28 protein-coding genes, 2 tRNA genes and 2 pseudogenes are annotated in these 41329 nt (G+C 42.5%); 14 read left to right on the top strand and 18 right to left on the bottom strand.

Annotated elements, in window-relative coordinates; translation table 11 throughout:
• Positions 1–49: 49 nt before the first annotated feature.
• The 8 genes from DP116_RS04570 to DP116_RS04535 all read right to left on the bottom strand — a co-directional run bounded on the left by DP116_RS04570 (position 50) and on the right by DP116_RS04535 (position 8401).
• Positions 50–358 (bottom strand): translation initiation factor, encoded by a 309-nt coding sequence (locus DP116_RS04570; RefSeq protein WP_169154042.1) that lies wholly within the window; start codon positions 356–358, stop codon positions 50–52.
• A 95-nt stretch (positions 359–453) separates the two neighbouring features.
• Complete coding sequence (locus DP116_RS04565; protein ID WP_169154041.1) at positions 454–957, bottom strand: hypothetical protein; 504 nt, start codon at positions 955–957, stop codon at positions 454–456.
• Between the two features lie 461 nt (positions 958–1418).
• A complete protein-coding gene (locus DP116_RS04560; protein WP_339381619.1) occupies positions 1419–3023 on the bottom strand; it encodes an MDR family MFS transporter in 1605 nt (534 codons plus the stop codon).
• An 84-nt stretch (positions 3024–3107) separates the two neighbouring features.
• Positions 3108–4385 carry an MFS transporter gene (locus DP116_RS04555; RefSeq protein ID WP_169154040.1) on the bottom strand — a complete coding sequence of 426 codons (1278 nt, stop codon included), beginning with the start codon at positions 4383–4385 and terminating at the stop codon, positions 3108–3110.
• 147 nt (positions 4386–4532) lie between these two features.
• Positions 4533–6053: an HlyD family secretion protein gene (locus DP116_RS04550; RefSeq protein ID WP_169154039.1), complete on the bottom strand. Its 1521-nt coding sequence runs from the start codon at positions 6051–6053 to the stop codon at positions 4533–4535.
• A gap of 147 nt (positions 6054–6200) precedes the next feature.
• Entirely contained in the window at positions 6201–6668 is a 468-nt protein-coding gene (locus tag DP116_RS04545; protein ID WP_169154038.1) for a MarR family winged helix-turn-helix transcriptional regulator, read from the bottom strand.
• Positions 6669–7004: 336 nt separating this feature from the next.
• Complete coding sequence (locus tag DP116_RS04540) at positions 7005–8141, bottom strand: transposase (RefSeq protein WP_339381618.1); 1137 nt, start codon at positions 8139–8141, stop codon at positions 7005–7007.
• Entirely contained in the window at positions 8138–8401 is a 264-nt protein-coding gene (locus DP116_RS04535) for a hypothetical protein (protein WP_169154037.1), read from the bottom strand. The genes DP116_RS04540 and DP116_RS04535 overlap by 4 nt, the downstream gene beginning before the upstream one ends.
• Before the next feature lie 637 nt (positions 8402–9038).
• Here DP116_RS04535 and DP116_RS04530 point away from each other — a divergent pair.
• Positions 9039–9111: transfer RNA gene (locus DP116_RS04530), tRNA-Arg, on the top strand.
• Positions 9112–9193: 82 nt separating this feature from the next.
• On the opposite strand, the gene DP116_RS04525 is transcribed toward DP116_RS04530, so the two are convergent.
• Entirely contained in the window at positions 9194–12022 is a 2829-nt protein-coding gene (locus DP116_RS04525; protein ID WP_169154036.1) for a M16 family metallopeptidase, read from the bottom strand.
• A gap of 272 nt (positions 12023–12294) precedes the next feature.
• Between DP116_RS04525 and tilS the strand changes: the two genes are divergently transcribed.
• Positions 12295–13338, top strand: a complete 1044-nt coding sequence (gene tilS, locus DP116_RS04520; RefSeq protein ID WP_169154035.1) for a tRNA lysidine(34) synthetase TilS — start codon at positions 12295–12297, stop codon at positions 13336–13338.
• 20 nt (positions 13339–13358) lie between these two features.
• Here tilS and hmpF read toward each other — a convergent pair.
• Positions 13359–14114: pseudogene (gene hmpF, locus DP116_RS04515) on the bottom strand (pilus motility taxis protein HmpF); the annotation flags it as partial.
• 545 nt (positions 14115–14659) lie between these two features.
• Here hmpF and DP116_RS04510 point away from each other — a divergent pair.
• The 5 genes from DP116_RS04510 (at position 14660) to DP116_RS04490 (ending at position 25126) form a co-directional block, all read left to right on the top strand.
• A complete protein-coding gene (locus DP116_RS04510) occupies positions 14660–15025 on the top strand; it encodes a response regulator transcription factor (RefSeq protein ID WP_169154034.1) in 366 nt (121 codons plus the stop codon).
• Positions 15026–15038: 13 nt separating this feature from the next.
• The gene (locus DP116_RS04505; RefSeq protein ID WP_169154033.1) at positions 15039–15575 is read left to right on the top strand and encodes a chemotaxis protein CheW; all 537 of its coding nucleotides are present in this window, start codon (positions 15039–15041) and stop codon (positions 15573–15575) included.
• 167 nt (positions 15576–15742) lie between these two features.
• The gene (locus DP116_RS04500) at positions 15743–18193 is read left to right on the top strand and encodes a methyl-accepting chemotaxis protein (protein ID WP_339381617.1); all 2451 of its coding nucleotides are present in this window, start codon (positions 15743–15745) and stop codon (positions 18191–18193) included.
• A 103-nt stretch (positions 18194–18296) separates the two neighbouring features.
• On the top strand, positions 18297–22880 hold the full coding sequence (locus DP116_RS04495; protein ID WP_169154031.1) for a hybrid sensor histidine kinase/response regulator: 4584 nt from the start codon (positions 18297–18299) through the stop codon (positions 22878–22880).
• A 179-nt stretch (positions 22881–23059) separates the two neighbouring features.
• A complete protein-coding gene (locus DP116_RS04490; protein WP_169154030.1) occupies positions 23060–25126 on the top strand; it encodes a prolyl oligopeptidase family serine peptidase in 2067 nt (688 codons plus the stop codon).
• A 65-nt stretch (positions 25127–25191) separates the two neighbouring features.
• On the opposite strand, the gene DP116_RS04485 is transcribed toward DP116_RS04490, so the two are convergent.
• Together DP116_RS04485 and DP116_RS04480 are read right to left on the bottom strand one after the other, a co-directional pair.
• Entirely contained in the window at positions 25192–25617 is a 426-nt protein-coding gene (locus tag DP116_RS04485) for a PIN domain-containing protein (RefSeq protein ID WP_169154029.1), read from the bottom strand.
• Complete coding sequence (locus DP116_RS04480) at positions 25610–25864, bottom strand: YlcI/YnfO family protein (protein WP_169154045.1); 255 nt, start codon at positions 25862–25864, stop codon at positions 25610–25612. The genes DP116_RS04485 and DP116_RS04480 overlap by 8 nt, the downstream gene beginning before the upstream one ends.
• A gap of 776 nt (positions 25865–26640) precedes the next feature.
• Here DP116_RS04480 and DP116_RS04475 point away from each other — a divergent pair.
• Positions 26641–29208, top strand: coding sequence for an NACHT domain-containing protein (locus tag DP116_RS04475; protein ID WP_169154028.1), 2568 nt, complete (start codon positions 26641–26643; stop codon positions 29206–29208).
• A gap of 132 nt (positions 29209–29340) precedes the next feature.
• Here DP116_RS04475 and DP116_RS04470 read toward each other — a convergent pair whose 3' ends face one another.
• The 4 genes from DP116_RS04470 to DP116_RS04455 all read right to left on the bottom strand — a co-directional run bounded on the left by DP116_RS04470 (position 29341) and on the right by DP116_RS04455 (position 35152).
• Positions 29341–30384: a CHAT domain-containing protein gene (locus tag DP116_RS04470; RefSeq protein ID WP_211173073.1), complete on the bottom strand. Its 1044-nt coding sequence runs from the start codon at positions 30382–30384 to the stop codon at positions 29341–29343.
• Positions 30385–30676: 292 nt separating this feature from the next.
• The gene (ccsB, locus tag DP116_RS04465) at positions 30677–31720 is read right to left on the bottom strand and encodes a c-type cytochrome biogenesis protein CcsB (RefSeq protein ID WP_169154027.1); all 1044 of its coding nucleotides are present in this window, start codon (positions 31718–31720) and stop codon (positions 30677–30679) included.
• Between the two features lie 517 nt (positions 31721–32237).
• Complete coding sequence (locus DP116_RS04460; RefSeq protein ID WP_169154026.1) at positions 32238–33938, bottom strand: DUF3352 domain-containing protein; 1701 nt, start codon at positions 33936–33938, stop codon at positions 32238–32240.
• 920 nt (positions 33939–34858) lie between these two features.
• Positions 34859–35152 carry a hypothetical protein gene (locus DP116_RS04455; RefSeq protein WP_169154025.1) on the bottom strand — a complete coding sequence of 98 codons (294 nt, stop codon included), beginning with the start codon at positions 35150–35152 and terminating at the stop codon, positions 34859–34861.
• A gap of 563 nt (positions 35153–35715) precedes the next feature.
• On the opposite strand from DP116_RS04455, the gene DP116_RS30250 reads away from it, so the two are divergent.
• The 4 genes and pseudogenes from DP116_RS30250 (at position 35716) to argC (ending at position 38506) form a co-directional block, all read left to right on the top strand.
• Positions 35716–35940 carry a transposase gene (locus DP116_RS30250; RefSeq protein ID WP_369333947.1) on the top strand — a complete coding sequence of 75 codons (225 nt, stop codon included), beginning with the start codon at positions 35716–35718 and terminating at the stop codon, positions 35938–35940.
• A gap of 247 nt (positions 35941–36187) precedes the next feature.
• Positions 36188–36331, top strand: coding sequence for a hypothetical protein (locus tag DP116_RS30245; RefSeq protein WP_369333946.1), 144 nt, complete (start codon positions 36188–36190; stop codon positions 36329–36331).
• Positions 36332–36952: 621 nt separating this feature from the next.
• Positions 36953–37308 (top strand): annotated as a pseudogene (locus DP116_RS30110) (hypothetical protein).
• Between the two features lie 229 nt (positions 37309–37537).
• A complete protein-coding gene (gene argC / locus DP116_RS04445) occupies positions 37538–38506 on the top strand; it encodes an N-acetyl-gamma-glutamyl-phosphate reductase (RefSeq protein WP_169154043.1) in 969 nt (322 codons plus the stop codon).
• Positions 38507–38606: 100 nt separating this feature from the next.
• On the opposite strand, the gene DP116_RS04440 is transcribed toward argC, so the two are convergent.
• The gene (locus tag DP116_RS04440) at positions 38607–39236 is read right to left on the bottom strand and encodes a chorismate lyase (protein WP_169154024.1); all 630 of its coding nucleotides are present in this window, start codon (positions 39234–39236) and stop codon (positions 38607–38609) included.
• 149 nt (positions 39237–39385) lie between these two features.
• Positions 39386–39466: transfer RNA gene (locus DP116_RS04435), tRNA-Leu, on the bottom strand.
• 76 nt (positions 39467–39542) lie between these two features.
• Here DP116_RS04435 and DP116_RS04430 point away from each other — a divergent pair.
• The gene (locus DP116_RS04430) at positions 39543–39821 is read left to right on the top strand and encodes a hypothetical protein (protein WP_169154023.1); all 279 of its coding nucleotides are present in this window, start codon (positions 39543–39545) and stop codon (positions 39819–39821) included.
• Positions 39822–39891: 70 nt separating this feature from the next.
• Positions 39892–41244: an acetyl-CoA carboxylase biotin carboxylase subunit gene (accC, locus tag DP116_RS04425; protein ID WP_169154022.1), complete on the top strand. Its 1353-nt coding sequence runs from the start codon at positions 39892–39894 to the stop codon at positions 41242–41244.
• The last annotated feature ends 85 nt before the right edge of the window (positions 41245–41329 follow it).

The following is a 41329-nucleotide window of genomic DNA, read 5'->3' as shown; positions in this document are numbered from 1 at the left end:
AGTCAGTATTGGACTTTACTGTCATAAGCAGAAATTTGTTTTTTGTGCGTTAACGGTAATCCTCATCTGCTGGATCGCCGTAGGGGTCTTCACTTGCTGGGCGAACATTGCCAAACTGCCCGTAGTCATTGGCAGGGTCGCCGTAGGGGTCTTGGCTGGCGGGGATGGCGTTACCGTAGTAATTTTGGTCTGCAGGGTCGCCGTAGGGGTCTTGGCTGGCGGGGATGGCGTTACTGTAGTAATCCTGGTCAGCGGGGTCGCCGTATGGGTCTTCACTTGCTGGACGTACTTCGCGGTCATCTTCGTTTGACCCACCACCCAAAAAATCCTTCGCCTTGCGAATAAAGTCGTCTACCATGACTTATCTCCTTTTGATATTTGTGGTTAATTATGGCTTCTATCCTTTTGGCTTCTATCCTTTTGGGGTCTTTAGTGCAACACTAGATGTGATTTTTAGTATGTCGGCGCTTCCTGTGGAGCGATGTCAGTCAAATCGCGACCTGTCGTACGCCCATTGTAGCCTTTGAAATCCCGATACTGCTGCGCTTGTGACTCTGGAACTCGAATTCCTTCGGATGGAGGTGTTACCCAATGAGGACGACCTTGATCATCGCGGTAGTATACACGCCCATTCTTAGAAAGGTAGTACTTACCCTGCGCTCCGTTTCCTCTAGCGTTCTTTCGCTGGTTGTACAAGTAGTAAAGCGCAGCTGCTCCCACCAAAGTTATCGCCACTTTCTGCCCTGTTGTCAATCCCCTCTTAGTCTGTTGGGGTTGGTTTGGAGATTGTGGATAACCCACATTTCTACCAGCAGTATCGTCAACAGGCGGTAGCGGCGCAGCAGTTCGAGAACCTCCACCGCAACCACTAAGCACTGGTAGTGTGAGCAACGCTGAGAGAAATACTGCCACCGGAAGCGATGCTTTTTTACGCTCTAGGTTTGTCGTCGTGTTCATTGTGTTTCCTCATCACCCTGCTTTTGCTACGTACTGCTGCAATAACCGTGACAGGTTTTCTGTGATTTCTCGTCAGCCAGAAAGAATCCTGCTAAGCGTTTTTTGACAACAGCACAGGAGCACAAGTTAATTCTTTGACTCAAATCATGATGCAATTTTTCAGATTATGCATCTTGCCTTTGAGAGAAGTTGCATTCATCCTCAAGAAGTATGGAGGTAAGTAGATAACAAATAATAACCGTAATATTTAAATTCTCTGGAACCGAGAAACTTTTTATCAAATTAGAGTTATAAAATAAAGATTTTTAGCGGTTCGTTCCTGATAAGTTCGTGCCGCAACTATGGCACTTTACGGGCAAGCTATCATACAGAAATGGTATAAATTTTGTGAAATAATTCGTAGGCTTTTTTATCTTGCTCTCACCCTTTTTGAAGGTTATATCCAGCGAAGTACAGTAGATTTAATGAGCAACAGCACCACCCGTTACCTTAACTTTTTTGATGAATAAAACAGCAAGACCGCTAAGTAACAAAGCAATTGCGATAAAGTAGAAACAATCGTTAAAAGCGTTAACGAAAGCTTCACGACGCACTATGTTGTCAATAGCTTTTATGGCTTGGTCTTGTGCTGTACTCAAATCAGAACCACGACTGACAAAATATTGAGTCATTTGGTTAATTCTCTCTTGAGTAGCTGGGTTATATAAAGATACTGATTCACCTAATCTATTGGAATGAAATTGCTCTCTATTAGTTAGTAGAGTCGCTAATGCTGCAATTCCCATAGAACCGCCCATATTACGCATCATATTAAATAAACCGCTTGCTGAACCTGCTTCTTTCGGACTCAAACCAGAAGTGGCGATAGAGGTTAGGGGTACCATAATCAATGGTTGTCCCATTGCGCGAACAAGTTGCGACCAAATTAATTGGTCATATCCCGTTTGATAAGTCATCTTGGAATTCATGAATGCACTTACTGCAAATAAAGCCACACCCACAGCAACCATCAACCGCACATCAATACGTTGCATCGCTTTTGGAATAAAGGGAATAATAAACAGTTGCGGAATTCCCGCCCAGATCAGCACTTGACCAATTTGCAGAGCATTATATCCTTGAATTTGAGCTAGATACAGCGGCAAAATATAAATTGAACCATACAATCCCACTCCCAAAGAAACATTGATAATACTTGCTAAACCAAAGTTACGATATCGCACCAATCGCAAATTAATAAATGGCTGCTTGCGAGTTAATTCAATCCAGAAAAAGATTGTTAGGAAAATCACCGCCAATATACTCAAGCGTACAATTAACGCTGAACCAAACCAATCTTTGCGGCTACCTTCTTCTAAAACAACTTGCAGGGAAGCTAACCCAATTGCCATTGAAATAATTCCCCACCAGTCGCCTTGTTTTAACAATTGTAATTGGGGTCTTTCTTGCTTAATTCCATACCAAACCCCAGCAAGCATCAACACTCCTGGAACTACATTTATGTAAAAGCTGTAGTGCCAGCTGAAGTTTTCTGTTAACCAACCTCCGAATGTCGGACCAATTGAAGGTGCAAAAACGGCTGTAATCGCAAACGCAGCTAACCCAATTGCTTGCTTGGATGGTGGTAAAGTGGTCAGTACAACCGTCATGGCGGTAGGGATTAAAACCCCTCCGGTGAAGCCTTGTAAGGCGCGGAAAACAATCATAGAATTGAGATCCCATGACCAAGCGCAGCATACAGAGAAAAAGATAAATAAGGCGGTGTTAACTAACAAATACCGTCTTAGGGAAAACACCCGTGACAACCATCCGGTTAAAGGAATGACCACAATTTCCGCCACCAAATAAGCAGTAGAAATCCAAGAACCTTCCTCTAAAGTTGCCCCCAAACTTGCCTGAATATCTTGTAGCGAAGAGTTGGTAATTTGAATATCCAGTACCGCCATAAATGCGCCTAGCATACTCGCAAGAACGCCAATCCAAGTTCTGAGCGGTATTTGTTGATTCGAGGAAGATTGTATAGAACCTTGATTTCCTTGGTTGTCAACTGCATTTGTTTCAGCCACAGCAGTACTCCAGGTATTGAATGAGAGATATATTTCTATTTTCTACCCTAACTGAACCTTGTTAGTAATTCTTAAGTGAGTTTTTTAAGGTTTCGCAGTTGCTAATATACCCTTTTGCTCATAAATTGCGAGTACCATTTTTCTTAACTCAGGCAACTGTTTGGCAAAATAGATAGACCCGAAAATACAAGCAATACCATCAATAATTAAAGTGTAAGGAGCACCAATTTGATGGGCTAATGCACCTGCAGCTAAATTACCAAAGGGTATCATTCCCAAAAATGACATTGTGTATAAGCTCAGGACCCGTCCACGCTTTTCCTCTTCAATAATGGTTTGTAAAACTGTGTTACTACCGGCAATTACGAGAATTACTCCTAAACCAACAAACAACATTGCTAGTAAAGAAAGTGGAAGCAAGCGCGACAAGGAAAAGGCAATCAAAGCAATTCCTGCAATTGCTAGACCCAAAACAATCACTTTACCAAGTCCCATAACTGTTTTTCGCGTAGCTAAATGAATACCACTTGCTAATGCTCCGACTCCCGACGCAGCCATCAAAAAACCTAGAGTTTCTGCGCTACCTTTGAGGATTTCCTCTGCAAAAATCGGAACGATAACGGTGTATTGCATTCCGAAAAAGCTGAAGAAAGCTGTTAATAATAATATTGCTCGAATTGGTGGAAAACCAAAGGCATACACAAACCCTTCTTTAAAATTTTGCAAAGGATTGCCGCCAGTAACTGTAGTTTTCCAAGGCTTAAATTTCATCGCTAACAAAGCGATAATCACAGCAATGTAGCTTAAACCATCAATTAAAAAACAGTAAGCTGCGCCGACTCTGGCAATGAGTAAACCAGCAATTGCAGGTCCAATCAAGCGCGCGCCATTAAACATTGTTGAGTTGATGGCTATGACATTTGCTACATCGTCTCTGCGTTCCACTAACTCTGTTACAAATGCTTGTCTTGCTGGTGCATCAAAGGCATTAATAAATCCTTGCAGTAAACTCAAGGCGATAATGTGCCAAATTTGAATCATGCCTGTAAAAGTCAGCACTGCTAGCGCCAGCGACTGAATCATCGCTAGTATTTGCGTGCCAATAAGAATACGATGACGGGAAAAACGATCCACAAATACCCCACCTAAGGGAGTTAGAAAAAAGCTAGGAATTTGACTGGTAAATCCAACAACCCCCAACATAAATGGGTTGTTGGTTAAGTGATAAACTAGCCAAATCGTGGCAAGTTGCGTCATCCACGAGCCAATAAGGGAAATGCCTTGTCCAGCAAAAAACAAACGGTAGTTTCTTGACCTGAATGCCGGTAACAGTGGACTCTTTCTAGTTGCTTGTGCGTTCATTCAAGGGTTACTTTATACAAATTAAATATCCTTTCATAGATATCATTTGACACTACACCTAACCCCTCTCTACAGGTGGAAAGGAATACCACTGCTTTTGGAAGAGGTTTTAGGAACAAATTTTTCCTTGTACCCTATCACCTCGTCCTACTTGACTTTTACACTGATTTCTGCTGACATTCCCGGTGTAATCCGCGATTCATAACCTTTGATGCTTTCTTTGTCGAAAACAATTTTCACAGGAACACGTTGCACAATTTTCGTAAAGTTACCTGTGGCGTTATCCGGTGGTAAGAGGGCAAACTGTGCGCCGGAAGCTGGCGAGATACTATCAACGCGACCCTTAAAGGTATGATGAGGAAAAGCATCGAGTTTAATCTCAACTTCTTCTCCTGGCTTCATGTCTTCCAACTGAGTTTCTTTAAAGTTGGCAACGACCCAATAATCATCATTGACAATCGCCATTAAAGGTGTTCCTGCTTGTACCCGGTTGCCAACTTCCACTGTCTTGCGCCCCACGCGTCCAGCAGCAGGAGCGGTAATGTTGGTGTAGGATAACTGCAACTGCGCGTCTTTCAAGGATGCGTCCGCTTGAGCGATAGCTGCTTTTGCTGCTTCATACTGGTTGCGGTTGACTGTTGTTTGTTCCCCGCCTGCAGTTGCTTGTTGCAATCCACCTTTAGATGCTGCCAGTTTTGCTTGCGCACTCACCACTCCTTCTTGTGCTTGCGCTAGTTGCGACTGTGCTTTTGCTACCCCAACTCTGGCGGCGGCTAATCGTGCTTGCGCTTGGTTAACTCCTTGAATAGCAGCATCCTTTTGCGCTACAGCCACATCATACGCTGACTTAGAAGTGTCTAATTGCTGACGGGGAATTGCTCCTTGTTGAGACAAGGTGTTGTAACGGTTGTAATCAGCTTGCGCTTTTTGCAAATTGGCGTTTGCTTGTGCAACTTGCGCTTGTGCGGCGGGAATCCCAGCTTCTGCCTGTTTCACCTCAGCTTGTGCGGCGGGAATCCCAGCTTCTGCTTCCTGTACCGCTGCTTGCGCTGTGGAAATTGCTGCGACAGCACCGCTAACATCTCCTTGTGCCTGAACTGTCTTAGCACTGGTTGTTTTTGAGGCTAAGTTAATATTTGCTTGTGCGGCTTGCGCCTGACGACGAGCATTTTGTAGCGCGGCTTCAGTTTGTTGCACTTTGCTTTGATAATCGCGTGGATCGAGTGTTACCAGCAATTGTCCTGGTTGGACTTCCTGGTTATCATTTACCAAAACTTGACTTATAGTTCCAGGAATGCGGGCGCTGACTTGGTGCAGGTGTCCTGCAACTTGAGCGTTGTCTGTCTCTTGGTGAGTAGAAGCATACTGCCACCAATGATAACCAAAACCTCCTGCAGCTACAGCACCCACACCCAATGCTGTCAAAATCAAGGCAATCGGTTTTTTCTTCTTAGGTGTTTCCGGCGGTTGGGGTTTGGCTTCTTTGTCCGCCGTTTCAGGTTGGGTATGTAGATCAGCTTTGACGAGTGTTTCTGCTGGCATTTTATTGGTCAAATTTTCTGATGTTAAAGCTTCCAAAGTCTCTATGTCTTTAACGAGTTCTTTCTCCAGAACTGCTGTTTTGTGTCCGTTACGTCCGTTGGAGTTGGTGTTGTTTGTGCGTTCCATGATAGTTAAGCCCCTCAGTATCGTTTTTGCCCGTTATAAATTTAGTGTGCTAAATATTTAAATAAGGTTATTTTATAGTTATTTAGTTAGTATACGTAATATTTTACAGAAAAGACCTAATAAAGCGCCTCATCCAGATGAATGACTCTACGATAAATTATCGATTGCCTGATTCAGAAGTTGGGAAAACTGTTCTCGTTCAGCATAGGAAATACCGTGCATAGCTTGCTCGCGAATTTCTACTGCAATAGCTGGCAAGACTGTTTCCAGTTCTTTGCCTGCATCGGTTAGCCAAATACGCCAGATTCGGCGATCGCGACAGTCACGTTCTCGACGAATCAAACCTCTTTCTTCCATTCTGTCCAATACGCCAGTTAAGGTACCTCCCACCTGTTGCAGTTTTTCCCCGATACTAGAAGTCGGTAAACCGTCTTCCTCCCATAAACAGCAAAGCACTACCCAGTGAAAAGGGGTTAGTCCAAACGGCTCCAACCGCTCAGTCAACTTGCGACTTAACAGTTGTGAGAGGAGTTTAATCCGGTAACCTAAACCGTATGGTGCACGGACTTGTTGCCACGACTCCAAATCTTGAGACTTGTTAGGTTTATGAACCATCTTTGAACAAAAAACTTAGTGTACGTAATATCAACATAGCATGATTCAACTATATGGCAAGGACTTATTGCCACTTTTTGATGAACGGAGTTAGCTGCCTTTTATAGAACGGCACATTAGATTTGGGAAAAAACGAGGTTTGGGGCTACTTGAAACCGCAGATGCACGCAGATGCACGCAGAAAAACGAGCCACTGCGTTGCGGGGGTTCCCCCCGTTGAAGCATGTGGCGTGCAGATAAAGGCAAATAAATTATCTGTTCTGTGTGCATCTGTCCGGACTACTCTACAAAATTTTTGAGTAGAGTGGGAGGCTTGTTTTGGAATCAAACTAATAACTAAACACTAGACAAGGAGTAAACTTGACCATCAATTAACAGTCGAGTGATTCCTTTTGCCTGTAGATGATAACGAGCCTTGTGTAGCATTTTTGTATCAGGAATTTTAATCACGCGATCGCGCTTAGTTGAGAAGCGCTTTGCAATTCGATGGTTATCGAACACAGGTAAGGTTCTTTGTTGAGTTTCCAAGCTAGGAATTTGTCCCAAGTCGCCAAATTCCCGCAATGGACGAGTGATTAATTCTGAGGAACGATCTATGACTAAATAACAAGTTTTGGGTAAAGCCGCTGCTGAGAGTGGTAAGACTTTTACTAATGCGTCACCCGACCTTGGTCTTGTGACCAAAGGTGCAGCTGGTTCAAAGTCTTCTTCGTCATAGTCATCATCATCATCATCATCTAAATCCTCCAAATCATCTGACTCATCTAGTAAGTCTTCGCCAAACATTTCCGCAATGACGTTAGCGTTTGGATGTGTATCTTCCAAAAGCGGACTAGGAATGCTGGTGATTTCTGGAGGTTTTTGTTCCAGAAGTTCCAATTGCTCGGCAACTGGTTGCTCAGATCGCGCTTGTTGGATTGGTAAAATTGGTTTAGTTGGAGCTGAAGATCGCCGCTTCAATCGTCTGCTAGGATGAGTTGGCTCATCAAGTTCCACAAAGTGCAAGTTTTGTGCCACGACTGGTTCTTCTTGCGGGTAGTCGCCGAGGTCTTGGGGGTTTCCCCCAGGAGCGACTGCACCAAGCCGAAGGGGTGAAACCTGTGGTGCAGGAGAGTCTTTTGGCTTGGGTATCTGGCGTTGAGCAGGAGATACCCTCTGGGGCTGAGTCTCAACGACATTTTGCTCAACAACAGGAGATAATACTTCTTGCTTTTGTGTCTGATCTTCTTGTGGCTGGTTGGTAAACGCAGGCAAATTGTCGTAATTAACCTGTGCCCTTCCTTCAGGCGTTCTTGCAGCACGCTTTAAAGACACAAGATATTCATACTCATCTTCTGGCAGAGTACTTTTGAGTAAGCGGCTAATCGTCGAGTTACTCACGTCATAGCGTTCTGCCAAAGTTGAGGTCGTTTCGGCAGTTTCGCGGTATAATTTGAGAATTTCGTGTTTATCTGGTTCTGTTAGTTTTCTCACGGTAGACACCACAAATTTCTAAACTGTTTTTCTTCCACTGACACGTTGCGAACGGATGAATGATGCGTCGTATTCCACCAATAGCGCCCATGCCAAATAAAACTCAATTCCACGCCCAAAATACCTCTAAATATCTTTCTATTTTGATAGTTAGTAACACCTATTGTGGTCCATTTAAAGCGCGTCATGCCCATCTCCAGAGAAAAATAAGTGATCACAAAAAACAGATCGGCAAGGGAAACGATAAGTTCTTCTTGCAAGACTATTTCTGTACAACTGACAAATATCTCTCCTTTGGAAATATAAAAGCATAGCGATACTGATGACTAACCACACACTATAACCACTAGGAATTTGTGGACTGCGCCAATTTCTTAAGCATAAGACACCAGCAGCCAGATAAGCTATTGCTTCAAAAATATGTGTTCCAACAACAGACCACTCAGCACGCTTTAGGAGCAAGAGTGAATTTGAGATTCTACCACTAAACACCAAAGAGTGTAGAAGTGCTAGCAGACTCCAACTAAGGAGACCTGGGACAATGCCTTGAGTGAAGAACATAGTTTTGAGACAGTGTAACTTGGTGTCAGCGCTACTCATAGAACTTTACAGTATAAATGCACTCTAACAGTTTTTTGGCTGAATAATAGTTCAGGAGACAGTTTTTATGAAACTGAACCAGTCAATTTCAGGGTAAAACTGCTACCACACTCACGCCAATGACTAACCAATATGCCATTTGCTTTGTTTTTGCTGTTTGTTCATTGACTCACTCTTGCGACGACTTGGATCTTAGCTTCGCCAAGGTGAAATCTGCAATAATTTTTGATTGCCTTTTCCTTAGGTTCACAGATATAATATAGAAACTGACTGTGCAACAAGCCAGTTATTTTGATTGGGCGCGTAGCTCAGTGGATAGAGCCACGGATTTCTAATCCGTTGGTCGCAGGTTCGAACCCTGCCGCGCTCGTTTTAAATTTGACCAGTCGTTAGTCAGCAACCCAGTGTCTTCAGACACTGGGTTGCTGAATATTTATCCTTACATACTTGACCTAAGCTCCAGGTCCAGCCGTGACAATCACTAGCTTATCTGGATGAATAAGTTCTTGAATTGTCTGCTGCACCTGAACCGGAGTCACTGCTTCAATTCGCTTGGGGAATTCTCGGATTTCTGCTTGAGAAAGACCATAAACGGCATTTTCTAAAATCATGCCCGCTACGTTACCAGGATTAGCTAATTCTACAGGGTAGTTGTTGGTTATTGAGCGTTTCGCTGTATTCAATTCAGCCTCAGTGATTCCTTGCTCTCGCAACTGCTTGAGTAAAGCTAGAGTGCTGGTAATAGCCTTTTGGGCATCTCCTGGGGCAGTTTGCATCTGAATTAAGAATGGACCAGGATTGACACCTGTGGCAAAGCCACTGTAGATACCGTAGGTTAGACCTTGGCGATCGCGCACCTCAGTACCCAAGCGACTAGACAAGGTATCGCCGCCCAAAATTTGATTGAGTACCAAAGCAGAATAGAAACGAGAGTCTTTGCGCGAGATGCCATTATAACCAATGTAAGTCACAGCTTCCGTCTTACCGGGAATCACTGAACTCAACTGTTTCATTGTTTGCGGTAAAGACACCTGAGGTAAGTTAAGAGTCGGTGGCTTACCCTGAGTTTGCCATTTCCCGAAAGCTTTATTCAGTAAAGCTTTGACTTGATTTGGGTCAAAATCACCAACAAGGGCGATCGTTGTCGTGTCCGGGCGGTAGTGTTCCTCGTAGAAGCGAAGCACATCAGCACGAGTCACGCTTTTTAAGCTTTCTTCTGTAGGAAAGCTATGAAACGGGTGATTTTCCGGGTAAATTGCTTGCTGAAAGACCCGTCGTCCCAATCCCCGAGGATCATCGAGCTGTACTTTCAGACTTGTCAAAGCTCTCTGACGAGTAAGTTCTAGCTGCTTGTCTGGGAAGGTAGCATCTTGTACCACATCTGCCAGAGTTTGAATTAATATCGGCAAATTAGCAGACAACCCATTTCCACTAATACCAACTCCTTCGCGACTAGCACTGAATCCCAAGCTTACTCCCTTATCTTCCAACGTTTTTGCTAGAGTTAGAGCATTTTTTGTTTGAGTTCCATTGATTAAATTGCTAGCAACGAAACTTGCTAAACCTGCTTTCTGGTTAGTATCAAATTCGGCACCAGCATCAATTTGTCCACTGAGATTAACGGTCGGGACACTGTGATCAGGCAGTAGGAAAACGCGTAACCCATTTTTGAGTATAAATTGCTCTGGCAACGGTTGTTGAGTCGAAGCAGTGGCTGATGTTGCGGGAGGGAGATATTTGGCAAGTTCTGCTGGATCGACAGGCTTACCAGGACTGAAGTTTTCTACAGTGCGATTAGAACCACCACTGGAACTCCCTGGCTTACCACCTGGTAAAGTCGGTTCAAAGAAGCCGATAGTTTGTTTAGCAGGATTGAGGTAAGTTTTCGCCACTCGCTGTACATCTGCTGCTGTGACTTTGGCAATTGTTTTAAGATACCCCTCAACATAACGATAATCCCCAGCGACAGTTTGGTTATATCCTAGTTGCGTCGCCTGAGAGGTGATGTCTTGGTTCCCGAGTACAAAGGAAGCTTGGAGTTGCGTCTTCGCTCGGTTTAATTCTTCTGCCGTGACTTGTTTTTGTTGTAGTTTAGTTAAAGACTGTTCCAGTACCAGGGCAATTTTTGATAGCTGTTGACCGGGAGCAGCTGTGACATTAATTTCGTACCAACCTGGTTCAATGAGTTCTGAAGGACTTGCACCCACCGAGCTTGCTAAGCCTGATTCTACCAAAGCTTGGTAAAGCTGTGAGCTACGTCCGCCCGTGAGAATCACATCCATCAGATCAATTGCAGGTACGTCTGGATGAGTAAGATTTGGTAGAGGATAAACGACTTGCAATAATGCAGCGCTTCCTGGCTCTTTTAAGACAATAGGTGATTTTTTAGCAGTGGAAGTATTATTCGAGGAGGGAGAAGGCGTTGTTTTAGGAGTGGAAGTATTATTCGAGGAGGGAGAACCTGTTTTTGAAGAATTCCCCTTAGTCTGGTTGTCTTGTTTCGCCCGTTTTGGTAGCTTCCCAAAAGTTTTTTGGACAGTTTTCAGCACGGGTTCTGTGGCAAAATCCCCCGTAATAACTAGGGTTGCATTGTCAGGGCTGTAGTAGGTATTGTAGTAATTGCGTACCTGCTCCAGTGTGAATTGCTGTACATCAGCTTTTGTACCTCCTACAGGTAAACCATAAGCTCGTTTCGGGAAAGCTGCTCGCATCACAGCCCGATTTAAGCGATAGCCTGGAGAATTTTCGTATCCTTGTAATTCTGAGATGACGACACGCTTCTCACTTGTCAGTTGTTCAGCTCCAACTAACGCGCTTTCCATGCGATCGGCTTCTAAGGTGACTAGTGCTTCTAATTTGTCGCGTTGCACTGTGCCAAAATAAGCTGTCTCATCATAACTCGTAAAAGCATTGAACTGACTTCCCAAAGCACTAAACAGCCGACCAAATTGTACTGGACGATCTGTGGTTCCTTTGAACATCAAATGCTCTAGCTGGTGAGAGATACCATTCTCTCCTGCTTTCTCGTTGCGCGAACCAACTCGATACCAAACCTGCACACTCACCACAGGTGCAGTGTGGACTTCTTTAGTTAAGACTGTTAAACCATTTTTTAATACTGTTTTACGTACCCCCTGAGTGAGGGCAAAACTAGACACAGGTGTGACTGCACTTGGTGTTGCAGCATTGCTAAAATAGCCTCCTGATAGCACTCCACTTAAGAGGAAGCTTATAAAAAAGACTATCAAAATGAATGGACGCAGTTTGGAGAAAAAACCCATGGCAGGTAACATAAAAAATAAACGGCGTGGTGTGAATAAATATATGCTATAAAAATGCTCCCTTGCTAACTACCATACAAGAGAGCATAAACTGTGGTGATAGGAGCAAACTTAATTTTTCCTTGAGATAACTCTAGCAAGCTAATATGACGGGTCAATGACAATTCTTTGTCACTTCCATGACTGAATCAGTTACCAGTTATCATTTCAGTTCACTTCCCCCTCTCCCTCCCTCCTCTTCTCACCATAGCCCCCGAACTTTAAATTCCTAAATGAGCGATAAGCGAAGCTTGCTGCCAAAGGCAGATCGCACTCCTTGGACTCCTCTCCATGCAAAATTACACCGCACGATCCGCTCCCGTCACCTATTTGAGCGCAACCAACGACTACTCATTGCAGTTTCAGGTGGACAAGATTCTTTGTGTCTGATCAAAATACTGTTAGATTTACAACCAAAATGGGGATGGTATCTCAGTATTGCCCACTGCGACCATTGCTGGCGTTCTGACTCCCAAGCAAATGCCAAGCATGTAGAAAACTTGGCAAAAAATTGGAGTGTCTCATTTTATTTACGAACAGCTAACGAACCTTTAAAAAGCGAAGCTGCTGCACGCAACTGGCGGTATCAAGCTTTGAGTGCGATCGCCCAGGAAAATCAATTTCATTGCATTGTTACAGGTCACACAGCCAGCGATCGCGCTGAAACTCTACTTTACAACTTAATTCGCGGTACAGGTGCTGATGGCTTGCAAGCATTAACATGGCAAAGGCTGCTGGATAACAGCATCCTGCTTGTACGCCCACTGCTAGAAATAACTCGTATGCAAACTGGGCAATTTTGCCAAGATTTTCTGGTTCCTGTTTGGGAAGATTCAACAAATCAAGATTTGAAATTTGCACGTAACCGCATCCGTCAAAATGTATTACCATATTTGCAAGAAAATTTCAACCCTCAAGTTGAATCAGTTCTTGCCCAGACTGCTGAAATTTTGCAAGCAGAAGTGGAATATTTAGAACAAGCTGCTTATCAGTTGCGAAAAGAGGCGATGGTAACATCAACAGGTGAGGAAGGAAATCTTTATAATCCATATTCAATAAAGCTAAACCGTCGCGTATTACAGAAAGCACCACTGGCGCTACAGCGTCGCGTCATGCGTCAGGTATTACAAGAAATCATTCAGAGTGGTTGCACCTTTGAGCAAATAGAAAAACTAATCGCTTTAATTAGTGCACCAAACCGTTCGCAGAGTGATCCATTTCCTGGTGGTGCGATCGCCCAAGTTCAAGGTGACTGGATTTACCTCAAACAGTTGTGAATATAACTTCTTTATTCAATCTCCTGCTGTTGATGAACTGTAGTTGTATACTGTTGTAACTGTTGCCAGTGTGGGTTTAAAACTTCCTGCTGCGTTTCGAGGACTTTCAGGGCATGATTGAGATATTCGCGTACTGTTTGTGTGAGAGTAACGCTAGTAGACACTTGAGCAAGTAACTCGTTTAGTACTGGATTTTGCTGATGATCCAACACAGCAGAGTGGGAACACTGTGCTTTGTACTCCTCCAAGCGACGCTGCTCACTCCGCAAATGCTCCCATGCTCCTTGGAGTTCTTTACGGTTGCGCGAAATCTCCGTTTGCAACTTTTCAATTTCCTGGCGGGAAGCTTCTACTTGTTGTTGTTGCGCCTCCAAGCGCTGAAATTCATCCTCCATTTGTTGCAGTTGTTCCAAACGCTCTTCCATATCCATTTCACGCCGATTTAACTCTTGCGCTTGAAACGTCAGAGACTGCTTCCACTGGTTAATTTCTTCTTCTCTAAGCTTAAATTTTTCCACCTGACGGGAAAAATTCTGCAAAATATTCACCAAAGGACGCCCCGCCTCCTGAATCCGTTGTACTTTACGGTTCGGATTCATTTCAACCAATACGAGGACTCCATCACTGAATTTGCTAGCTTCCTCAGCAAAAACCACTTCTTCAGAAACTGTACTCCAACTTTGGTCACTTCGTTGACAAGCCAGTAGTTTTAGTTCAGTTTTGCCACCACCAAGTAAACCGCCTTTCTGCTTTTGTACTTCTGCTAAATACAGCACACTGTTATTCCTTATTGTGTACTTAAGACTCCTATTGTGAGCAAAACCTTAAATTTAGTGAACAGCTACCTACGCAGTGACGTGGCGCATGGTAATATCAGTCACCAAAAGGGATGTAACTCTGTAAGGGTATAGGGGTGTAGGGGTAGGTTGTCCGATTTTTCTTGTTTTTATCCCACGGCTGAAATACTTCAATTTTATCGTCCATAAGTTATGTATCATTAATGACTAATATAAAAAATAGCGGTTATCGTTTGAATCACATACAAATATGGATGTTACATGTTAGGTCTATACTGTATGACACACAACAGATACTCGTTATAATTTGTCACCTATTTCTATTTTATACTGACAGACTTGTCTGTCAGCCGTATAATTGCTAACATTTTGTTTTCCCTTGTTATTACTTAAGTCGCATTTCGATTCGGATGGGGTACTCTCGGCAGCTTGGGATAGAATTCTTTTATACAGTAAAGACAGTTAGGAAAATCAGCAAATGTTCTAACCACAAACGTCTACATCAGGAGGTATATGGGCGTCATATGAGTACAGTTCTGATAGTGGAAGACAGTGTTACACAGAGAGAGATGATTACAGACCTATTGAAAGCGAGTGGCTTAACAGTGACCCATGCCAGTGATGGAATAGAAGCATTGGAAGCCATTCAAACTGCTTGTCCCGATTTAGTCGTTTTGGATATAGTCATGCCTCGGATGAATGGCTATGAAGTTTGTCGTCGCTTAAAATCTAATCCTAAAACCCAAAATCTTCCGGTGGTGATATGTTCTTCTAAAGGTGAAGAAGTTGATCTCTACTGGGGTATCAAACAAGGAGCCGATGCCTATATAGCTAAACCCTTTCAACCAACTGAGTTGGTGGGAACAGTCAAACAGCTACTGCGAGGATAAGGATAAACACAAAATGATCACTCAACCGGACTTTTTAGGAGGAGGTGGACAAGACCACTCCGGTTCTGAATTACAAGTAAAAAGTCCAGAAGCAGAGTTATGTCTAAGATTTTATATTCCCTTGCATCAGGAGTTTGCACTACTAGCAACCGATATTCGAGAGGTCATTGAACTAAGTCCTGATAGAATTACCCCAATTCCTAATACTTCTGGTTTGCTTTTGGGTGCTCTAAATCTACGAGGTCGAGTCATTTGGGTGGTTGATTTGGGTCAATTTCTAGGACAAGGAACCACTTTAAATACGAATCGTTCGGAGATTCCTGTGATTGCTATAGAAGAGCAAGACACAATAGTCGGTTTAGCAGTTGAAGAAATCGGCGGTATGGACTGGCTTGACAAAAAGCATCTGACAGTGTTAAAGAGCGTATCAGATACAATGGCTCCCTTTTTGCAAGGAGAATGGATATTAGAAAATAAAAAAAATCAGTGTCTAAGGCTGCTTGATCACAAAGCAATTTTACGAAGTGCGCGGTTGTTGGGTAAAAACTAGAAAAATCGCCGTTGAGGAGACATCCTCCTAAGTTCTCATCGGAGAAAATTCGAGCAACAGACAACTCTGGGAACGCGCTGCTCACCCTCGCAATTTCGGTATGCCAAGGGTGAACGAGCACGCTTTGGACTTATAGGGGCAGGATGAAATGGAGGCAGAAAAAGGTAGTGAGTATAAAAGAGTACGAGCATATCTATCATCAGGCTCATAAAGCTTACGTGCAAGGAAACTACAAACAAGCAGCCACTCTGATTGATCAACTGGTGCAACATTTACCATATGACCCTAATATATCCTTGCTGCGGGGTCATATCTATTATGTTTTGCAGCAGTGTGATGTGGCAAAAATAGAATACCAAAAGGTTTTAAAATTTACTGACGATCAAGAAATTATCAGCCTTGCCCGCAATGGCATTGACAACATAAAACAATATCAACGCAAACTAGACGCTCAAGATATTGAAAAATCTGGTCAAAAATATAAGAATTTTTCTGATTCTTCTGAATCTCAAACAGTGATAAAACAACAATTAGAAAATCTGGCAGATGATCAAGACTTTAACAGTAACAGTAGTAGCTTTCATTTGACTTCCTTGGATGAGGATCAAAAAGCTGTAGACTATATGGAAGAGCTACCTGTTAGCAGTCCATTTGATCTATCAATAGACGATAGTACTGTATCTGATACAACGTTCAATTCAAAAGAAAATTTTAGCAAAGCCCCTTCTACATTTATTCAACAACAGGTATGGCAACTATCTAATGTCAATGATGAAGAAGCGAAAGCAGAGAACACAAATACTTGCAAGGGTAACAAAAAGAAGTGTTTAGACGACTTTGATAAATTTGACGACTCAGGGTATATTCCGAGATTTGACTTGACAGAAGATTCTCGCTTTGAGGAGCCACAGACGTTGAAGATATCTGTGGAAAACAACACTTCACGACGCAGTAAAGTAGAGACTACACCCACTCAGCAAAATCACGATTTCACTTCAGATACTACCCCCAGAGACGATAGCGGTTTTCTCCCGCCCCAAACGGACGATTGGGCTTCGCGTAGTACCCTTACGAATCATCGCGATTCGGAGCTATTTATAACCACTGGTTCCCAACAAGCAGTCCCAGTTTTGATCGGGGCTGATCTGTGCAGTAGAAAACCTCAAGTCTCTGTCAAGCAAGGTTTTCTTGCTCCATTAGAAAATGCCTCTCTACAAACTAAGCAATGGATTGTTGCTGGTACAGTGGGTGTTGTTTCAGCCCTGGTTGTTGCTGGAGTCAGCTTTGTTTATGCTAAGTTGTTACCACTCGAACAACGGGAGTTGGTGCAAAACACAGGTAGGGTAATGACTTTGGCATCTGGAATTGCTGGGTTTGCTACCGCAGGTATTATGGGGAGTCTCAGCCACAGGCAAATTTGCCGCACTGCTAAAAATTTACAAAGTCAATTTGATGCTGTGCGCGAAGGAAACTTTCATGTCCAAGCCACCGTGTATTCAAAAGATGAATTTGGGCAGCTGGCAGCTAGCTTTAACCAAATGACTCGTGTTATATTGACGACTACTAATGAAGCGACACGTAAAGCTCAAGAACAAGAGGAAGCTAGAGAAAGCCTGCAACGCCAAGTGATTCACCTGTTAGACGATGTAGAAGGAGCTGCCAGAGGAGATTTGACAGTGCAAGCCGAGGTAACCGCCGACGTACTTGGAGCGATCGCTGATGCTTTTAACTTCACAATTCAAAACATACGGGATCTTGTACAACAGGTGAAAATCGCAGCGCAGGAAGTAACCAGAGGGGCAACTAATTCCGAAACCTTTGCGAGAGCCTTATCTCGTGATGCTTTACGACAAGCGCAAAAATTGGCGGTGACGCTGAATTCTGTACAAGTTATGACTGACTCCATTCAACGTGTCGCACAAGCAGCACGCGAAGCAGAAGCTGTTACCCATGATGCTAGCAATATTGCTCTCCTAGGTGGAGAAGCAGTAGATAATACTTTGGCAGGGATTTTAGAAATTCGGGAAACCGTGGCGCACACAACCCGGAAAGTGAAGCGACTGGCAGAGTCTTCTCAAGAAATTTCCAAGATTGTGGCGTTGATTTCGCAAATTGCTTCTCGGACGAATTTGTTAGCACTCAATGCTAGTATTGAAGCGGCACGCGCGGGAGAAGCCGGACGAGGTTTTGCAATTGTAGCGGATGAAGTGCGCCAGTTAGCAGATAAATCAGCTAAGTCATTAAAAGAAATAGAACAAATAGTCATGCAGATTCAGAGCGAAACAGGCTCTGTAATGATTGCGATGGAGGAAGGTATACAACAGGTCATTAATGGTACGAAGTTGGCAGAGGAAGCCAAGCGATCGCTAGAAAACATTATTCAAGTCGCCAAGCGCATCGATATTTTAGTGCGCGGGATTACCTCGGACACTGTTGAACAGACCAAAACCTTCCGTGGTGTGGCTGAAGTTATGCAATCTGTGGAATTAACAGCGCAAGACACTTCACGAGAAGCACAACGAGTCTCTGGTGCTTTACATAGTTTGGTCAGTGTATCTGGTGAGCTGATCGCCTCCGTTGAACGTTTCCAAGTCGAAATCTCTGAAAATACAAGGTAATTAGTCAATAGTCTATAGTTCAAAGTATAAGTATTGACTTTTGACTATAGATTATAGACTATTGAGTTTTCACTCTTGACCAATGACTTAATGATTAAAAACTATGCTGCCAGAACAACAACAGCGCATTTTGGGTTACTTCATTGAGGAAGCAAAAGACCACCTAGATACGATAGAAAAGGGGTTGCTGAATCTACAGAGTACCCTTGATAACCCAGAAATGATTAACGAAGTTTTTCGGGCGGCTCACTCTATAAAAGGAGGAGCAGCAATGCTTGGTCTGAGTAGCATTCAACACACAGCTCACCGTTTGGAAGACTATTTTAAGGTTCTCAAAGAGCATCCAATTCAAGTTGACCAAAAATTAGAATCTTTGTTTCTTGGTGTATCTGATACCTTAAAAGCGCTGTTAGAAAGTTGCACTGAACCTTATGGTCTTACTGATGAAATGGCACAGACCTTAATGTCAGAAACTGAACCTGTCTTCAAATGGTTGCAAGAACATTTAAACTTACTAATAGAACAAAATCGCAATAATATCACAAAAAATACAAGTATCTTAGCAAAAGCTTCTCCTGCAACTTCGCCACAAACCGTAGCACAAACAAGTGAGAGTTGGCAGAACCTACAAACTGTACAAAGTGAAGTTATCCAAATATTACGGGAAATGTTGCAACTGTTTAAACAAACTGCAACATCGCAAACGCGACAAAGCCTTGTGAAGTGTTGTGACAAGTTAGCTGAACTTGGTGAAGAATTGAATTGGTCTAACTGGTGTGGTTTGTGTCGAACAGCAGCAAGTGCGATCGCATTTTCACAAAATACCTATCTCACTCTAGCTAAAACCATTATTACAGATATTAAACAAGCTTTAGAATTAGTTATTGCTCTTAGAGAAGCGGAAATAACAATTAGTCAGCAACTACAAGCACTCGTCAGAGTAGAAGAAACAATTGAATTGTTAGAAATTCCCCTGATTCTGGCAGATGAGTCAGATAGCCCAACAGAAGGATTAGAATTGCCACCAGTTACATCTTCTAGCACCATTAATTTGGGAACAGGTAAAAAAATTCCACAAACAATAAGTGATGCAACTTCTACAACAGTTTTGGACATTGACCGACAAGACAGAATTACTAGTTTATCTGAACTTTGCGAACAATTTAATAGCAATGAACACGCTGCTCTCACCCATACGACAGATACGAATAACCAAGAAGTCAGAATAGCTAACTTAAATACCCTGGCTGATTTTTTTGAAGGTGAAAGTCCCGACTTAGAGGGAATGTGGGAGCAAGAAGAAATTCTAGATATTAACCCTGAGGCAACATTAAAAAGAGATGTGAGCAATGCCAATACGGAAGAGACTGATAACAAGAATGAAATTTTAATTGATGAAGACACGATTAGTACTCAGCAGAAAGCAGCAGAAACCGAAGAATTTACTCTGGCGTTATCTGATGATTTATTAGAAGATAAGTTAGAATCAGCCCTTCATAAAACGAGTGGCTTAACGAGAGAATTAAGTATCGATACATTGGCATCAGTAGAGCAGTTGTTTGATGCTGGCGAAAAAAGACAAGATCAAGTCACTAGTTTATTAGAATTGTTACTAGATGAAAATCAAGCCTTACCCACAGGCGAAAGAAATCAAATACAAACAGAGACTATAGTCAATGTCGAGCTTTCCAAAAACCAAGAAATTAGCTATCATGATTTTTCCTTATCGACGAAAGCCAAACTAATGGAGGAAATTGATTATCCAAAGTCCATAAAATCAAAAAAAATATCACATAAAGACGAAATATTGACTTTAGAAGAGCTATTTATTGAGACAGAGGAAGACAAGACTATAGCCTTGTCTGCAAACAACTCAACATTTGGTGATTTGTTGAATGCACAGTTTGAAACAGAAGATTTAAACAAAATTTGGGAACTGGAATTAAAGGGAGAAAAGGACAAATTTTCTCCAGCCCATCAACAGGATGTAGCAACTTTAGAAGAAATTTTGTTGACAACCGCTGCTGAGGACTTTTTTGATAATGTTGCTCAGTCGGGGAACTCTAGTTTAGACAGTTTGAGTTTTGAAGATTTGGAACTAAATTTTCCAATTGATGAACAAGAATTTAATCTATTATTCTCATCAGAGACGGATGATGATTGGTTTCAAGATTTAACATCAAATCTCATAAACACTTCTTCTCTTGACACGACTATAGAACCCCAAAGTACATCTTACTATCGCGTAGCGTCTAAGACAGAAAAGAGTGTGTTTTCGCAACAGCCAGAAGCTGTAGAATTCAGTCCAGAATTTACAATTCTGCCTTTAGAAACTGACAATAAGCAAGACTTACTTAACAATTCGTTGTTTACACAACAGCCTCAAGATATTAATTTGATGGTCAATGAGTGTTCACAAGAACAGTCAGGGATGAGACACACAGAAGCAGAAACTATCTCACCAACAGATTTGGATGGCGAGCATTCTTTAGAGCTATATTCAGCATTTGATTTCAAGGAAAATTTGTTCCTAACAGAAGCCGTTTCTTCAGAGGAGGAATTGACTCAAGAAATTGATATCTTCTTGAATGACGAATTGACTGAGTTAAATGAGTTACTCAACCAGGAAGTTGTATCAGAAGTCAATGCTGAACTCAGACCAGAAGAAAGAACCGCCCAAGAAAAATTATTGGGTGTAGCAGCAAACCAGGTAACATCAGATAGAGGCAAGAAAGATTTGCCTCCTCGTCCCTTTGTCTATCGCACGACAAAATTTGAACAACTAATAAAAGTTCCAGTTAAGCATCTGGATGATCTGAGTAATTTAGTAGGAGAATTAGTTGTTAATCGCAACACATTGGAACAAGACCAACAACGTCTGCGACAGTTTTTAGATAACTTGCTGCATCAGATGCAGCAGTTGAGTAATGTCGGGGCGAGAATGGAGGAATTATACGAACGATCGCTATTAGATGCATCTGTTAACCCGAACCGCAGAAATCACCGCGAAGATCACAATAAAGATATAGACAGGGGTTTGACTGAATTGGAAATGGATCAGTTTACTCCTTTTCATACCCTGTCGCAGGAAATGATTGAACTGATTGTGCGGGTGCGTGAGGCAGCCAGTGATATTGATTTTGTAACAGAAGATACAGAACGAGTCGCGCGACAGTTCCGACAGGTGACTAACCAGCTTCAATCCGGGATAATGCGATCGCGAATGGAACCATTTGCGGAAGTAACCACTCCTTTAGAACGAGGAGTGCGCGAAAGCGCTATCAAGTGTGGTAAACAAGCGCAACTCGTTATCGAAGGTCGAGAAACCTTGATAGACAAAGTGATTTTAGAACATCTTAAAACCCCGCTGACTCATTTACTGAACAATGCGATCGCCCACGGTATCGAAACACCAGACATACGACAAGCGATTGGTAAGCCACCTGTGGGAGTCATTACTGTCCGCGCATTCCATCAAGGTAATCAAACCGTCATTTCTATCAGTGATGATGGCGCAGGTATTGACATAGAAGCGGTGAAGGCAAAAGCAATTAAGATTGGCATAATAACGCCAGAACAAGCTAAAAGCTTATCTCAACATCATGTTTACGATTTACTGTTCCAACCAGGTTTTAGTACCAAAGAAAAAGAAGATGAATTAGCAGGTCGTGGTATCGGTTTGGATGTTGTTCTGGCTAGAATAAGCGAAATGCGAGGGAAAATTAATATTAATTCCACTCTCGGCGGGGGAACAACCTTCACCATTCGTCTACCCCTGACTCTGAGTATTTGCAAAGCCCTTTGCTGTATATCTGATAAAGCGCGCATTGCTTTCCCAATGGATGGTGTGGAAGATACCCTAGATGTTCCTGTAAAAAATATCCAACAAGGTTCTGATGGGCAGAAATACATTCCTTGGCGTAACACACTCCTACCATTCCAACCGCTCAAAGAAATTTTAACTATTAATCGTCAACTTAGTCGGGGTAGTATTTATGGTGGTCATCGGGATGACGACATGATTTGTGTTGTTGTCGTGCGATCGGCAAATGTCTTTCTTGCCCTACAGGTCGATCAAGTGCTTAACGAGCAAGAAATCGTAATTAAGCAATTTGAAGGGCCATTTCCCAAACCTATTGGTGTTGCTGGTGCAACTATCCTGGGTGATGGTCGTATTATGCCCATTGCGGATGTGATCGAAATCATTGACATCTTCCAAGGACGAGCCTCCAAATATCGTAGTTCGAGTCTTTGGGAACAGCAGCAAACTCCCACCGTACAAGAAACGACTGCAGGGAAAATAAACCCCACAGTGCTGATTGTGGACGACTCAATTACAGTACGGGAATTGCTATCACTCACATTTAGTAAAGCAGGTTATCGCGTAGAACAGGCGCGTGATGGTCAAGAAGCCTGGGATAAACTGCGTTCCGATCTACCTTGTAATATTGTATTTTGTGACATTGAAATGCCTCGCTGCGATGGCTTGGAGTTGCTCTCTCGCATCCAGAAAGACCCTAACCTCAAGCATTTGCCTATTGCTATGCTCACCTCACGGGGTGCACAGAAACACAGACAAATGGCAATGAAACTAGGTGCAAGTGGTTACTTCACCAAACCATATCTTGAGGAAGTCTTACTAGAAGCCGCATCCCGGATGCTCAAAGGCGAAAAACTTGTTGACTGATGAAAACTCTACAGCGATTTTTATTCATCTTACTCACAACTATTATTATATGTAGGTGGTTGTTAGCTCCTGATATTGCAATTGCCAAAACTTATACTGACTGGCATTCATCAATACAAAATGGCATAACTAAGGAGCAACCCCTACACTATGTAAAAGTACCCTCTTCACACCGAAATATGTCTGAAAAAAAACACTTGAGCTATCCAGTTAGCCCCAAAAACAATCAAGTTGATGATTACCACGGTACTTCAGTCGCAGACCCTTACCGTCCCTTAGAAAATCCTGACTCAGTAGAAACAAAGGCTTGGGTAGAAGCACAAAATAAAGTGACTTTTGGCTATCTTCAGGAAATTCCTGCAAGAGAAAAAATTAAGCAGCGTCTTACCAAATTATGGGATTACGAAAAATATAGTCTTCCTTTCAAAGAGGGTAAGCGTTACTTTTACTTTAAAAATAACGGACTGCAAAACCAGTCTGTTTTATACACCTTAACTTCCCTCGACGCTGAATCAAAAGTTTTACTTGACCCAAATACACTTTCAGAAGATGGTACTGTTGCTCTTTCAGGAACAGTTATCAGTGAAGATGGTAATTTTTTAGCATACGGTCTATCCACTGCTGGTTCTGACTGGCAAGAATGGAAAGTTAGGGATATTGAAACAGGTATTGACCTCAAAGACCACTTGAAGTGGATTAAATTCTCTGGCGCATCCTGGACAAATGATAGTAAAGGATTTTTCTACAGTCGCTATGATGAACCAAACGAAAAAACCAAATTAGAAGATGTCAATTATTACCAAAAGCTTTACTACCATAAACTGGGAACACCGCAATCAGAAGACTTACTGATTTACAACCGTCTCGACCAGAAAGAATGGGGATTTAACGGTGATGTCACAGAAGATGGACGTTACCTTATTATTTCTGTATGGCAAGGAACTGACCCCAGAAATCTAGTTTTCTACAAAGATTTGACGAATCCGAAAGCGAAAGTTGTAGAACTGATTCAGGAATTTGAGTCTAGTTTCGGTTTTATCGACAATGACGATCACATCTTCTATTTCCGCACTGATTTCAACGCGCCAAGAGGACGAGTCATTGCTATTGATACTAAAAATCCGGCGCGACAAAACTGGAAAGAAATCATCCCCCAGGCGACAGAAACTTTAGAAAGCGTTAGTACAATTAATAACCAGTTTGTTGCTGATTATCTTCAAGATGCCCATACCCAAATTAAAATTTTTGACCTAAAAGGCAAATTCATACGTGAGGTTAAATTACCAGGACTCGGTTCAGCCGGTGGCTTTCATGGCAAGCGACATGATACCGAAACTTTCTATAGTTTCACCAGCTTTACCACACCAGGAACCGTCTATCGCTACGACATGGTAAGCGGAAAGAGCACAGTTTTCCGTCAGCCAAAAGTAGCTTTTAACCCTGAAGATTACGAGACAAAGCAAGTTTTTTATAAAAGCAATGATGGTACAAAAGTGCCAATGTTTCTTACTTATAAAAAAGGGATTAAATTAGATGGCAATAATCCAACATATCTCTACGGTTATGGTGGTTTCAATATCTCTCTAAGTCCCAACTTTTCTGTCAGTAATTTAGTATGGATGGAAATGGGTGGTGTTTACGCTCTGGCTAACTTACGCGGTGGCGGTGAGTATGGGGAAGAATGGCATCAGGCGGGTATGAAGTCGAAAAAGCAAAATGTGTTTGATGACTTTATCGCTGCTGCTGAGTGGCTGATTGCCAATAATTATACAAAGCCTGCTAAGTTAGCAATTGGCGGTGGAAGTAACGGGGGATTATTAGTTGGCGCTTGCATAACTCAGCGTCCCGATTTATTCGGTGCTGCTTTACCTGCTGTGGGTGTTATGGATATGTTGCGCTTCCATAAATTTACTATTGGTTGGGCATGGACTTCTGAATATGGCTCGCCAGACAATCAAGAAGATTTCAAAACACTGTATGCTTATTCGCCATTGCACAAGCTTAAATCAGGTACAGCATACCCAGCAACAATGATTACCACAGCCGATCATGACGATCGCGTTGTTCCCGCCCATAGTTTCAAATTTGCTGCTGCTTTGCAAGCTACTCACAATGGTGATGCGCCAGTACTGATTAGAATTGAGACAAAAGCGGGACATGGTGCTGGTAAGCCTACAGCAAAGATCATTGAGGAAATTGCAGATAAGTGGGCTTTTTTGGTGCGTACATTGGATATGAAAGTTTAGTCTTTACAAAAATGCAAACACGCAAAAACGCAAAGAATTATTTCTTTGCGTCTTTGCACTAAATTTCAACAAAGTTCTCTGAGGTAGGTGGGTTGGGGTGTGAGTTGTCTGATAAGTGTGACGTCAGCCGTCCAAAACTCGGCAGAAACACTCTCAGCGCAAGCGAGAAATGCTGCATCATATAAAGTAGGTAAGACATATTGCTCTGCAATTTCCCAAGCTTTCACCCGAATGACTTCCTCTTCTATGTAATCAATGGGAAGTTCGCAGAAGTCTTGAAAAAAACCCTGTGCTTCCTCTGTTGTGATGACTTTCATCCGAGTTTTCTTTCGCAGCACAGATCCTACCTCTGCCCAAGTAAATGCTGGGGCCACCAAGCGCAAGTTAAGACTTAATGCCTCTGTGACTAAGGTTCTAGCTTGAAGCTGATAAGTCTCTGGTACAAGGTAAGGTATCCAAACGCTGGTATCAAGGCACAAGACTCTAGTCACATCGATCCTCGCTCTCTCTGAGGCTACGGATCAACTCTGTAGAGGCTGATTGTATACCAGTTTTCGCTTTCACTGCCTCGCTGCGAGCAATAATCCGTTGATGGGCTGCCCAACCCCTCCGACGTCGCACCTCCTGCTCTACAGCTTCAACGACTAAATCGTTTAGAGATTCATTGCCTTCCTTGAGACTTCTGGCTTTAGCAAGTAGATCAGATGGAAAACGGATTGTTACAGCTTCGCGTTCCATAGCAGCTTTTGTAACCAAATTATGATACCACTTATTGTAACCGCAATTGAAGTGAGTTTATAAGAAAAATGCTGAAAACCCCGTACTTTCTGGTCCGCGATCAAAGCTAAAAGCAGGATTTCTCCTACCGAACAGTATTGAGCGATCGCTATCCTTTAATCCAATACGGTTCAGTTAGAGCCAAAACCCTTAAACTGCGTAGGTTGGGGAGGACAGTACCGGGGTGAGGCAGCGCGGTCTTGGGGGTTCCCCCCATGAGCGACTGCCGTGGACGGGTTCCCCGGCTTGAGGCGCGTGGCGTTTGACGTCAGGAAACCCAACACAAAACGTTTATTGTTGGGTTGCGCTACGCTTAAACGCCAGACTTGCCTAGGTCGGGAAACCCTCCTGGAGCTTACGCTCCCCAACCTACCATTACCTTAACTGAACTGTCTCCTGTCTCCTGTCTCCTGTCTCCTGCCTGAACGAATGAATTTAATTTTGTCCGACTACTTATCTACAATTCACGTTCATCTTCCGCAGCGTGCATAAGTTGATTTCACTTACACCTAAATAAGAAGTAGAAGGAGGGCTTATGTCCTCACAAGGTAATAACCCCGACTTTATTGAGGTGATTTATGCCTACTATGGTATAACCACATAATCAAAATTTTGTCAATGCGTAAGTTATAATATAATCTTTTTACTTCGATTACAGAATTTAGAACAGAGACTGTGTGGTACTAAGTAAATAGGTTAGGGGTAAGAGTAAAATTTTTGTTCACACAGGATAATATATGAATGAATCATCTCCCTTTAATCCTCAACAGCATCTCAATGTCTCTGATGGTAGTTCGATTAAGGACTCTCAACTTGGAGGCATTGCAGGACAAGATCTGAATGTCACTCAGATTCAAGGAAGCGTGGTTAATTTAAGTATTTATGACCGGATCGATGGGTCTAAAGCAGTTATAAAGCCAAAATTTCTCACGAGGTATGAATATCGGCAACGTCAAGCTCTGCTAAGAAACATTAAGAAAATCTGGATTACAGATTATTTAAAAAAGTCACTTCATTCCAAAGCGCTAATTGAACTTCAACTAGAAGCCAGACCCGACGTAGTGCCAGGTCGTATTACTAATACTGATGAGTTTCCTGAAGAACATTCGCAGCCTTTATCTGAGAAAACAAGTGCAATCCATCTCTTTAAAGAAACAGAAGAGGGAGAAACTTTACTGATTTTGGGAGAACCCGGTTCTGGAAAAACGACAATACTCTTAAGGATCGCCCAGGATTTGATTACTCAAGCTGAAAAAAATGTAGGTCAATTTATTCCAGTAGTTCTTAACTTATCGTCTTGGGCAAGTGAACGGCAAAGCATTGGAGATTGGCTAGTTCAGGAACTAGATAGCAAATACTTAGTTCCCAAAGCACTTAGTAAAAAATGGATTGAGAACCAAGATTTGATTTTACTGTTGGACGGGCTAGATGAGGTCAAAGCAAATCGTCGAGAAGCCTGTGTTCAAGCTGTCAATGAATTTAGAAAATCTCATGGTCTAACACAGATAGTCATCAGTAGTCGCATCCGAGACTATGAAGCTTTATCTTCTCGATTGCAAGTTCAATCTGCTGTATGCCTTAAATCGCTGACCCAAGAACAAATTAAGCAATACTTAGATAGGGCAGGTGGTCAATTAGAAGGAGTGAAGACGTTACTTCAAGAAGATGAAGCCTTACATGAGTTAGCCAAGTCACCTCTAACGCTTAGTGTTATAGCGTTGGCATATAGAGGTATACCTGCTGAAGAGTTACCCCATTACGGCTCGATAGAAGAACGCCGCAAACGTCTATTTGATGCCTATATCGAACGGATGTTTAGACGAAAGGAAGTGGAAAAGAAGTATCCAAATTACGGCTCGATAGAAGAACGCCGCAAACATCTACTTGATGCCTATATCGAAAGGATGTTTAGACGAAAGGGAGTGGAAAAGAAGTATCCAAAAGCCAAAGTAAAACACTATCTTTCGTGGTTAGCTCAAGAACTTAATCGAACTTCTCAATCAATATTTCTAATTGAGCATATGCAACCTAGTTGGTTGCCTTCTAATCAACGAAGAAAATACCAATGGGGTAATGTAATAACTTTTATAATAGCAACATTTTTTATATTTCTGTTCACGAACTACATACCTCAAAACATTAGTATTATTTCTACTGGGGAGCAAATACATCATCTTGTTTTAGAGAGAATAATCAAATCTATCTTTATTGGATTATGGATTTTTGGATTTAATCAAAAGGAAATAAAGACCTTTGAAACTATCAAGTCACCTTTTCAATTGATAAGAATATTAACAGTTTCAAAAGCTTTAATGACGACGAAAAATATTTTGTGTCAATCGTTTTTATATAGTCTAATTTATGGAGCTTATTGTGCAACCTTATCTGGCTTGTATGTTTGGACTCAACCTTCATTAATTAAACCATCTAACCCGGAATTTGCTTGGGTTATTGGTATAATTATTGGTCTAATAGTAGGACCTATTATTGGCTTTATTACCGGATTTTTAGGACACTATTCTGGAATAAGTGGTCTGATTTTTTCACTGATATATAGCGTTTACTTTTACTTCATTGAAGATCCGCAGAAGTTCATTCAAAATGATAAGCCTGAAACTTTATTTGTTCGGGCAGCTTTGGGTTATTTGATAGGTATAATACTTGGGCTACTTGCCCGTTTTGGTAAAAATAAAAGTATTATATTTGGCATTATTGTAAGTTTGAGTTATGGTTTGCTATACCTTGACGAAAATTTGTATGCAGATTTTTCTAAAAATGAATCGAATTCAGTCCCAACCGAAAGGCGAATACTTGAAGGTTTGAACGATGGATTATTCCCAGGAATGTTTACAGGGTTGTTTGTTCATTGGACAGAGGGTATGCAAGGTCCAGAAATTGAAACGAAAATAGAGCCAAATCAGGGGATTTGGAAATCGGCTAGCAGTGCCATGTTTATTGGAATAATTGTTACTCCGGTGTTCGGAGTAATTCACGGACCAATTTATTTGATGGCAAAAAAATTTAATTTGTTCCTTTTAGTACTTAATGCACTCAGTTTTGGAGCATTTATTGGACTAGTCAGTGGAGGCGGACAGGCTTGTATCCGTCACTTTACTTTACGTTTTCTCCTTTGGCGCAAGGGCAACATTCCTTGGAATTATGTTCGCTTTCTTGACTATGCTACTGATCTCATCTTCCTACAAAAAGTGGGGGGCGGCTACATCTTCATTCATCGAATGCTGATGGAGCATTTTGCCCAGATGAGTGGTCAAGAAGCAACGCAATTGACTACTGAGGAAGGTTAACAATATTTGATTTACCTTCAGGTCACGACCAGCTATTCCTGCAATTTGACCATTCTGAAGGGAAGCGCCATCTAAAATATTAAGATTTTGATGTGGTCATTCGGAGTGTGTTCGCTCATAAACAAGACCCTTTCAGCTAAAAAAGCTTGCCGCTACACCCAGCCAAGGCAAAAGCTTAGTAATAATGGGTTGAACTTTTTCCCAGATATTTGTTCCTGCTGTCACTGCTTCATTCGCTTCTTTGAGAACTTTTGTAGCTTTTTGCAAATTTTTAGCTGCAAAATCCTTGTCAGGTTCCTTTTCCTGAACCTCTTCTTTAGCAGCTTCTAAGTGCTTAATTGCTTTTGAAGTTTGCGCCTCTGGTAGTTCTGAGTTGCGAAACAGTTCTTCAAGTTGGGCAATTAATTCGACTACATCTGTTTGGATCAGCGGCTTTTCAGAATTACCTTGAGCAAGAAGCTGATTTTGGGTCACATCCATATCGCGACCCGCTTGACCTCCAATTTGGACATTAGAAAGCTGACCCCCACTGATGGTGAAGGATTGAGAAGGTTTTTGTTTGATCAATTTAGTAGTTGATTGTTTTTTAAAAAATAGAGTTTTAAAGTTATCTCGGATTTGAATTTTTGGAGTTAAAAATTCTGGTATGCTATTAAGGTCAATATTGTTACAACCTAAATCAAAAGCATCTTTATAGCTTCTCCCAGCACCAAGGGTATCATAAAATCCTTTAGAAAAATGAATAGCAGCTTTATCTGTGATGGCACGTTTCATCCCAATAACACAATTGATGTGCTGGTAAATTGCTTCTGCTTGAGTTTCTGAATAACAAGCATTGAGCAACACACATTCAACTGTGTCTTTAAATAACTTGAATAAATTGCTCAACGATTCTGTACTAACCAATTGTACGTAACCGAAGTTATCCTCCAATGCTATGCCGTCCGTTCCATCCCCATGACCAGAAAAATGTACAACTTGTGGCTCGTGGTCTAACAATGCTCGGCGTAAATCGTCAATCCTCACAGCTAATCTAGAAATGAGTTCAAACTCTTCCCTGTGTCTGGAACGCTCCAATGCAGATTGGATTTCCCTCACTTCCTCATCTAGACGCAGTTTATTTGTATTGATAGGATTGGCTGATAAAACCAAAATCTTTTTTATACTTCTAACCATAGAAAAGCAAACATCATTAGCTTTTACAGAAAATGGCGGCTGTATAGAAATAGTACTTATACAAATATATAGGGCAAACGCATCTAAAGTGTAAGAATCCTTTTCATAGATTACGCACAATGATCGTATTTATCTTAGAGGATTTCTGAAATTGAAGTATTTACAGTAAACGAGTATTTTCACTAGTAAATCTACATTTAAGAGTTTTTATCAAAAGCATTTCATGGCAGATTTTAAATTTGCTAAACTACCCCCTCTTCGCAAGTAAAGAGGGAGTAGCAGATTAAAGTAATTACAAAAACCAACCGTAAGAGTGTAAACCCTTACCTAACAAATTAACCCCTAAATAGCAAATCCAAACAACAACAAAGCCAGTAGCGGCTAAAATTGCGGGACGACGCCCTTGCCAACCGCGAGTGATACGAGCGTGAAGATAAGCAGCAAAAACTAACCAGGTAACCAGCGCCCAGGTTTCCTTTGGATCCCAACTCCAGTAAGATCCCCAAGCTTCGTTCGCCCAAACAGCACCAGCAATGATACCAATAGTCAGTAGGGGAAATCCCAATCCAATAATACGATAGCTGATGTTGTCTAGAGTTTCGGCTAGGCTCAGACGCTGAGGTGAAAGGGGTTCTGCTGCGACAGCTTGAGACTGAGTGACAGTGACTAAATCTAACACAGCAGTTTTGCCGTTGTTATTGCTTTCTATACGCGTGACTCCGTTATTCTCAACAGCAAGTGTCGAAGGTTGAGCACTTAGGTCAGTGACTTTATGCAAGCGATAGCCGTTACTGCGATATCCACCAGTACCGACAGAACTCCCTTGTAATTGGATTTCTTGAGCACGTGTGACAATCAGGAAGGCGATCGCCACTAGCGAACCCACCATCAAAGCTGCATAACTCAACATCATCACGCTGACATGCATCATCAGCCAATTAGATTTCAGCGCAGGTACTAAAGGTTCTGCGACTTGCATTTGCGATGGTAGGGTGAGGGTGGCAAAAGCGGTGATACACATAGCGACAGGTGCAGTCACAACTCCCACTAAGCGGCTGCGACTTGTATTTTCGGCAATCAGATGGACAGTCGTTATTCCCCAAGTTAAGAAGAATAAAGATTCATATAAATTGCTGAGGGGAAAATACCCAGCCTCCAGCCATCTTGCACCTAGTAAGGTTGCTATGCACAAATTAGCGATCGCCATTCCAGCCGTACCTACAACAGTTGCAGGCACATTTGGAAAAGCCGCCCCACCCCAATAAACTAGCATCGTCACAAATAAAATTGCAAATGAGGCATTGTCTAGCCAGTTCTGGAGTCCAACCAAATTCATAAAACCTCGCGGGATGTGTGCAAACCCAAGCCATGATGGCATGGGAGAAAACAAGGGCGCGGGGAATGCGCGTCCCCGTGAAAGGGACTGGTTTTTGAATGGATATAATCCCAGGAACCAGTAAACCTGTTTTAGTCCCCTCGCTCAACACAATTAAGATGGCTGGGCTTTACCCCACGACTTAACAAGAAGTCTTACAGATAATCCGAACTGGGTGGCCACTCCGCCCTTGCGGCTGTGCCGACTTGTTCGCGCAGCGTCTCCGCAGGAGTTAGGATGTGGCGTGAAGTATTCGGAAGTGTGTACCAAACTGTGTCTCAATGAGCTAGTCGTCACTTACGTTGTCCGACTTGTTTCGGACAAGCCCCTAGCCTGAAGGCAGAGGTTGATGACAATTAACTTTATCGCCAGTCAATATAGTATTGATTCCGATTGTTACGATCCTATCTGTTTTAAGGCAGGTAGGAGTTATAAATGATGAATCATGAATCATTAATGCTAAAAATTTCATGATTCATCATTGATTTGTGGGATTTGGTAAAGGATCCGGTTTTCCAGCTTTTTGAAGTGATAGAAAAATGTCGTAGCGAGTACTGCGGCTATCACTCACAGCACCTGTGACTCCTATTGAGCGTGTTGCTTGTAACAAAGTTTGTTGATCAGGCAAGAAGATCGGTAGGGGAAAATTTTTTGCCGTATGTTCTACATCCAAGAAAAACTGACCATTTGTAGGATTGGGTTGTCGTGGAACTGTGTCCTGGAATAGCCCACTACTGCCTAAAGTGTTATTTGGTCTAGGAACTATTTTATCAGTGACAGGCGCACCAACCGCCAAGAAAGCGACATCATCATCTAACCAACCATGACTAGCTGTCAAAGTTCCAAAAGGTCCGAGCCAGTTGACAACAGGTTTACCATCAACTGTTGTATATTTTATCTGGAACTGGTATTGATTTTTCATGACGTCATCAAGCTGTTTTAGGGCGGTTTCAGCACGGGTGCGATCGCTTGCCTGTACCATGAAAACCAAAGCAGCACGAAAATCGTCTGCCATACCTTGTTTGGGAATATTTGGAATCACTGAGAAGGAAAACTCTCGTCCCATCCATGAGAGCAAATCTCGCTCTAAATCAAGATTTGTGAGGGATTTGACACCATTTCGCAGTTGTTCTGGCATAACTGGTGCAGAGGGATTTCCTTGGGAAGTTGAGACATAATCAGCCCAAAACTGCTGTAAGTTTCCGCCAGACAGCATCATTAAAGTTTCTGTTGGCAAGCGGTTTTGCATGTTCCCTGCTTTATTTTCCACTGTTAGCACGCGCGGGCTGGTCGGATTTAGCCAAGAAACACTTTTTAACCGAATTCCTTGTGACTCCAAAGTCATCGTTCCTGCTATACCTTGGTTATTCTGAAGTTGACTCAGAACTTGAGCAGGCAAAGGACGGTTTGGAGATTTAGCGGCTATTCTAGCAGAGTAAGGCACATTCACATAGAATTGACCAAAGGGTTGGTAATTATAAATTTTTGGCACATTCTCTGCAAAACCCGGACTTGTCGCTAGGGATGATTGACCTTTGTATGCGTCAATTGCCCGTTCTGTGGTTTTGGAATTATCGGTGATGACGAGAAAACGTTTGTCTAATAGGGCTGCTGACAATTTTTCTCCCACTTGCCCTTCAGTTTCTTTAATGACAATATTTTCGTAAGTGCGGTCAATCCATTTACCACCTTTAGCGGCTTTGGGTTGTGCTAAAATGCTGCTTGCTTTTTCTAGATTTTTGACAGGCAGAATCATCACCATTGACTGTTCGTTGGTCGTTGCTTCTGCATTAGTTGCAATCGGCTTTGATACTGGTTTACTGACGTTTGGGGCGAGAACTGCGATTGTGACTTGATCGCCAACCCAAGGACTGATATCTTTTTGGAAGTCGTAACCATTATTGGTTAAGAAGCGATCGCGCAACTGTACTAAATTTTTATCCAATAAGCTTTGAGTTTCTTTTGTGCCAAACTCTCGTAATTTCTGCCATTGTCCTGGATCTGTGCTTAGAGATACTGCAAATAGGGCATCTTGGGGAATAATATTCGCACCTGGTAGTAAATCTTTAGATGATGAGTTTCCCTGAGTTAACAGCCAGTACGCTGCACTCCCTGCACAAATTAAAAATCCTGCAAACGAGAGCGTTAGTACCAGAGACGGTTTCTTTTTTTTCTTCATTGATATGCTGTTTGATTTCATCAAATAAATTCTTGGGTTTATACTGCAAGTGTCGCAAAAATCTATTAGACACCATCATGCGACAAACCCCTGACATAATCTCCGGCAAAAGTACACATCCAGCATCCGCATGATTCTGCCAGTAGGAATAGAGGTAAGTGTTCAAGTCACACGAATCGGTTAATGGTTTGGTACAAGACTTAGGCAACAATAACGTAGTTGCACCCGTTGCGACGTAAGGAAGCAATCTCACAGTCAAGTTCATTAGTAATTCATGCGTAAGTCCTATGGTAGTAGCTCTCATAGTGTTCCTACCCCAGATAAAGCAACATACGTGTTATCCGTCTTCCAACGCTTCTAGTGATTAGCTATACGCCCTTGGCGTCTGCGCTCTGCGCAATCGCCTACCACTTTCATTTTTACAAATATGCATTGTTTGTCTACTTTGTCAATGCTTAAGTTCTAAGTGTAACCAATTATGTAAAGTTTTATAACTATCTTAACTATCTTAACTGTCTTAACTGTCTTAACTGTCTGCTTAACTCACATCTCGCACCAGGTAAAAAATGATATATTTGGTCACTCAGTATTAAAATCAGTATGTCTGATTTAAGAAGAATTAGTGTACAGTGACTAATTATCTATCATCATGACAAATTGTTGCCGTCGAAAAATCCCTGTGTAGCAAAGCTTTTAAAAACCATTCGATACTCGACCCAATATTCTTCCTAATGACAAAATAAATGTCATTTACCAGATAAATGACAAAATAGCTGTCGCTACATAATAGAGAAATTTGACATCAAATGCAAAAAACAGCGTAGTGATAAAACTTAATATCAGCTACGCTGTTGTTGTTCTGATTAAGAATTTAATCAGAAATAACCTTACCCGAAGGGTTTGTCAGAGTTGGGAGAATATTAATTCCAAGGCAGTGCGGGTGCCTGAGCAGATATTGCCCATTTATAACAACCGCCACCAGATTGACCTCCTCCTGCACCACAACTATTTTGTTGATAACACTGTTGCTTCGATATTTTTCCTTGAGGAGCAGGAACCCAATAAAATTGCCCTGAAATATTTTCCATCCAAAAACATTGCTCTTGTAAAGGACCACTAGCCAAACTATCTTGTACTGCGGTAAATCCTGAAACAAGCAACATAAAGCTGCATAAAGCAAAAACTAACACAGACTGAATCATGTTTTTCTTCATGGTTTATACCTCATTGATGAGTATAGTTCTATTACTTAGAGTGCAAGCATCCATGAGAAGGTGTTACTGAATTAATAATGACTTACGGGTTTGTAATTTTTCCAAACACTTGTACAGACATGACATGTCACGCCTGTAAAAAATTGTAATTTCCACAAAATCCATACATTAATTCAGCAAAACCCATTTTTAGACTTGCTTGCGAACTTTGTAATTTACTAAGAAGTATTTTTGCATAACTGGCTATATAACTGGTGACTTTTTTGTGGATAAAAATCAAAAATATATCTAAAGATAGAGGTAATATTGAATTATTTTTTAACTAAACTATATATATAGGTGCTGTCAAAATGAACTTATGCACAATTTTTTTAAATTATCCCACTAATACCCAAACGTGATAATCTACTTCTTAAATAAAAGGGGCGTATCACTTTATGGCAGGACGTTTTGAAGGATTGAGTGACCTGGAATGGAGACTATTTGAGGATATATTCCCTCCTGAACCATCTAAGCGTCATAAAGGAATGCCTCATTCACCGTATCGTTATGTATGAAATAGTCTGCTATATATCCTTGTTACTGGGTGTCAATGGTGTGATATTCCACAGGGGGGAATCTGGGCATCGAAAAGCTCATCTCACCGATGGTTAAAGCGATGGCGCTCTGATGGAACATTTGAACATTTGCAGGCTCGTTTACTAGCAATCGCAGACGAGAAAGGATTGATAAATTGGGAGTTTGGAGCCGTTGATGGCTCTTTTTCCCGCAGGATCGGGAGGAAGTGAAGAAGTTGCGTATGGAAATAAAGGGAAAGGGATTCTTATCCACACGCTTACCGAAGGTAATGGAATGCCCTTGTCCAACAGAACTACCCCTGCCAATGGAAGCGAAAGGGAGCAAGTAATACCTTTACTATATCAAGTAAAATTAAAAACTTAAAAGCGGGGTAGACCACGTAAACGACTTAAGGTACTCGCTGCTGATAAAGGGTATGATTCCAAACAGCAACGCGCAAGCCTACGTAAACGAGGCATTAGACCTGAAATACCAAAACGAGTCTGGAAAACCAGGAAAAATAAAGGCAGACCCATCAAAATCTCTGTTCCTAGATTCCAGCAAGAGCGGTGTTTCGCTTGGTTTCAACGTAAATACCGTCGCCTAGTAGTACGCCCGTGAACGTCGAAAAGTATATTTTGATGCATTCATTGACCTTGCTACCATCCATATTTGGGTTCAAAGAATTTTATTAGTGGGATAGGTTCTTGATTTTTTCGGTAGTCGCTCCAAGTGGTAGAGGTCGCAACGACTCGCGATATTTTTAACCTACGATGGAGTATGAGTAGCATTCGCGCAGAAAACCGAGTTAAGGGTAGCAATTCTACGTTTGAGGTATTTCGTGAAATAGGTAGCCCAAAGTATTAATCTCTCGTGGCTGTAAGCAGCGTCAACAACTTTGAGGGTTTTGCCAACTTAGGGTCATAAGTTGGCATTTGAGTTCTGACTGTATTTGATTAGTAACTATATACTAAAATATGTCTGCTTGTAGCCTTCCTGATGTTTGGTTAAAACAGAGAAGTAAAAAGCTGAAATCTATATAGAATAAGCTTTAAGAGCCTCTATTTCCGTTGTATGCAGAGTTCTCGGCTCAATGCCCTTGAGACAGATGAGAAACAGGAGATAAGAGAATCTCCCCTGGCTTTCAACCACACTCTGCTTTTTAATGACAACCATTTTTTACGACGGCACTAATCTGTCACCAATGACAAATAATCTGTCACTGTACATCACCCTCGCACGATCGCTGCTTTTGGCCGAGAGTGTAACCGTCTTGGAGTCGGTTCCCCAAGCAGGGAGGTCAACGGAAAGATTGTACCTGCTTGGCGCAACTATCCGATTTTTCCTTGTAACAAAATTCCTATCACCAAGGAGGGTACTAGCTCTATTTTGGTACTCGTGTTGGAGAAGAAAACCAAGGGGTGGTAGGTCTACACAAAACGGGTATCCCTGATGAATACCAACCCAGTTTGTCTGTGCGCTTTATGGGGATCAACGAAAAGGCGATCATTTCCTACTTAGTAAGTGCTTACTACTCTGCTGCCGTACTCATCCCCGACGCACTCGGCATTCTTGAAGGTGTCGAAATCGGGCGCTGAGGGAACGGATCGGGCACTTAGACACGAAGGCAGATGACTCTGGGCCAGTCGGCGCATCATGACTGGCTCAGAGTCGTAAGCGCAACTCATTCTTGTGACATGATAATTGCTTGTTGGTAATATTAACCAAAAGGTTTCCTTTCCTTTATTGATGACTTGATCCACAACAGACTAAGTTAAGTATTGGTGGGACAAAAAACCTGTTACGGATCAGGATGCTGAGCACATGATTACTAAACCTAAGATTTTCATTGATGGGGAATCGGGAACCACAGGCTTACAAATTTATTCGCGCCTCAACCAACGAGATGACATCGAGTTAGTTAACATTGAACCATCTCGACGCAGGGATTCAGCTGAGCGAGCGAAACTGATCAATGCTGTCGATGTTGCCATTCTTTGTCTACCTGATGATGCAGCCCGCGAAGCTGTTAGCTTTGTCCGCAGTACTAAGGTTAAAATCCTCGATGCTAGTACTGCCCATCGAACGGCTGAGGGTTGGGTTTATGGCTTTCCTGAACTGAGTTCGGGACAAAGAGAGAAAATTGCCAGCGCCCAGTTTGTTAGTGTTCCGGGCTGTTATCCCACAGGATTTCTAGCTTGTATCCGTCCGTTGATAGCCAAGGGACTCCTCCCTAGTCACTTTCCCATTACCATTAATGCGGTATCAGGATACTCTGGTGGCGGAAAGAATCTGATCAAAGACTATGACGCTTTCCACGATCAGCAAGACGGAGCAACATCGCTCTATCCCTATGGCATCTACAGTACACAGTTTGGGCACAAGCACGTTAAGGAAATGCATAAGTATTCAGGATTAGCATCGCCGCCACTGTTTGTACCAGCAGTGGGGGATTTTGAGCAGGGGATGCTGGTACAGATACCTTTACCACTGTGGACTTTGGAGAATCCACCATCTGGTGAGGTTATTCATCAGGCGATCGCCGACTACTACCAAGGCGAAAAATTTGTACAAATCGCCCCCTTCCAAGACTCCACTCTTCTGCGAGACGGTAAATTCCTAGACGTGATGGCAATGAATGGCACCAATATTGTTCAAATTTTCGTCTTCGCCAATGATACAACCCACGAAGCCCTCTTAGTTGCTCGCCTCGATAATTTAGGCAAAGGCGCATCAGGAGCCGCCGTACAAAACTTAAACATCATGCTGGGCTTTCCAGAGGAATTGGGATTGTGATGCTGAAGAAAGCTGCATAGGCAAGCTAGCACAGATGGATGGAAAATCTTCGTTGTGTAGCAAAAAAGAAAAACTTTTTGCTACACAGCAAAATTTGCCACTAAACCTCAGCATTAATAGAACTTAGCTGCGTCGGTCCTAAATATTTCGTCAAGTAAGGCGAAAACACCTCGTAAATTAACGTTAAAGGCTGTCCGTGATGCCAAAACAAGTAGTGGCGACCCCAAAAAGGTCCGGTTTCATCAAAACCTGACTGCAAAGCATCTGAGTCACCGTAGTAAATCCCTTGGACATCGCGATACAATTCCGTACGCAGACGAGCTAAACTCGCCCAAATCGGTAATGAACGGTTTTGCAAATACTCATCTACGTGAGAAGCTTCCCACCATGAGGTGGCATATGCCAATCGTTGACCAGAGGCGGTACGCAGCCACACCTGTCGCCGTAGCCTTGGTCCTGGGACAGCTTTGATAAGTTCTGGTGCACCATCCAAGTCCATGCCAATTAATGACATATCGATGACATCCACCTCTGTCGGTTCGCCCGTTAGCAATTGTAAGTGTCTCGTTGGAGAGCCATCACCCAAAAGGAGCAATTGCCAAGCTGGTGCTAGCTGAGTGTGGGGCAAACTTTGTTGAATGACTTCTTCGCCACCTTGCCAAGTCGCACTGAGGCGGTGCCATCCCACAGGTAATGTTAAGTTGTTTGTCGGCCTAAAAGTCGCAGTCAAGGTTCTTTACAAAACTTCACTTATTTATATCAAAGCACAAGTGAAGACTTAATAGCGAACGAACCTTAAGTTATGAGTGCTGAGTCATTCTTCCATTGACTGAAAGTTGACACTTCAGCACCCATAACTTGGCACTACATACTAAAATATGCGGATGGCGAGACTCGAACTCGCAAGGCAAAGCCACACGCACCTCAAGCGTGCGCGTATACCAATTCCGCCACATCCGCAAGGTTTCCCTAGATTTATAGTATAGCATAACAGAAATATTTATGATCAGTGATACCCAAGTTACAGAAAATTTAAGTGCAAGAATTCACAACTATCAACAGATGGATATACTCGACGGACAGAAATGTCATGGCAGCACAAGTGATATTAAAGGTATCGCGACCGCAGTTGCTGGAAAATTGGTTCTACGGTGAAGCGCACGGTACGCGCTTATTATGCCAAAGTCGGGAAAATGAACTCATACTCGGCAACATCGCTGCTGCTAGTGTAGTTAATACCCGTAGAGGCAAGCAGCGAAATCTTTCCTTATATTTGGAAGGAATTTTGGGAATCTCCAGTCAGAATTTGAAATGAGGCTCTGCGTAATTTCAATTTTGACGGCAGAACAATGTCAATCTACTGGACTGATATCAAAAGCTAAAAGATGAAGTTTGACAAAATATTAATTGCTAATCGGGGAGAAATCGCGCTTCGCATTCTCCGCGCCTGTGAAGAAATGGGGATTGCCACGGTTGCGGTACACTCCACTGTTGACCGTAATGCTCTGCACGTCCAACTTGCTGATGAAGCGGTTTGCATTGGCGAAGCTGCTAGCAGTAAAAGTTATTTGAATATTCCCAATATTATTGCAGCGGCATTGATCCACAATGCCAGCGCTATTCACCCTGGTTATGGGTTTTTAGCTGAAAATGCTCGGTTTGCAGAAATCTGTGCAGACCATCATATTGCTTTCATTGGTCCATCTCCGGAAGCTATCCGGCTGATGGGGGATAAATCCACGGCTAAAGAAACGATGCAAAAAGCTGGAGTACCCACAGTACCAGGTAGTGATGGGTTGATAGAGTCGGAGCAAGAGGGCTTGGCGATCGCCAACAAAATTGGCTACCCAGTGATGATTAAAGCCACAGCAGGCGGTGGCGGACGGGGTATGCGCTTGGTACATTATGAAAGCGAATTTGTCAAATCCTACCAAGCAGCCCAAGGCGAAGCGGGAGCAGCATTTGGCAATTCCGGAGTTTATCTGGAAAAATTTATTGAGCGTCCCCGTCATATTGAATTTCAAATCTTGGCTGATAACTATGGTAATGTCATCCACTTGGGTGAACGGGATTGCTCAATTCAACGCCGTAACCAGAAGCTTTTAGAAGAAGCTCCCAGTCCCGCTCTCGATCCGGATCTGCGAGAGAAAATGGGACAAGCTGCTGTCAAAGCTGCTGAGTTTATTAACTACAGTGGGGCAGGTACGATTGAGTTTCTCTTGGATAAATCCGGTAAATTCTACTTTATGGAAATGAACACCCGGATTCAAGTTGAGCATCCAGTCACGGAGATGATTACTGGGATAGATTTGGTTGTTGAACAAATCCGTATTGCTCAAGGGGAAAGACTCCAGCTGACACAAGACCAAGTCGTTTTACGGGGTCATGCGATCGAATGTCGTATTAATGCCGAAGATCCCGATCATGACTTTCGTCCCTCCGCCGGACGTATCAGTGGTTATCTCCCTCCTGGAGGTCCCGGAGTTCGGATTGACTCCCATGTTTACACTGATTACCAAATTCCTCCTTACTACGACTCCCTCATTGGCAAGTTAATAGTTTGGGGAGTAGACCGTCCCACTGCTATTAACCGTATGAAACGAGCACTGCGAGAATGTGCCATCACGGGATTACCCACAACGATTGGGTTTCATCAAAAAATCATGGAACATCCACAGTTTTTGCAGGGGCAAGTCTACACGAGTTTCGTACAGGAAATGAAAACGTTAGTGCAGTAGTCTTTGTGACTAAAGCTATGGGTGTAGGGGGGTAAGGGGAGCCAGTGCGTTGGGGAGCCAGTACTGTAGGAGGGTCTCCCTCCGT

It is taken from the genome of Brasilonema bromeliae SPC951, from assembly GCF_012912135.1.
In the GTDB taxonomy this organism is placed as follows: Bacteria; Cyanobacteriota; Cyanobacteriia; order Cyanobacteriales; family Nostocaceae; genus Brasilonema; species Brasilonema bromeliae.
The sequence above is the reverse complement of the archived record's forward strand: the minus strand, read 5'-3'. Positions and strand labels throughout refer to the sequence as shown.

Coding starts and splice junctions, on each gene's coding strand:
- DP116_RS04555 (WP_169154040.1), bottom strand. CDS start 4,385: ATGAACGCACAAGCAACTAGAAAGAGTCCACTGTTACCGGCATTCAGG.
- ccsB (WP_169154027.1), bottom strand. CDS start 31,720: ATGAATTTGGTTGGACTCCAGAACTGGCTAGACAATGCCTCATTTGCA.
- DP116_RS04505 (WP_169154033.1), top strand. CDS start 15,039: ATGATCACTCAACCGGACTTTTTAGGAGGAGGTGGACAAGACCACTCC.
- DP116_RS04495 (WP_169154031.1), top strand. CDS start 18,297: ATGCTGCCAGAACAACAACAGCGCATTTTGGGTTACTTCATTGAGGAA.
- DP116_RS04475 (WP_169154028.1), top strand. CDS start 26,641: ATGAATGAATCATCTCCCTTTAATCCTCAACAGCATCTCAATGTCTCT.
- DP116_RS04565 (WP_169154041.1), bottom strand. CDS start 957: ATGAACACGACGACAAACCTAGAGCGTAAAAAAGCATCGCTTCCGGTG.
- DP116_RS04570 (WP_169154042.1), bottom strand. CDS start 358: ATGGTAGACGACTTTATTCGCAAGGCGAAGGATTTTTTGGGTGGTGGG.
- DP116_RS04545 (WP_169154038.1), bottom strand. CDS start 6,668: ATGGTTCATAAACCTAACAAGTCTCAAGATTTGGAGTCGTGGCAACAA.
- DP116_RS04510 (WP_169154034.1), top strand. CDS start 14,660: ATGAGTACAGTTCTGATAGTGGAAGACAGTGTTACACAGAGAGAGATG.
- tilS (WP_169154035.1), top strand. CDS start 12,295: ATGAGCGATAAGCGAAGCTTGCTGCCAAAGGCAGATCGCACTCCTTGG.
- DP116_RS04480 (WP_169154045.1), bottom strand. CDS start 25,864: ATGGAACGCGAAGCTGTAACAATCCGTTTTCCATCTGATCTACTTGCT.
- DP116_RS04470 (WP_211173073.1), bottom strand. CDS start 30,384: ATGGTTAGAAGTATAAAAAAGATTTTGGTTTTATCAGCCAATCCTATC.
- DP116_RS04455 (WP_169154025.1), bottom strand. CDS start 35,152: ATGAAGAAAAACATGATTCAGTCTGTGTTAGTTTTTGCTTTATGCAGC.
- DP116_RS04525 (WP_169154036.1), bottom strand. CDS start 12,022: ATGGGTTTTTTCTCCAAACTGCGTCCATTCATTTTGATAGTCTTTTTT.
- DP116_RS04490 (WP_169154030.1), top strand. CDS start 23,060: ATGTCTGAAAAAAAACACTTGAGCTATCCAGTTAGCCCCAAAAACAAT.
- accC (WP_169154022.1), top strand. CDS start 39,892: ATGAAGTTTGACAAAATATTAATTGCTAATCGGGGAGAAATCGCGCTT.
- DP116_RS04460 (WP_169154026.1), bottom strand. CDS start 33,938: ATGAAGAAAAAAAAGAAACCGTCTCTGGTACTAACGCTCTCGTTTGCA.
- DP116_RS04550 (WP_169154039.1), bottom strand. CDS start 6,053: ATGGAACGCACAAACAACACCAACTCCAACGGACGTAACGGACACAAA.